The organism is Paracoccus sp. SSJ, assembly GCF_030234105.1.
Classification (GTDB): domain Bacteria; phylum Pseudomonadota; class Alphaproteobacteria; order Rhodobacterales; family Rhodobacteraceae; genus Paracoccus; species Paracoccus denitrificans.
In genome coordinates, this window is sequence record NZ_JASSPE010000002.1 from 55,826 (window position 1) to 108,368 (window position 52,543).

Here is a 52,543-nt window from a genome sequence, read left to right on the forward strand (position 1 = left end):
TAACAACGCGCCAGTCCGAAGCAAGATGCTCCGGCGCCCGGATAGCTCAGTTGGTAGAGCAGCGGATTGAAAATCCGCGTGTCGGTGGTTCGAATCCGCCTCCGGGCACCATCTGATCCCTGAAACTCCCGATCCTCTCCTGAGCGTTCTCGTGACGGCTCGCGCATTGGTGCCTCGGGGCACTGGCCGCCCAAGGTCTGCGCCTCGCGCACCGGAGCGTAACGGTCAGACCACCTGTTCCGGCACCGGGCTGTTGCCGCATCTGGGATGGCGCCTTGCGACATCCTTCTCCGGGCCGGTCCGCATTCTGCTCTCTTCGGGCACGAAAAGCATCGCGCTCGATACGCCGATGCGTCAGCCAGAGCCTTTATCGCATTGAAGTCCGTCGCGAATCGCGGGCAGATGCGCGTCATTGCCGCAGCCCCGCAAATTGCTTTGAGAATCGATCCGATTGGCGCGAAGATTCTGCCGACGGCGCGGCGCCTGAACGGGTTGGCAGCGCCGTCACCGTCACCGTCACCGCGCGCCTCGCACAAGGGGCGGACGTGGGAAACGCCTCAAAACCCTGCGGCCACCGATTTCCCGCCAAAGCCGAGGCCAGGCGTCAGATCGCGAAGATGTCGTCCGCCACCCCGGCGACGGTCAGGCCCTGGCCGTTGACGACGATCCGGTCGCCGTCGCCGAAATCGATAACCACCCCATTCGCGGTTTGGCGCATGTGGTCGCGGATGAAGGCGGCAGGATTGTCGTCCAGCAGGCCGTTCCCGATCAGCAGCCTGTCGAGGCCCTGCTGATAGCCATAGATGGTATCCGCGCCGTGACCGCTGCGAAAGATGAACGCATCGGCGCCATAGCCACCATTCAGCAGGTCATTGCCATAACCGCCATGCAGCGTATCGTTGCCCGCGCGGCCGGTCAGGGTGTCGTTGCCGCTCTCTCCTCTCAGCCAGTCATTGCCCGCCCCGCCGTCCAGCTTGTCGGCGCCGGGCCCGCCCAGCAAGGTGTCGTATCCCGCACCTCCCCACAGCGTGTCATTGCCCGCGCCGCCGCGAAGCTGGTCACGCCCGGCGGCGCCGACCAGCGTGTCGTTGCCGTCGCCGCCTTGCAGCGTATCGTTGCCGTAACCGCCGTTGAGGGAATCGAAGCCGGCACCGCCGATAAGCCGGTCGTGGCCCGCATTGCCGTTCAGCGTATCGCGACCCGCCCTGCCTTCCATCCAGTCGTTGCCGTTCCCGCCCGAGGCCACGTCATGCCTGGCCGTCAGACGATAATCGTCGTTGCGCGGCGTGTTCTGCGCGGGTCCGGGCGTGACGAAAAGCTCGCCGTTGAAGGTTTCCAGCCAGTCCGCGCGGGTCTGCATCGCCAGGTTGGGCGCAGGCTCTGCGACCCGGGCGAAGGTGCCGGTATCGACGCGCACCTGCCCATCCGTATCGGCAAAGTTCTGCGTCGCCATCAGCACCTTGTAATCGCGGCCGTTCACCTTGAGATAGCCCACCTCCAGCCCGATGCCGATATAGGCGGCGTCGCTCATGATGTTCCTGTAATGGCCGGGGCTGTCCATCAGGTTCTGGTGCAATTGGCGGATCTCGTCGCGCAGGTCGCTTTCGCCCTGGATGCTGACATAGGCGATGTTCTCCGCCGTCATCCAGCCACCGGCCAGATCGAAGCCCGCCGCCTCCATCCGCTCGCGCGAGGACGAACCGCCCCGGCCGGTATGGGAAAATACATCCGTCTCCAGCATCCAGCGGCTATGATCCTCCGAGGAATCGTTCAGCCGTTTTTCGATGGCCAGCGCGGAATGTCCTTCGGCCCGGCGGGCCTGGTTGACCAAACTGACGAAATAGCGTTCGTTCGCCGATGCAAAGGACATAGATACCCGCCTTGAGAGAGTTGATCCGATGAAATGCAACTTTCGATAGGGTATCAGATCATGGGCGCGACCAGAACCGCCTGCCGGGCATGACGGCGGATATCGGCCAGACCGGCGCAGCAAGGACCGGCCCGGAATGGAAACAGCGCCGCTAACGTATCGTATTAAAACAATTTTTTGATAGAATGGCGACCCCGCCAGTAGGGCCATAATCGCATGGCTTCAATCGGTTACGCCGTAAACCGGCGAGGATATGCCGCATATAAAATCAATCACTTGCGAGGCGCACTGGAAACCGATCCTCGGTCGGAACCGGGGGTGGCAGCCGTCATCTTGACCCAATAGACAACTGTCACGAATCGCCTTCGCGCTGTAGTTGATTGTTCAGTTAATCAGTTTCGTTTAGCCATTTTCATAGCGCCGGGCCTTCGGGCCCGGCTTTTCCTTAAGATCAGGAATTCAGAGCCCGGCAAGCGACGGTTGGTCGACAAGCTGGATCTGTAGAAACGCGTCGTCCACAACCCTCGTTTTCACCCACACCGTCACAGGTTTCTCATGTCGTGTCTTACGCACATCGACCATCCAGCGGTCCAGGCCGAAGTGGCGGACGCCCTTTACCTCGCTTCCCGGAATAACGATGCCGATCTCATCGGCGATTAGCTGTTCCGGCGTTGCGCCGTAGGCCATAAGTCTGCAGTTTAATGGTCTAAATTGCATCGTCATTCCCCATTCTCATGCGCCGGCAGGCGGGCGCCGATACCCACCCGCAGCGCGGTTGCGATCCGTTTCAGTTCCGCATGGCGCAAGCCCCCGTTCGCTTGGCCCAGAGCCTTGCCCCACGCAGCGGCCAGCATCGCGCCCTTCGGGTGCGCCGCCGCAGCCAAGCCTAGCGCCGCTTCAAGCTCCGCATCGCCCCGCAGATCCTCGGCCAGCGTGTCGATCACGGCCCCGTCGAGACGCGCCATGGCCAGCGCCAGCGCCTCGTCTTCGGCGATCTGCTCCGACCAGGCACCCCCGAAACTGACGTTGCTGAGCTGCTGTTTCCTGTCCATTTCGTCCTCTTGCCAGATGAGAACATAAATAGAACATTAATTGCCTGATGAACATCCGCAGGATCTAGGGCAATGGGACCGTTCCGCACGCTATACATCGACATGAACAGCTTCTTCGCGAGCGTCGAGCAGCAGCTGAACCCAGCGATTCGCGGCCGGCCGGTGGCAATCACCGCCATGGAGAACGAGAAGGGCTGCTGCGTGGCGGCCAGCTACGAGGCCAAGGCGAACGGCGTGAAGACCGGCACCAGCGTGCCCGACGCGCGGCGGCTCTGCCCGGGCATTGTGTTCCTGCCCTCGCGCCACCGGCTCTATGTCCGGTTCAATCTGCGGGTCGCGGCGGTGCTGGACCGCTATGCCGAACTGGAGCGCATCCGCTCGGTGGACGAATTCCAGATCGTGCTGTCAGGCGAGGCGACAGAACTGGACGGCGCCCGCGCGCTTGTTGCGCGGCTCAAGGCAGCCGTGGCGGCGGAAGTGGGCGAGTGCCTGCGGTTCTCGGCCGGGATCGGGCCGAATCACCTGCTGGCCAAGATTGCCGGGAAGCTGGAGAAGCCCAACGGATGCCAATGGCTCTCGCGCGAGAACATGCCCGACCGCATCGCGCACCTCGCGCTGGACGATCTTCCGGGCATCTCGCGCTCGATGCGCGCCCGGCTGGAACGCGCCGGGGTGCATGACATGGTGTCGCTCTGCCGCCTCGATCCGCGCCACGCCCGCGCAATCTGGCGATCGGTCGAGGGCGAACGCTTCGTCCGGGCGCTCCAGGGCGAGCCGATCCCGTTGGTCAAGACGCAGCGCGGCGGATTCGGCAACAGCAAGGTGCTGGCGCCCGAGTTCCGGGCGCCGGCCGAGGCCTATCTGGTTTCGCGCTGGCTGCTGGAGAAAGCATCGGCGCGGCTCCGGCGCGATGGGCGCGTCGCAGGCAGTTTCAGCCTGCACTTGTCGCCGCTCGGCCGCTATCCGTGGGCGCGCACCATGCGCTGCGCCCCAACGCAAGACACGCTGGAATTCATGCGCATGAACCGGGCGCTCTGGCGCCGGGCATGGCCGGAAATCCGCGGCACGCAGCTGCTGAGCATCGGCGTGCATTTGGGCGACGTGGATCATCTAACCTCGCGCACCGGCGATCTGCTGCTGCCGGTAGCACCGGCCGAGCGAACCCTGGGCGAGCGCGCATCGGCGGCGGCGGACTTCATCAACCAGCGTTTCGGCCCCGGGACGATCCAGTTCGGGATCAACCGGCCGCATCCGGGGTTCTTTGAACGGGGTTAAGCCACGACCCGGAGCGCACCGTCCGGCAACGGCCGCTGCATATGGCGCACCTCATCCCAGGGCAGGTTGAGCCATGCGTCCCATTCCTCGCGCGTGCGCAGGATCACCGGCATGGCCTTGGGATGGACTGCCCCGACCTCGGCATTCGGCTCGGTGGTGAGGAAACCGAACAGGTCATCCTCAGTCTCGCCGTCGCGGACCTTGCGGATGCTGACCCACCCATCAACGCAGATCCCGGCGAACATCATGGGGCGGCCGTCGGCGCTTTCGAACCATACCGGGCGTCCGTCCGGGCCCGGCTCGGCGAAGCGCTTGACCGGCACCAGGCAGCGATGTTCGGGGCCGAGCCAGCGGCGCCAATGGGGGCTACCCACATTGCGGATATTGGTCACCCCGGAATCGCGTCCGGACTTACTCAGGTATCGCGGCGGCGACGGCATGCCCCAACGTGCCTTGACCAACTGAAGACCGGCCCCACCCTTGCGCACGATGGGCAGCGTCCGATCCGGGAACGCCTCATCGAACCACGGCTCGTTGCCGGTCAGGTTCTCGACGTCATAGTCATACATCCGGCGGAATTCGTCATAGCTCTCGGGCGGGACATACTGGTTGCACAAGGGGGCGGCCTCCGAATCGTCAGTCCTACGATGGTAGCGTGCATGATCAGGTGCCAGAAACGCAAAAAGGCCCCGCCCCGGGCGAACCGGGACGGGGGCGTAAGCGCTATGTGGCGCGGCGGTCAATCCAAAGGCCAGCAGCCTGCATGGTGATCACCGCGGCGGCGGCAATCTCCGCCACCACCATCAGGATCAGAACTGGCACGATCATGCCGCGCCGGCGCGGCGCAGGGCATCGGCCAGCTTATCGACGGCCGCGCTGCTTGCTTCCTTGACCTTCTTGGCCGCGACCTGTTCCAGCTTGGCCTTGGCGAGATCAGTCAGCACCTCGGGCGTCGGCTGCAGATTGATGATTGCGTCGGGGACGCTTCTGCGAGCATAGGCGAGGATCAGGTCGAGGGCTGCCTTCCCGGTCAGCCTGCGCTCAAGCGCAAGCTGGGCGCCGGTGAAAAGGGCCCAATGGAGCGCCTCGCGATGCTTCGCCTCGATCTCGATGCCCCATCGCTTGCTGGCCTGCCTCACGCCCCAGCCGATTATGGCAGTGATCGCGAGGCCGATCAGTTCCAGGAGATGCGGCGCGGCTGCGGTCGTGAGGACATCCAGCACGCCGGCGTGGGCAACCCTGACGAACAGCAGGGCGGTCAGCAGCATCCCGAAGAAGATCTTCGCCCGGGGCGGCATGAGCCAGCCGATGGTCCAGACCGCGAAGGCGATGGCGGCGAGGCAAAACAGGTAGAATAGGGTCATGGATCAGTTCTCCTTGAGAAGGGCGGGCCAGGTCTTGGGCCCGATGATGCCGTCCTGCTTGAGGCCGGCGGATTTCTGGAAAGCGATGGTGGCGGTGCGGGTATTGGCGCCGAAGATCCCGTCCACCCCGCGCGGATCGAAGCCGAGCGCGGTCAGGCGCTGCTGGGCGTGGCGCACGGCATCGCCCCGGCTGCCAAGGCCGATCTTCGGACAGGCCGGCGCCAGCGTATCGGGGATGGCCTGCCAGCGCTTGAAGGCCGCCGCGAGCTTGGTGTGATAGCCGTGGGTGGCATAGCCCGGCCCGTTGTAGCCGCGGGCGAAGGCCGACCAGTCATGCCGGCGCAGTTCATCGTCCAGCCCCTCGGAGATGATGAAGCTGATCATCGCCTCCAGCTGCGCGGCCTCGCTGTGGCAGAAGGCTTCGACCATGTCGCCGGGCGTCGCAAAGCCTGCGGCCCTGTGATTGCTGCCGAGGATCTGCCCCAGCCCCCAGCTGGCCGAGCGCAGCGCGGCATTGGCGTCGATCTTGATGGCCAGCGCCAGGCGCGGATAGCTGTCCTTGGGATAGGGTTTCGTGCCCCATTTCTGATAGGCCAGACCCGAGGCCTCGGCCGCGGTGCGCTTCTGGCCCGGCCCCAGTTCGAGGTAGAAGCGATGCGGCTCGAACAGCATCTTCGGCCGGCCTTGGCTGTCGAAGCCGCCGCCCGAGGTCTCGACCTCGATCACGGCGCGAATTTCGTCTTCGCCCACGCCGATCAGGCGCCCGACCCGCGGCACGTCGATATCGGTGAGCCGCGTGGCGCGGCCCTTGAACCCAGATGGATACATGGTCTCTCCAAAGAAAAAGCCCGCGCGAGGCGGGCGTCGTGTATTCGGCGATTTCTTGACGGGTGGGGATGGGCCGCTAAGATCCCGGCGCTGGCACACTGTTACCCGCGCCAGCCAGCCCCCGGCACGGATCGGACGCCACCCCGGGGGTCGTTTTCAGCCAATCCGCTGGGTTGACCGACCATTTTCAGCCGCTAAAGTTTAACGACCGAACTGCGGGCAGCAGGGTCGGTCGGCCCCGGCCATGTTCAGCGTGTATTTTGCGCCGGGGCCGCCTCCCTTGATCGTTCAAGAAGTGCCGTTAAAGTTTCTCGGCCTGCCATGCCTCCGGCAGGTTAGCCCCGGCTGCTGGGAGGACAGCCGGGGCCATACGTCAAATAGTCCGGCTTTCGAAGATCGGAAGCATTCATCACTCGACTCTATTCGGTTGATCGGCTTTGAATGAGCGGACTCCGGACAGTGCTGTTTGTCCGGGGCTATTTGTCGCCCTTGAGCCAGCCGGGCGGATATAATGGCTGGCACGCTGGTGCTTTTCTTATTGTTCCAGCAGGCGACCCCCGGACACGCATAACCTACCCGCCCCGGGGGTCGTTACTTCCTCCAATATCGCCAGAGGTCGATGGCCTGCTTTGGATCATTGACCGCGATCAGCAACCAGCGCATCGCGCCCTCGGCTGTGAGGGTGACGACCGCTGCAGCAATGGGCAGCGGAACGCCGAACGTCTCGGCGGCGTAGTCGGATGCGACCCATGCCGCACCAGCCGCCACGATCATTGAGGTGATCACCTTGACCGGCCCGAGGCTCGCGCTGGTCTTGATCTTGACGATAAGGGCCACGCCGACCGCTATCCAGAAATCGGCGCTGCGGAAGGGTCCGGGGTCAGTCATGTCGCCTCCTGCGCATAAAAAATCCCGCGCGAGGCGGGGCAGGTCAGTCACGGTGATGGGGTCGGCCGTCAGACCGTGACACCCAGATCGGTGCAATAGCGCCGGATATCATCGACCATTGCGGCATTCTCGTCCGAGGTCAGGACCGCGCTGAATTTGGCCCAGAGCAACACGTCACACTCGCCGCCATTGGTGACGTAGGCCGAGCCAAGGCGATAGCGCCGGCGGGCCGGAAATCTGGGCTTGGTGACACTGTTCAGGAAGGTCGCGCCGGTGGTGACATTGGTGATCCGGTTCTGCGCCGCAGCCTGGCACAGGTAGAGGCGGTAATTCTCGACACCGCCCGCGCTGACACCGGCAATGGAGGGCTCGTCATCATCGACGGTGGTGCCCCGCCCTGCCCCGTAATTGACCTGCCCTGCGGCGGAAATGTAAAGCCGCGTGCCGGCCGTCACGGTCGAGGTGTCCTGCTTGACCGGCGGCCCGGTATAGGTGCCAAAAAAGGCCGGCCGGTGGGCATCGTCGGCCAGGGTGTCGAAGGTGCGGCAGACGATGAAATGCGTCTCATCATCGACCTCCCAACTCGGCGTCTCGACAAAGTTTTCAAAGCCCTTGAAGCGCCACGAGATGCCATCGGGCGCGCGGACGGGCGTGCCGTTGATCTCGCCGTCAGCCCGATCAATGGCCCAATTGCGGCCCGGATCGTCGGCATCGCCGAGGAACAGGTAGTCGAGCCCGCGCATCACGGGCGGCAGGTATTTGCGGGCGCGGGAGCGTGCGGGCTGGGCCGTGCGGATAACAAGCGACATGGTATATCCTCAGAAGTTGCCGGTGGAGGCGCAGGCCATGGCGGCGGCCACTGCGCGGAAAAGCTCACGGCGGCTGGCGCCGGTGGAGTGGATGGTGTCGCCGATGGTGCGGACGATATGGCCCGTCACGGGATCAGGCACGGCCGGGGATGGCGTCAGGTCATAGCCCGCCTCGGGGGTGTGCATGGCCCAGGTCGGCGCCAGCAGCACCGGGCCGGCCGCCTCGGCCGCCGCCCGCAGCATGCCTCGGATCGCCGGGATATAGCCCTCGGTCCAGACGATGTTGCGCGCCGCGTCCCATGCCGTGCCGGGCAGCGAGCGCACCACGGGCGCGGAGGGATAGGCCGCGTGCCAGCGGCGATACACGAGGCTGTCCATGTCATAGATTCGGGCCTCGATCTCGGCGGCCGGAATGTCGCGGATATCGTTGGTGCCATAGGCCTGCCAAAGCACGGTCGGCGTCGCGAGTTCGTGGCGGGTGACATAGAAATCGAAGTCCAGGACATAGCCGTTGCGGATATCCTCGGGGTCATCCCCGCCCGTGGCGGCCCTCAACATCGTGTTGCGCAACATTTTGTCCGCCGTGGACATGGCGTTGTAGAGCGCCTCGTCGCCCGGCGCGAGCGGGCTGACCCGCGTGGTCACGTCATAGGTCAGGTCCTGGAGGCAGTGACCGGGCTTGCCCTCCCCCAGCTGCGCCGGGGCATCGCCCCCGGGCTCGGACCAGAGCGTGCCGATGAAATCGGGCTCATACCCCCATTCTTCCAGATAGGCGGCTGACAGCGCCGTGCCCGAGCGCCAGGTGCTGCTGGAGCCAACGGACAGCACCACAGGGGCACCGCCCACAGACGGCGCTTTCGGCGCGGCATGGACGGTCAGAGGCAGTTCCACGAACGGGCCGCCCGTGTCGCCCCGGTCCCGCAGCTGGAGCGCGGCCGATGCTCCGAGGGCTTCGGCATCGGCCTCGACCCGGGCATCGCCATAGCTGATGCCGCCAGCCACTCCGGCCAGCACCAGGCGCATCGCGCGCGCGTCCTCGCGGTTGGCGATCAGGCTCATGGCGTAGATCGGCAGCCGCTCGCCCTCGATGCCGTAGAGATGCGTCCCGAAATAGGGCGTCAGGGCGGGCGGCGGTGCGGGTTCGTCATCGTTGGGATACCACAGCACGAAGTTGTCGCTGCCCACCACCACGGGATAGTCGAGGCTGTCGTCGCGTAGGAAATCCAGCCCGGCCAGAGAGGCGCGATCCGGTGCCCAGCCGGCCAGAAAATCGCCGCGGGAATCTTTGATATGCGCGTCGAATGGGCTGCCTTCGACGGCGCCGAAGGTGAGCTTCGATTCCTGTTCCTCCCGATCAACGAACTGTTCCACATCGGCCGCCGCCGCCGTCCCGAGGTCGGCAACGTTCGCTTTGCCGGAAAGCTGTTCGTCAACAGATGCCTGATCGGCTTTACCCTCGACCTGTGCTTCCAGCGCGGCAAGATCCCCGGCCGACGCGCCGGCGCCCGGAACCGTCCCGCCGACGAACAGCAGCAGGCGGGATTTGTCGATGATGCTCACGGTGTCACCTCTCGGACGATGTTGATGGTCCCGGATTGCGTCCGGCTGATGCGCGCGCCGTTGGTGATCTTCACGTCGACGGCGTGCGGCCCGAGCGGCAGCAGGGCGGTTTGTCCGGCCGGCATGGAGATCTCCAGCAGCCCCTTGGCTGCGTCAGAGACCGAGACGCTGAGCGTCCGGGTGACGCCGTCCGGGCCGCGCATGGCGGCCGCGACCGTCTTGCCGGCCAGGTCCACCGGCCGGCCGAACTCATCGATCCACTGCCCGCCGATGTTGATGGTGTCGCCGCGCTTCCAGATCGCCTCCGATCTGGCGTCGCGCGGGATCTCGACCGCCGCCAGATCGGCCAGGGTGAACGGCCCGGCCGCGCCGGTCGGAACGACATCGGGCAGCATGGTGGTGACCAGCCGGTTCTCTACGTCCGACCAGTGCTCGACCGCCACCGTGTAGGGCGTCCCGCCGGCGCGGCCGACCAGTTCGACATCGATCGCACCGGCGCCGCTGATCGGCGCGATGACGGCGCCGCCGGAAACGGTCGTCGCGCCGACGATGCCACCGTTTTTCGGCCGGAAGATCACCCGGCCATGCGCCGGGATCGTCCCGTCCGGCAACCGGACGGGGCCAGCGATCTGTGTCGCCATGACTGCCCTCTTTTAGATGATGGTGATCGTGACCGGGCCGCTGCGCGGTCCCGGGATGCCCGAGCCGTTCAGCGGCTCGATCCAATAGCTGTGGTCGCCGACGCCCGGGGCCGGATCGGCCCATTCGTCGGCCAGGTTCGGGGCGCCGTATTCGGTCCCGACATGCACGGCGTCGTTAAAGGACGTGCTGTCGGTCGCCCGGAAGATGCGCGCCGCGGCATAGACCGGATCGTTGGGCGGGATGAAGGCCAGGCCGACCGACGATCCTGCCGCCGCGCCGGTAAAATGCTGCATGGCCGCCGGCGGCACGCTGTTGGCCACGGCGCGCAGGACCAGCGGTGCCTCAGGCACCCATCCGCTGACCCGATTGCCGCCCGTGCGGTTGCGGATCTGCGCCTCGTAATCCTGCCCGTCGACCAAGGCGGAGAGCACCTGCGTCGATTGCCCGGCGCCGACATCGACCGTCTGCCAATCGGCGATGCCGGCGCCCGGCGAGCGGAACCGCAGCTGCTGGCGCAGATCCTCGGGCTGGGCCGGCCAGACATATTCGATCATGGCCACGCCGCCCGTGCCCTCGATCACCGAGCCGGAGAGCGAGGCCGGCGCCGCGACGATCCGATCCTCGGAAATCGTCGCCCGCAGTGTGCGGGGCGGCTCCAGCGCCAGCGCGTCGGGATCGAAATCCCCCGGCTCGACCGAGGCGGCCTCGATGGAGAAGGTATGCGTCCCTGCGACGCGGGTCAGCATCGCCACCTCGACCACGCAATCGAGCCCGGTCTCCGCATGCTGGATGCGCAGGAACCGTTCACCGATGCAGTCGTAGCCGATCACCTTCAGCGTGCCGCTGACCTGCCATTCCGGCTGAGCCGCCCTGGCCCACCGCCAGATGATGCGCCATGCCTGGTTGTGGCTGTCGACGCCGTTGCACTCCTCCTCGGATCGGTCGCCGAGCGGGTTCAGCACCACCGCACCGCTGACCTCGCCGCTCCAGTCGCGGGCCGGCTCGACATAGCGCAGCGCATAGCTGCCCACCTCGTCCGGGCCGGTGGCCTTGTGCCGGATCGAGAGCGACAGGAAATCCTCATCGGTCAGTGTCAGCGTCGGCGCCGAATAAGCCCCGACCCTGAAGCCAAGCTTTCCGTCCGGCCGCTCGTAGAACCAGGCATCGCAGCACATCATCAGATGCGCCCGCACCTGTTCCCAGGTCATATCGCTGCGCAGCACCGTGTTGATGGTCCAGCGCCGCTGGGTGCCGCCGGCCCGGTTGGTCACCAGCTGGTCGGATATATCCGCCTCGGCCGCCACCTCATCCCAGTCCACCTCCTTGCCGAACCAGGTCGCGACATCGGCAATGACCAGCGCCGCGTTGTCGGTCCAGCCATGGGTATCGGTGCGCGGATCGTAGACCGTGTCGCAGCCGTCCCAGACCGGGGCATAGGCCCATTCGCGGCCACCGGGATAGATGTTCTGGAACTCCTCCATCGAGGGCCGGGCCGCCGACAGCGCCGCATAGGACAGGCCGGCGAAATCGTCGGACACCGATACCTCGGGGAAGGTCGCCCGCCAGACCGGATCGGCCTCCTGGCTGGAATGGCCGGTATAGGTGCGGATCGAGCCGTGATAGTCCGACGGTTTCGCCGGCGGGTTGCGCCACAGCACCGGATCGGTCAACACCCAGCCGTTGGCATCGGTCTCGACCGGCCATTTGTCCAGATAGTGCTGTACCGGCCCCAGCGTCGAGTGCGCGGCGATGATCACGCCGTAATGCCGCTTGCGCCGGTTGTCCGCGCCGAGCGGCGTCGTCATCGAGGCGCTGGAATAGGCCGCCAGCGCATAGGGGCCGCCCTTGCGCACCCGGCCATAGACGCGGTCCTGCCAGGACACGTCCTGGGCGTAGTTCGCCATGATCTCGGGCGGCGACGGCATCTGCGGCTTGGGCGCCAGGCTCTGGGCCAGCGCCGACATGCCGATGGACACCACGACGCGCGACAGGAACGAGCCGCCGGCCAGCCATGCGCCGGCATTCATGCCCACCGCGAAGGCGCCGCTGATCCCGGCGCCGGCGGCGGCGCCCGTGGTCAGGCCGACCCAGACGCCCTGGATGAACGGGATCACCGGCCCGGCCTCGGCGGGCGTGCTGAGGCAGGTGGTGGAAAGCAGCGCCGCCAGCGCCAGGCTACGGAGCCTCATAGCCAACCTCCCATGCGGCGGCGATCTTGAGCGGCACAACCGCGTTGACGGCGCCGGACTGGTCTTTCAGCGCCCATGTGCGGCCGAGGCAGAGCGCCATATGCGGCCGCGCCACGCCGCGTTCGGTCAGCAGCAGGATCACCCCGACATCGCCCGGGCGGGGCTGGCCGGTGCGCGCGAGGCCGGCCCGGTCGAGACAGGGCCCGACAGCGCCGACCGGATCGGTGAAGAACCGGGTCACGCGCTGGCACTCGGCCGCGCTTTCATAGGTCAGGCGCACGTCGGCGGCCGGATCGACGCCGCGCATGCGCAGGATCCAGTCCGCGCAGAGCGTCACGCAATCGTTCTCGCCCCACTGGTAGGTGACCCTCTGCCAGCGGTTCAGTTCTGCATAGAGCGGTGACATCAGCCGAAAAGCTTTTCTTCCTGGAACGTGTCGGTCGGCATGAAGCGCAGGGAACTGTTCGGCGCCCCGATCAGCCGGGCATGGTCCGCCACGGTGTATTGCAGACCGGGCGCGGTGTTGCGCCCGGTGAACGGCCCCTCGAAGGTCAGCGTGATCCGGCGTTCCAGCCCGCCCGACAGGTCGAACTCGATATGCCCGCCGCGCCGGGTGAGCCAACGCACCGGCGGATGGACCGGCGCGTGAAACTCGGCCATCGAGCCGATGGGTTGGAGCCAGAAGACGATATCGCGACCCCTGACGTAATCCGTGCCGAGCGCCCGGACCTGCGCGACCAGGTCGCCATCATCCGGGTCGGGAATGAAGGTCAGCGACAGCGAGCCCGCCGGCGCCTCGCCCTGGATCGAGAGCCGCAGTTCCGAACTGTCGATCAGCTGACTGCCGATCCATTCGCGGTCGGCCACGTCCATGAACCGGCCATCGGCGCCCAGCAGGAAGCGGAAAACGCCGTCGGCGGTGTCGATGGAGACCATGTCCATCAGCCCCACGGCATCGGCGCGCGGGTTGAAGCCGGCGGGAAAGATGTTCATGACCTGTTGATCCATTCCATGAGATCGAGCTGGGGCCGGGCCACGCGGTCCAGGCCGTATTCCGGCAGCCCCATGGCATCGGAACTGCCGATGAACAGGCCGCGCGCCAGCAGGTCGATAGCCGCGCCAGGCGGGATCGCCCGGCGCAGCATCTTGACCTGCAACGTGGTCGCCGCGCCGCTGCCCGACCTGCCGACCACCGCGAAGGGCCAGTCATTGTGGCTGAGATAGGAGCCGACCGGGATCGGCCGCGGCGCCGCACGCTCATCGACCACGATACTGGTCGCTCCGGCAGCCGCCCCGGCCGGACAGGTGATCTGCGGGCGCGGCTCTACCCATATGCCGCCCTGGTAGGCCCGCCATTGGCGGCTCCAGTCGTCGGCACCGCCCAGGTCGAACACGGCGGGATCGACCATCCGCATGCGATAGGCGTTCACCCGGCCCTCGCCGCGCAAGATCAGCGCGCGCCAGGCGCCGATCATCGCGGGCGGAAAGACCAGGGACGGAGCGCCGACGAAGCGCGGCATGCGGTTATAGACCACCTGCTCCGATCCGTCCGTTCCCTCGGCCGGCGGCTGGCCGCGCCAGTCCGGGCGCCAATCCACGTTCAGCGCCCGGTTGAAGATCAGCGGCACGTCGATGATATCGCGGTTCACCTGGTGCCCCTCGCCTGCATGTCGCGCAGCTGGCCCGGCATGGCCTGACGCGCCATCTGCGCGGTGCGCATGTCGCCCGCCGTCGAAATCTGCGCCACCCGCGTATCGAAATACGGGCTGGGGATGATCTCGACCGAGGTGCGCTCGATCTCGGCGGCGCCTTCGGCAAGACGCATGGACACATCATGCGGAATGATCCGCGTGCCCGACGGCAGGTCGACGATCTCCCCGCCACGCTCGTTGATCCGGGTCAGGCCGCCGCGCCAATCGTTGGTGCCGTTGGCATTGGCACCGATCTTCGGCAGGAGGCCGCCGAACCACTTGCCCATGCCGGTGCCGCCCCAAAGGCTCATGAAGGCACTGTCCGCCCACATCTTCGCCAGTTGCTGAAGGACCGAGCGCAACGCATCCTTGAAGGACGATGCGCCGGATACCAGATCGCCGAAGGTCGATTTCAGGCTGTCGCGCCAGCTGTCGGTCGATTCCTTCAGCTGCTTCAGCCCCTCGTTGGTCCGGGTCAGCGCCGCGATTTCCTTGCCGCTCTGGCTGGTGGCCGCCACCTTGGCCTCGCGCAGGTTTTCCCAGACCGTGGCCTCAGTATCCGACATCCAGAGCGTGGCTTTCAGCTTTTCGCTTTCCTCGCGCAGGCGCTTCAGCACTTCCTGCAAGGGCGTGAGCTTGGCCGCCGCCTTCGACCCGGACTTGCCGGCCTTGTCGGCAGCCGCCGCGAGCCCGCCACCCGCACCGCCGGCACCATCGCCCAGGCTGTTCGCCGCATCCTCGGCAGACTTGGCGATCAGACCGTTGATCCGGGCGACCGATTGCAGCGGGGCACTGACCTGAGACCAGACCTTCTTTAGATCACCAGCAGCCCTTGCAGAGGCATCCTTTGCATTTGATGACGCGTTGCTGAGTCCAGCAATTACGTCCTGGAATGGCTCGGCCTCGCTGAGAGTCGTTCCGAACAACTTATTGAACCCGGCAGCAATCCGGGACAGGAACCAGGAAAAGTTCGCCAGCATGTCATGCAGACCGGCGAAGAATATCCGCTTCATGGATTCCACCCCTGCCTCGATGGCTGCTGGCACCATGTCGAACGCCATACCGATTCGCTCGAACACCTCGGCGGCAACGTTCCGCAGTTCGGCGAAGGCGCCCGCGACGCCCCCTGTCGCCTTGATCAGCGCTGCCATCCCGGTGACGGCCCGATAGATCAGCCCAACCGGCGAATTCGCGATCATCAATCGGAACGCATCGGAAATCCCGGTGACCTCATCGACGGCCCGCGCCGCGGATTTCGTGAGATTCCACAACCCCGATGCAACCGACGACACGATGGTCACCATCGACGACATGAAGTTGACAAGGATCCTGACGGCACCCGCGATCCCGTCGAACACCACCCGCAGGCCGCTACCCTTCGTCATCAGCGACACGAACGACTTGGCGATGGATTCGACCATGGGGGCGAAGGCGGCGCCGAGGGTGTTGCGCACCCCCCGCATGACGATCCCCACTTCGCTCAGGCTGGCCTTCATCGAGGCGAGCGCGCGAACGGTTTCATTGCTCATGACGCCGCCGAGCGCCTTCGCCCGCGCGGCATATTCCTGCATCGCCTTGCCGCCGTTCTTCAGCAGCGGCAGCAGCGCGGTGCTGTCGGAAGCGATGGCCTCCATGTAGAATGTGAAATCCTGCTGGTTGACGTTGGCCTTTTCCAGGCTGTCGACGTAAAGCTGGAGGGCCTGCGGACCCGACAGCTTGCGGAACTGATCCGCCGTGACGCCGACCTTGGGCGCGATCACCTCGAAGAAATCCTTCATCGGCCCGCCGCCGGTCGAGATGAAATCGCCGACACGGTCGTTCATGTCCTTCAGGATGTCGGCCAGCTTGTCCTGTTCGACGCCGACGGTGCGCGCCCCGGCCGCCCAGGCCTGAAACTCCTCGGGCATGGCGTTGGAAAGCCGCGACAGGTTCTGAATCTCGCCGGCCGCGTTGATCGCCGAAACCGACAGCCCGGCCAGGGCCGTCGCCGCCACCGCAGCGCCCTTGCCCATGGCGGCGGCGGCATTGGTGCCGATCGACGACAGCGCCCCTTGCAAGGACCGGACACCCGGGACGTTCCCCAGCGCGCCAAGCCTCTTGCTGACATCCGCGGAAAACCGCGCCAGGCCGGCTTTCGCTTGCCTCATCCCTTCCTGAAGGGCAGCTTTATCCAGTGACAGGCCGACCCGAAGGCGGCCAACCGTCGCAGAACTGGTCATTTGTCGTCTCCAGGCAGGAGGATATCCATGAGGGCGATTGCAGCCATCGTATTTTCAATGATGGCGTTTCAGGCGGCAGCACAGGACGCGCTGCCGCCTATTGAGGAAGTTGCCAAATCGATTTCTGGAAAGGAGGTTCTAGCCGAGGGACAAATAGGAAAGCTGTCGGGAGATTGGTCCTTCAGAACATCAGACGACATCTACTCGGTCGAACTGGCCGTAGATCGCGAAACCCTTGCTGCAATTAAAGACTGCAAGCTTGAATTATTTCCCCGGGGTAATGAGTGCAACGCAGTTGCCAAGGCGGAAATTTCAATAAACGGCCCAAGGATATCCTTGATCATCTACGAAATCATCCTCCAGCCCGAGCCCGCCACTGATCCATCGTGATGGCGGGCAACCGGGCCTTGGCACCGTCCAGATACATCCGCAGATCCTGCTTTGGCTTTGGGCCGCGCCGCAGCATCTCCGAAAGCTTCGGCAGCTTCTTGACGCGTTGCAGCGCGGCTGAAGCCCAAGCCGCCGTCAGGATCACATCCTCATGCCGCTCGATCCGGGCCCGGGCGGCATCCATCTCGAACAGCAGGAGGCGGGGCGTGATCATCCAGAACCGCTCGGGGCACTGCCCCAGCGATAGCCACGCCTCGTAGAGCCGGGCGAGGTTCAGCGCCTCGCCTTGCCCTTTCCCGCCTTGCCCGCACCCTTCTGTTCGGGGAACGCCGCCGTCAGCAACTTGCCGGGCAGAGCCATATCCGCAGCCAGGAGCATCTCCGCCACGTCGCCCGGCGCATCGGGATGATGACGCTCCAGCGCCACGTCGACGATGCGCAGCAGGACGCTGAAATCCGGCAACTCGCCCTCTTCCTGCCCCAGGTTCTGGATCGGGTCGAGATTGGCGCCGTATTGCTCCTGGAGCTTGGCGACGCCCCGCAGACCGAGGGCCAGGCAATATTCCGCGGCGCCAAGTTTCGCGATCACCTCGCCGGTGAAACCCGCCATGATCAGCCCCCGCTCACGATCTGGGCCGAGAGCCGGAACGTGGCCTCGGCGGTCATCTTGTCATCGATCGGCGCCGTCCGGGCATAGCCCTTGAGAAAGGCCGCGAACGACTCCGGTGCGGCCGCGCCGGCCAGGGTGATCTCCAGAATGACCTCCTCGCCAGACGCCTTGATCGATTGCAGCAGCACGTCGGTCGCCGATTCCGGGATGTAGTTCATCGGAATGGTGATCTCGCCGCTGTCGATCAGGCCCGCGATATACTGCCGGCGGCGGCCGGGAGATTTCATATGCGTAACCTCGACCTCATCGACCTGCTCATCGGGCAGGGCGAGGTCGCCGATCAGTTCGATTTCGGTAAAGGTCGGGGTCGCGCCCCGCCCGATGCGCACCGTCGCGCCATAACCAAGCATACCGTCCGGCATGGTGTTTCACTCCAGGTCTGGATTTCAGGGAAGGGTTGCGACCGGCCGCCAGGATCGCAGCCGGAAGCTCATGACAAGGGTGCCGACATTGCGTTCCGCCATGGTGTTGGTCACGACGCTGGTGTCTTCCAGCGCGCAGGCCCGGTCGAGCCTGCGCAGCGTCGCCATCACGATCGCCTCGATGACCTCGCTGTCATCGTCCAGATCGTCCTCGACATCGTCGCCGCCGAGCCGACGGACGGCGACCTGCAACAGCGTCCCTCGCGCAGTCGTGGTCTGGGTGTCGCGTTCGCAACGCTCCTGCGGCGTCAGAACGCCGATGACCGGGAGGCTGGCCGCATCGATAGAACCCGTCCAGACCTTCGGTGCGGTGAAGCCCGCAAAGCGGGCATTGGCGGTCAGCGCCGCGAGAACGCTCGCGCGGTATGCGGATCGATAATGCGGCATGTCAGGCACTCAGTTGGAGTTCGCAAATCAGGAAGGCATCGGCGGCAGGCGAGCCGGAATGATAGACCGTCATCACCTTGTAGCTGCGCCCGTCGGGAACCAGGACCAAGTCGCCGCGCCGGGCTTCGGGCGCCAGGTCGCGGCGAACGCGCCAGCTCGGCGCATCGATGCGGACGATCTGGCCATCCGCCCCCTCGACCTCGATCGGCGCCTCGCGAAAGAGCGACTGGATGTCGCGTTCCGCACCGTCCTGCGGGATGAACCGGACCTGGTCGCCGAACGCGCCGGAAAGCAGCCCGGTCATCCCGAGGAACAGGCGGGACATCAGGCCTCGGGCTCCGCCGGTGCAGCGCCGTTCAGGCGGACCTTGCCGGTGCCGGACGGGTTGGCCGCCGCCTCGATCGCCACGCCGATGAAGATCGCGCCGGCGGCGGGGCTGACGGTGCAAAGGCCGCTGGCCGGGGTGACGTAGACCGCCGCGCCGACAGTCCAGGCCTGCGCCGACACCTTGCGCAACTCATAGCAGCCGACCAGATGGACCTCGACCGGATCGCCCAGGGCCGCATCGTGACCGGCCACGCCGGCCAGCACTCCTGCAACCACGATATCGCCGGAATTGACCGCCGCCGGCGCCGGGATGGAAACCGAAGTTCCCTTTTGCAGATAGTTTTTCATGTTCCGCTCCGGAATTTCAGTGTGATGAACGACAAGAGCCGCCTCGCGGGCGGCTCTTTGTCAGGGTGATCTCATCGGCGCCGGTCAGCCGGGGTTCTTCCAGCCGCCGCGGAAGTCGGCGGCGCCGAAGCCGAAGTCGTGTTCCACCGTCATCGAGAAGCCCTGCGTGCCGAAGGGCTCTTCGGTGCGGACACGGGGCGCTTCCTGCCCTTCCAGGAAGCCGTAGACCCAGCACGGCGCGCGCTCGGACAGCAGATACCAGGCGCCGTCCTCGATTTCCGTGGTCACCACCGGCTTCAGCTTGCCGGAGAACGGGTTGACCGCTTCCGTCGCGGTGGGCGTGATCTGCGCCACGAACATTTCGGCCGCCGTTTCGTTTTCCGGTCCGACCAGCAGGATGGACGGCGACAGGTTCAGCTTGAGCCCGTCGATCGATTCCTGCACGCGCATGGCGGCCCGGCCGGCCGAGACCGTATCGGCCTCGATCTCACCGCCCGCAGGGGCGAGGTTGTTGCGGGACGCGTGGAACAGCGGGTTGCCGTCCGACAGCACCGCCGTCAGCGCCCCCGAATAGAAGGTGCGCTCCTCGAAATGCGCTACCGTCTCGCCGTAGCTCGACAGCAGATCGTTGATCGCCCCCAGATCGTCGTTGATCATCATCTGACGGCTGATGGTCAGACCGCGCGCATAGGGCACGATCACGGCGGTCTCGCCGCTTTCCCCGAAGGTGCCCCATTTGATCTCGCCTGTCTCGCCGACCGGCAGCAGCATCGGGAAATCACCCGCCCGGACCAGCGGCATGGGCCGGAAGTCGCGGAAGTTCTTTTTCTTCGAGATGCTGCGATAGGTCGGCTGGAACTCGCTGTAGCGTTCCAGCAGCACCTTGTTCAGCGCGTTCTGGAAGATCGCCGGGAAATCCGAGGTCGAATGCGATGCATCCATGAACACGGTGACCTTGTCGCCGGCCGAGCGGATCTTGCCCCGGTGCCCGATGGCGGCCGCGGCCATCTCGACCAGCGACATATCCATGTAGGGACGGGCCGCCGGCGTCGAGGGATCGCGGCCGGTAATCTGGGCATGCAGCGCCGACGCCATCGCCGTGCGACGCGTCGAGCGCTCGTCCCGGATGATGGAGCTGCGCGGCGCACCGGGCCGGGCCATGGTGGCGCCCCTGGCATGTTTCATCTTGTACTCCTTGGTGGCCTGCCTGATGGTCAGCCCGCGCTTGATCCAGCCCATGGCGATATCCGCGCCGATCTTACGCGAAGCCGCAAAGTTGAGGATCGCCGTGGCGTGGGCGTTGGGTTCGTCCTCTTCCTCGGCTTCGGTATCGACCTCTTCTTCGGCCTCGGGATCGTCGTCCTCTTCGGCTTCCGGATCATCCTCCTGTTCGAGTTCGGGATCGTCCTCTTCGTTCAGTTCGGGATCGTCCTCTTCCAGGCGCTCCTCTTCTTGATCGTCCATCTGTGCGCGCCCCTGCGCCTTTTTACCCTTCGGCATCGCTTTCCCTTTCTGCTTGGGTTGAGACGGCGCGGCCATCATCGCCGCGATCATCGATACGTTGGCCTGCCTCGCCAGCCCGTCACCGATCTGCCGCAGGCTTTCGGGAGCCTTCGGATAGAGTCGGTAGTCGAAGAGCGCCGCGGCGGCCGCGTCGGTGCCCTCATCGGTTTCCGTGGCAAAACCCGCTTCGACAGCGTCAGGGCCGTCGAAATAGGTTTCCGCCTTCATTATGTCGCGCGCCTCCTCGACCGAGATGCCGGCGCGTGCGGCGTAGATGCCGGCATAAGCATTCGCGAGAACCGAGAGCGATTTCGCCGCGTGCAGGTGATCGTCCTCTGTTCCACGCCCCTGCGTCCACCAGTTGGCCGGATCGTGGACCATCATGATCGAGCCCAGGGGCATGACGATCTTGTCGCCAGCCATGGCGATCAGCGAGGCGGCCGAGGCGGCGATACCCTCGATGATGACCGTGACCTCGCCGTCATAATTCTTCAGCGAGGTATAGATCGCCTGTCCCTCGGTCGCGATGCCGCCGCCGGAGTTGATACGGACGGTCAGCGGCCCCGACATGCCCGCGATCATCTCGCGAACCGTCTTGGCCGTGAAGCAATCCTCTTCCCAGAAGGAATTGCCGACCGTCCCGGTCAGGAAGATTTCATTCATCGTTGTGGTCCTTGTCGGTAAAGGTCGGATTTTTCCTCGACACGTCCGCACGCGGATCGCTGTCGAAGGGCAGGCCCAACTGGTCGGCCTCCTCCTTGTCCTGCAGCTGCTCCTGCAACAGCCGCTCGGGATCGACGCCAAGCTGGCGAACGACGCCCTGACGCGACTGGAACCCGGAGCGAACCGCCTCGCGCAGCGCCCCGAACTCCCGGGCCGGATCGACCAGGATGCGATGCGGCGGCACCCAACTAAGCCTGACAGTGCGGCGATCTTCCCAGATCAGCCTCTGGAACATCTCGTCATCCTCGGCCTCGGCCCAGGCCTCGACGAACCAGCGGCCGAAGGGATGAAGGAACATCGGCACCATCATCAGCCATTGCCAGCGGGAGATGTTCCGATCCATCTCCAGCCGGCCGATGCGGGCGGAACTGAAGTTCACCCCGCTGAGATCGCCGGTCAGCGCCTCATAGGTGATGCCGACGCCCATGGCCGCCGACCGCAGCACGCTCTTCTGGAAATCGCCGAAATCGCCGACTTCCGGCGGGTCGGAGAATTCCATCTCCTCGTCTTCGGCGATCTCCATGATCACGCCGGGCTGGAGCGTCCCGCCGAGTTCGTCTCTCGGCTTCCGATCCGCGCCCATGCGGTGAAAGGCGGCGAAGCATGCGGCGATCTTCTGGCGCATCAGATGCGCATCTTCCGAATCGTCGATGTTCAGCAGCTTTTCAGCGATGGGCGTGTACCAGCTGACGCCCCTGGTTGCCCCCGGCCGGTCGAAGGCCCGGAAAACATGGATGATGTCTTCCGCCGGCACCCGTTCCGAAATGTAGGGCGACGATCCGGGGCGCCACTCGCCGCCGGGATGCTGCGTGAAGAGCCAATAGGCAACCCGGTCTCCGGTGTCCTTGTCGTACTCGATGCCCTCGCGGATCTCGTTGCCCTCGATCGAACGGCCGAACCGGCTGTCGTCGATATAGTCCGGCTCCAACACCTCGATCTGGAGAGGCAGCGCCAGCCCGGCATTTGCCGGGCGGTGCCTGCGGATCAGAACCTCGCCGGCATCGACGATGGTGTTCATCGCCGCAGTTTGCAGCCCGTAGAAATTCAACAGGCCGTTGCGATCGATATCGGTGGTGTCGAGGTGATCCTCGATCAGATCGAGGCCGCGCGCGCGAATCCTCTTCTGGACCTCATCGGCCAGCCCTTTCGAAGGCTGGATCTTCGGGATGATACCGTCTCCGACCACGTTGCCGGTGATGACCTGCTGCACGCGCGCCGAGAACGGCGTGTTGCGGATCATGTCCCGCGCATAGAACGCAATCATGCGCCGGTTGCGGCCGGCAAGGTCGGCATCCGACCCGCTGGGACGAATCCCGTCGTTGCGATAGCCGAGCCTCGCGGCACGGTAATGCATGGCGATGGTGCGGGCCTTCTCGCGCTGCGCCGCCCGGCGCGGCGACAGCGCCATGATGACGCGATCGAGAATGTTCATGTCACCCCCGGGAGAAGGTCGGCAGATGCAACCCGCCGCGCCGCGACAGGCCGGCATCCAGTTCCGCCTCGATGACGGCGGCAAGCTTCAGCATCTCATCGAGGCTGCGGAAGGTGACCTTCTCGCCCGCCACCTCAAGCGAGGTGACCCCCTTGGCGATGTTCGCCTTGAGCGCGGCAAGGTCCGCTGCTGTATAGGCCATCAGAGCCACCTTCCTCGTTTCTGGATCCAGCCACCGCGACCAGGCGCCGCGGCTGCCGCATGCACCGCCCGGCGCGCCGACGGCGGTGCGACTGGCGCCGGCGGTGTCGCCGCATCATCGGTTTCGTTTTGCTCGGCGGCGGGCGCCTCATCCTCTGCATCCACCGCGACCAGGATCAGGTGCGGGTTCTTTTCGCCCCACGACGCCCAATCGACGGGATCGGACCAGTCGATCCGCTCGCCGCCCTTGATGATATGCATCGCCCGCGCCTGGACGAGATGGTCCAGGCTTTCGTTGCGCACCATGCCGGGCCGCTTGGCCCAACCGTCATCCTGCCGGCGCTCGGCGGTGAACTCGGTCAGGTGATCATCACCCATCCATTCCGGGATCAGGCACGCATTGATATGCCCCGCATCCGCCCGCAGCGATGCCATGACGGCATCCTTCAGCCGATCCGTGGCCATGAACAGGATACTGATATCCTTGGCCACCCGGCGGCGCTTGGCCTTCTGGCTGGCGCTTTCCGGCGCCTTCAGCCAGACCCGGTCGGGCTTTTTCAGCCCGCCCTCGCCCCGGGTCAGATACCACCGATGGCCCTGCCCGGCGCGGCGGCGACTGCGATAGAACCGATAGGCGTTGTCGGTCGTGGCGCCGCCGCCATGCATGTCGATACCGATGGAAAGCGCCGTCATCCGGGCGCCGCTTCCCGCAACCGGCCAACTGCGATCCGCCAGAGGTTCGAGAACCACCCAGTCCTCGGCGATTTCGAACGGCTTCACCGTCCTTTCGTCGTCGCCCGGGGCCTGGAACAGGTCGAACCTGTCGATCGGCATATGCTGGCCGTTCTCGCCCCAGGCCGTCGCCCCGACGACGAACCGGGTTCCCTGAACGTCGACGGACACCGTGATATAGCGGGCCCAGGCCGGGGCGACGCCTTTCGGCAGGTCCATGCCGCGGGCCTTTTCGCGCAATCCCTGCACGGTCACCTCCAGTTCGGATATTGCCGAGCGCGGGAAATACGGCTGCGCAAGGCCGGTGTTCATCACCGTCTTGAGCTTTTCCTCATCGCCCGTGGCCTCGAATGTCTGGACCGCCTGCCGGTATTGCGTCACCAACTCTCTCCAGGACGCAAAGGCCGCTGCGGCGCCGTCGAGCCAATAGCTCAGCATGTCCGTCTTTCGAACCAGCCCGCTTTCTATCGGCACCAGGGCCGGCAATCCGTCCGGGCCCGGCACGCTGCTTTCGTGCAGCCACCGGCCGGCGCTGTTCAGTTCGCGCTTCAACTCGTGGCCGAATCCCTGGCGGCAATGCGGGCAGATCATCTGCGCCGCCTCGCCGGCCTCCATGGGGTCCGCGCTTTCGGGATAGCGCAAGCGCCGGAACGACGGCTCGAACTCCTCGCCGCAGATCGGGCACGGCCAATACCACCGCCCGCGCGTTCCATGCGGATAGAGCGACAGCACGCCGTATTCCACCGGCGGGCAATCGTGCGGCGTGACCGGCTTCCACGCTTCGTCCTTCAGCGGCGCGCCCGGGCTGCTTTCGACAACCACCATGCCGCGCGAAAGATAGGTCCGCGCCCGGGCCCGCATCAGCGAATAGGCATCGCCCTCGCCGTCGATGCTTTCCGGGAAGTGGTCGTAGTCGGTCCCCAGGACGAGACGGATGGTCGCCGAACTGAGCTTGGTGATCGTCGGCCAGTCCAGGGTCAGCTGCGTGCCGCCCGTGAACAGCTTGTGATAGATATTGTCGGACCCCCTGCCCTGCGCCTGCCGGGCGCGAAGTTCCGGGCTGTTGCGCACCATCGGCGCTATCTTGTTGCGCTCGAACTCGGCCGCCGCCTCGCGCGTCATCTGGAACAGCGCCACCCGCCCCGGATCGGCGCAGATCGTATAGGCGATGGCGGATTGCAGCATCTGCGTCTTGCCCGACTGGGACGGGCCGCAGAATGCCATGCCGCGATAGGCGCGCGACGCGATCATGTCGGTCGGCTCGACCATGTACGGCGTCACGTCGCGGCGGAACGGCTGCCACTGCCCGGAGACGTTGACCCGCATATACTTTTCCGCCGCTTCGGTGACCGAGATCTTCTCGGCCGGCCGCCAGGCGGGAATCGCGAATTTCAGGGCAACGCGCGGGTCGGCATAGGGCGGCAACGGTTCGAAGCTGTCGAGCGTCCGCATCCCTTGCGCACCTTCTTCAGATCAGAAGCCGCGCCCCCGGTTCAACGTCCGGCAGGTCGCGGCCCTGCAATTCTTCCTCATCGATCCTGTCCGCGATGGCGCTCAGGATGTCGGCGCCGATACGGCCCACCGCCGCCACTTCCGGCGGCGCCAGGTCCAGCTCCCGCTCCAGACGGTCGGGCATGGATTCGATGCCGTCGCGGACGATCTTGCCGACGCTTTCCAGCAGCTCGATCACATCGGTCAGCGGCACCAGCTGGCCGCGCCGGCGCTGCGCCTCAGACCAGCGCATGTCCGCTTCGGCCAGTTCGCGACGCTCTTTCGCGCTGAGTTGCGCGGCCGGGTTGTTGACATCGACGCCCAGGAACTCCGCCCGCAGCAGGTTGATCTGGTTCTCGTTGTGCCGCGATCTGGTTTCGGCCTCGGCCTCGCGCGCATGGCGCCAGGCCCAGCAATGCGACAGGCGCAACACGTAGGCCCGGCCGTTGCCGCCGACCTGCGCCACCGGCATCCCGTCGCGGATCCATTTCGAAACCGTGTTGACGGTGGTCGAGAGCGCCTGGGCGATCTCTTCCTGGTTCATGTCCGCGTCGAGCACGCCGTCCGGCAGCGGGAAGCGGCGGAGCTTTTCGGCAAGATCGTCGCCGACCTCGACGTCGAGGAGCTTTGGCGCATCATCCTGCGCCGGCGTGTCAGACCCCAACAACAACCCCATCTCCCTGATTTCACTGGCCTAAAAAAATTTGCGAACATCGGGGCGCGAATGACCCCCGACAGATCGTTTTCGAGGAAGGACCCGACCGGATTTCAGTCGGCCGAGGCCCGCCGCTCGACCATCTTCGCGAAGGTCCGACGCAGGTGCCCCGGAAGCCGGTCCCGAAAGACCTCCTCGGCCCCGTCGAAGAACCCGAGCCGCTTGTCATAGGTCGGCATGTACCGGGTGAAATGCAACACCTTGGCAATCGACCCGTCGGGGTTGCGCTTCCAGATGCCCGGAGAAAGTTTCGATCCCTCGCGCGGAACGAAGAACCCGGCCCTGCGCTTGTTGCGCTTCCGCGCCACCTTCGTTGTGTTCGAGGTGGTGTCGCGCTGCGCCTGCACCGCCGAAAGCGCCTGGTTGCGCTCTCCGGTCGACCAGTTGCCATGCGCATCGAGCTTGGCGCCGCCGGCAGGAACCGCCGCAGCGATGATGCCCGTATATGCCAACCGCGCATCCAGCAGACCTTCCAGACCAGTCTGGCCGCGCTGACCGCCGAACTCCTGAACCTTCAGGTAATGCCGCTTTCCGACCGTGGGCCGTTCGATCACTTCGGCCTCAAGATTGCTGGGCCGCGCGCCCCTGATCGTGAAGGCGTTCTTCGTGAACCGGGTCGGTCGGTCAAAGACTTCGCCCATCCGGTCCTGCACATGCTTCAGCACATCGGCCGCGGTGTCGTTCAGCGCCCAGGTCGCGGCAACGTTGATATCGCGATCCGCCAACCGGGACATATTGGCCTGCAACTCCCGATCATCGACGCTGATCTTGAGCATCACGGCACCCCGGAAATGAGAAGCGCCCGCGAGGATTTCTCCTCGGGGCGCACCTGTGGTCACTGCAATAGGTCAACTATTTTTGGTGCACCGTCAATCCCCTTTTCGCCAAGGCGACAGTTCAGGCAGTCCATCCACCAGATGAACATACGTGAGCGCCAATGAATTGCCCAGAACGGACAGGAGATGGAGGAGCGCGCCATACCAATTCAGATACGTCCGGCGCGCCGCGGCAATGCTGGCAGGCGTCCCCGTGTAGATCACCGGACAAGCAGGAAACCGGCGCTCTCGGCGAACTCGGTGTCTGTCCCGCCAGACCCAGATATCGCCCTTGACCTCATGGGCGGTGAAGCCGGTATCCGTAGCATCCCATCCGCACGGAACAACCGCGAACCGCTCGCGCTGCCCCCAATCCGGCACCCGCCGCGCCCGGGCGCATTCAGCAACCAGCAGCGCCATGCGCCTGCCGCCCACCCCGATGGGCAACGCCTCGACCGCCGCAGCGATGATCTGCGCATCGGGATGCGGATCGCTGGTGCCGCCGCCATCGACCCGACAGCCCAGCTCACGATGGCGCTGCAGGATCCAGATGGTGTCGACCCCGGGCCGGTCGAACTCATGCGCCCCGGTTTCATCGAAATCGATCCGGGCATGTTCGACCGCAAAGGCCCATTCCAGCGCCTGCTGGATCGTCATCTCGCGCACGGCGGCGCGCCTCGGCCACATCGCGTTCATGCCGCCGGCCCCTCTTTCCGCTTTTCGTCCTGCATGGCCCTGATCTCGGCCATGTCGCGATGCCAATGGGCGTGGAACGCCTTCTGATCCTCGGTCGCGATACGCGCCGCGATATTCTCCTCGGCGATCCGCAACCGGCGCTGGTTGTCCGCCGCCTCCTCGCGCAACTGCTTTTCCTTCCAGCCGCCTTCGACGAAAGGCGGCGGGCCGTGCCGCTTGACCTCCTGATACATCTCGAAGGCCCAGCCCTCGGCCACGGCCCGGAACCCGAGGCGCGAGGTCATCATGCTGCGCACATAGGGATAGGTTTCCGGCGGGGCCGGTTTCAGGATCATCGCCGTTCGCCTGATCTGCGCCTCGGTCGGCCATTCGCCCTTGACCGACAGCGCCACGATATGATCGCGCAGCCCGGCCAGTTGCTCATCATCCAGATAAGCCAGCCAGGACCGCAGCCGCGCCAGCATCTTCGCATGGGCTTCCGCGCTCATGCGCCGGCCCTCGCCGTCCTTGCCGCGCTTCAGCCCCGCCAGAGGTTCCAGCAGCAGCGTATCAACCCGCTCTTCGGCTTCAGCCTTTGTCCCCGTCATCGCCATCGTCATCTTCTCCAGCCTGCTGACTTATCCACAAGCCACACCGGCTGAAGTCCGGGCTCGGCCTATATCCTTTCATTTCTTTTCTTCTCGTTTCTTTTCCTTTCAGCGGTCACAGAATCCGGGCAAAAAAAGGGGCCGAACGCGCAGGAACACGGAAAATTCCGTGATCTTCCGTGTTCATTCCGTGTTTTTCTGTGATTGTTCCGGAATATTCTGTGACGGTCACAGAATGTGACAGAACCGCACGAACCATCATCCGCCCTCCTCGATCTGGTATTCGTCGAGCGCGCTGCGGATGAACGCCTCGCGGCGCTGGCTGTCCGGATAGCGGTTCTCCAGCCAGTCGTTGAAGCGATCGACAAAGGTCGGATCGCGCAGCAGCTGCACGGCGCGAATCCGGGTTTCGATCATCTCGCGCAGATCCTTGACCCGCTTTGCCCGCCGCCGTTCATCGCGCTCGGCCCTGTTCTTGCGGCTCGACTTCATCGCCTGCAGGGCGACCTCGGTCACCACGGGATGCGCGAGGCGGATTTCGCCGTTATCGCACATCACGCGATGCCAGTTGTGCAGCGGTGAGACCTCGCGGCGGCAAAGCGCCTGCCAGTGATCGACCGAGATGCTGAGGGTTTTCGCCAGCAGCCTGTCATCCGTCGGCAACGTGCCGATGGGCGTTTCATCGTGGCTCTCGCAGAACAGCAGGAAGCCGAACCAGCCGACCTCCGGTTCGGCGAGGTTGCGGAACACGCTCTTGCGCCAGCGCTTCAGGTTCCACGGCACGAAGAAATGCGCATCCAGGCGATCCTCGGCCGAGATGGGGTATTCCGGCAGATCGGAGGTCGATACCAGCCCGAGGCTGCGATTGGCCGCGCTCATTCCGCACCCCCTGTCGCGATCTCTCCCCCGCAGGCCGCATAGCCGGCGAGGTCAACCCAGTTGTCGGCATGGGCCGGATTGGTGGCGCCGCGAACGAGCTTGAGGCCGGCCATGTAGAGCGCCACGTCGAGCACGGTGCGCGGCCGGTCACCGCGCGCGGCGTCCAGGGCATCCCAGACCTGCGCGATGGCAGCAAAGCCGTCCTCGGCGCGACCATGGGTGGCGGCGCGGTCGCGGGTGACGTAATCGCCCGCCGTGGATAGGATTTCGGTGCGGATCACGACTTGTCCCTCTCGATCCGTTGATGTTCAGGCCGACCGACGATCCGTTCGGCGAGCTGCCGCAGGGCGGCATGCGCAGCCTGGGGCGTCACCGCCAGCAGGGCGGCGAGGAAGATCATGACCCCGTCACGGATGCCGGCGCGGTATGCGTTCTGATGGCGGATGCGGTGCTTGCTCACAGCAGCACCCCCTGATGCAGCGTCTGGCCGTCCTCGCGGTTCATGAACCGGAATGCCGGTTCGGCGCCCTGCCGGTTGCGGTCCCAGATGAACCAGGCATTGCGCTGGGGCGGGCTGCCCTCGCCGGTGAAATCCAGCTTCCAGCGCATGAGGTAGCAATAGGAGAACGGCTGTGCGTCCAGCAACGCCCCGAGGCCGTTGGCCCGCGCCGCCGGCCAGTCCCAGGACAGCAGCAGGGCAAGGTAATCCCAGCCCGGCATGTCCAGCGTGTGGCGCAGCCAGCGACCGTGGCCGTCCCGCGCGTTGATTTCGCAGAATGGCGGATTGGTGATGATCGCCCGCGCCGGGCTGCGGTCGAAGGAATAGAAATCGCCGATGGTCGCATCCTCGCAACCGCGGTCGATCAGGTCGGATGCATGGCAGGTGATGCCGGCGGCGCGGATCTCGCGCACCAGCGCCCCATCGCCGCAGGCCGGTTCCCAGACGCTACCGCATTCCCGAATCCGGGCGCCGTCGCGGGCCAGCAGGCCGCGCACGGCTTCCGGCTGGCCTGTCGGATAGAAATCCTCGGCACGGCGCACCTCGACACGCGGCCGGACATGGATCGGGGCCTCAGGCATCAGCGGCAGCGGCTCTTTGACCGTCGCACCCTGGCCGCTGATGGCCCGGAAAAGCGGCTTGGCGGAGGGCGCGGTCATTGCCGAAACCCAACATGCTTGGCGAAATGCAGCCTGTGGAACGTAGTCGTCAGACGATCAACGATTGGCCGAGGATCGAAATCGCCCTCGTTCAGGCCATAGGCGCAAGCGTCAGCCAGCAAGGCAATCGCATCCTCGGGACGCGCTTCATGAGCCAGGGCCTCTTCCCACAACGCAAAGGCGGTCTCCGCGACGCGCTTCTGTTCATTGCTCATGCCGCTACCCCATAATTTTCATACACACCTTTATTGACCGCCAGAATATCAGTGTGTATATAAATCCCATGGAACTGGATTGGGACGAACAGAAGCGCGAACGCACCCTGCAGGAGCGGGGCCTGGACTTCGCGTCCGTCGCGCACGCGGACTGGGATGCCGCGTTGACGGTCGAGGACAGCCGCACGGATTACGGCGAGACCCGCTTCGTCAGCCTCGTCCCTGTCGAGAACCGGCTTTGCGTGGTGGCCTGGTGCTGGCGCGGCCAGAAGCTGCGCGTCATCAGCCTGCGGAAGGCCAATGCAAGGGAAAGGAAACGCTATGAAGAAACGTGAGCCGCTGATCGGCAAGAACGGCGAAGTCCGCGAGCTGGACGATACCTTCTTCGCGACTGCGAAGCGCGGCCGCCCGGCCATGCCGGCCGCCGAACGGAAGGTGCGCATGAACCTGATGATCGAACCCGAGATCGCCACCGCGCTCGACAAGCTCGACAACAAGAGCGCCTTCGTGAACGAAGCGCTACGCAAGGCGTTGGGGTGAACGACGGCAATCATGCCGCCCTCTCGCGCTCAGCCAGATAATCGTCGCGGCACTGCCGAATCGTGGCGATCACCGCCTCGACATCGACCGCGCGTCCCGAAACCATGCGGCTGCCGCGCGGCGCCGTCTCGGGCCGAGGATCGGGGCCGGCGATTTCGACACCGGGAACCGGCGCCAGCTTGACGCGGCGGGCACCCTCGCTCCCGGCCGGCCGATCCCGCTGCACCGTGCCCGCCCCGCGCAGATGGCCGTATTCGCGCAGGTGATGGTTGATGCCATCCTCGCTCATACCCAGGCAGCGGGCGGCCTCGGCAACCGTCGGGACGAAACTGCCATCGGGCAGCGCAAGGCCGCGCGGATCACGCAGCGCCGCCATCCGTCGCTGAAGCCGGGACAGATCGCCATAGGCCCGCAGGTGCTTGTAGATCGTCTTGGCCGTCACGCCGAGTTCGCGCGCTGCTGCCGCCACACTGACATAGCCCGAGATTGCTTCTGCTGGCCGTCCCGTCATTGCTTTCGCGCCCCCTTGATCCGTTGGAAAAACCTTTCCGACTGCGACTTGAACCGATCGGCCGCAGCGGAGGACTCGCCGGCCAGCCGCAGGGCCCGCCGATGGCGGGCCGCGTAATACCGCTGGGCGATGCGCCACCAGACCCGCATCACTGCACCTCCGGGTCGATGACCTGAAACACGGCCTCGGCGCCGACCAGCGCGATCACCTTCAGCACATAGCGAAAATGCGGGGCGTTCTCGCGGCGCAGCCAGTTGCGCACCGTGCGAGAGGTCACCGGGCGGCTGTCCGAGGTCAGAACCTCGGCCGCAAGCTCGGCCAGTTCGTTCTCGCTCCGCGCCTCGGGGAAGGCCCGCCAGAGCAGCCCGGCGAACCAGGCGCGCTCGGCCTCCTCGCCGCCGCATTTTCGGAAAGACATTTCAGATGGTCCTGTGCTGTTGTGTCCCCGTGCAGAAGGACGATCACCAGAACGGAAAGAGGGCGCGGGATGATGAACAGTCATGCCGCGTCCTCGGGAGGTTTTGCAGGCTCGGATGTGGGCCAGTTCTGATCGAACCACCGCAATGCCGCCAGAAATCGGCGAGTAGTGATGTCCGCACCGCGGCGCAGCGCGCCGAGCTTCTTCGTATCCCCAAACACGCGGTACGAGACCGTAGAATCGTCTACGATGCCGGCTGCCGCCTTGTACGCATCGGCTCGGGCTATGAGATCATCGATATCCATGCCCAATGGATGCGGTTTATATACCGTATTGTCAACGGTATTCTAACCGGATGCGGTTGGCGCGCTGGACGGTAAATTGACCGTATGTCGCAACTTGCTGAAATACTTGCCCGCATTGATCAGGCCCGCGAAATGTCGGGCGGCAAGCCCCTGTCTGATCAGGCTATTTCCAGTCTAGCTACCGGCAAGCCGCGAGGTGACTTGATCCGAAATTGGCGGCGGGCGGTCAGAGAAGGGCGGGAAACCTCCGCTCGGCTAGATTCGCTCGGAGCTGTAGCCGAGGTCTTGGGAGTATCTAAGGAGTGGCTAGCCACCGGCGCCGGTTCCAAGGAAGAGCTAACGGAGATTGAGCAACAAATTCTCAACGAGCTGCGGCGGGTCCCCGAGTCTCGACGAGAGGAAGCCGCTCAGGCTGCTCTTGCGACGGTTCGCCTTGCCCAGCACTCGCAGACCGGAGAGCCTTAAGCAACAAAAGCTTTTGCAAATACGACAACTTACGTACTTCAGCCATGAATTCCCGCTCATCCATCCTCCCCTCCGACTCTCAAGAACATTACGAGAACTTTAGGCGAGCATCCGCCGATCATGCAACCAACCCAACAGGACATGCCGATGGGAATTTTGAAATGGCTGTTCGGAAAGCCCACCCCGCGCCCACACGAGACAAGGGATGTGATCCTGACAACCCTGCCGGATCCTCCACCTAACGGCAGAGACTATCCGTATGAAGCCGTGGGAGAATCCCACTATCAGCGCGAGTTGTCTCAAATCTGCGGAGGGAAGACCGAGGATGGCTATAATCTTCAGCGTCGGGCGGAGCTTCGCCCCGAGCCGAACAACCCCCACGACAAGAATGCCGTAGCGGTTCACATCAGCGGGAAGAAGGTCGGATACCTCTCGCGAAAGGATGCAATCCGCTGGAACAAGCATCTGGCAGAGCTCGGCCGCCCAGGCGCAACTACCGGCGCTGACGCAATGATCACCGGAGGATGGCTTCGTCGCGACGGTCGGGACATAGACGAGGGCGATTTCGGGGTGAGGCTTCGGCTGTAGCCAAGAATCCGCCGCCTCGGGACAACGCGGGCAGAGCAACGGGTCGATCTCGCCGCGGCGCACAAGCAACACGGCACTATCTGACGCCAACACACCAAGGATTATCAGCCTTATCAATTCCACCTCCTCGCCCGCCTCAGGCGGGCTTTTTCCTTGGGCCGCAGTTTGGCGCCAACAGGCACGCACCGCCGCCCATCCTGCCAGCAGGACGCCAAGGGCGAATCGGTTAGAAAAACAGCAATGCGGTATGTTTACCGTTCAGTTGTTGACAGCGGTATATTAACCGTTATGGTCGAACCATCGGCACGCCGCCGACTGGGAGAACGACGCGATGCTTTCGACAGGTCAGGATGATGCGCGCTGGGATCGCGAGAACCGCGAAGCGCGCGCCGATTTCGCAAAGGTCGACACCTATCTGTGTCGCACCCCGGCCCGGTTGCGCCGCGCTGCGGCTGAGGCGGGTGAGATTGCCCTGCGCGCCGTGCACCGGCGGCAGGATGGGGTTCCGGTTCATGACTTCGCGCCTGGCGGCGATCCCTTTGTGATCTACGGGGTTCCCGAGGCTGATGGCCCGGGTTCCGGGCGTCGGCCGATTGCCTGGGGTGCGGTGTTCATCTGGATTTGGGTTGTCGCGGTTGTTCTGTTCGGGCTGGGGCTCGGGTGGATGATCGGGCAGCTTGACGGAAAGACGATGCTGGACCTGCTGTCGCCTACTGCGGTGCAGGCTCGCGAGGCGGGCTGGGTCTCTCTGTCGGAGGGGCTGTGATGCAGCAGCATTTCGCCATCCGGCGTCGGGGCAGTCATCAGGCCCGGCTGCTGAGCGCCGCGATGCTGGCGCGTTTTTTCGACAACCGGGATCCGCGCGAATGGACCGTGCCCGTGCCGGTCTGCGCAACGGAATGGGTGGCCTGACGGCTTGTCGCCACCCTCACTTGCTGGCCGCTCTGGGCTTGAGTTCCTCCCTCCCTCCCGTGCCCGGGGCGGCCAGCGCCTTTGCTTTCATACCGCGCCCGGCGGTTCCGGGCTTGCAGAGGAGCTTTTGAATGGACACGCCTTTCGCTCACCCGCTCGGCTTCGAAGCTACTGACATGGTCAGCGGCTTTTCGGGCACGATCACGGGGCGCGCAGACTACATCAGCGGCTGCCGCCAATATTGTCTCCAGGCGCCCAGCAAGGACGGCGAGTTCAAGCAGGCGCAGTGGTTCGATGAGGAACGGCTTCAGGTTCGCCCGGACCAGCCCGGCATGCCGCAGGTGATGGCCACGAAGACTGGCGGCCCCTCCGACAGCGCGTCGGCCGCGCCGGTGAGGTGATTGCCATGGCCGCGCATGAACTCAACTTCCTCGAATTCATCCAGAGCTTCCGCCGCGGCGAGCTGCTGGAGACCGGCGACCAAAAGCTTTCTGAGCTGGTCGCCGCCATTCGCGAAACCGGCGGCAATGGCAGCCTGACCTTCAAGGCCAGCTTCAAGACGAACAAGGCGGGCCAGATCGAGGTGGTGCCGGAAATCACCATCAAGAAGCCGAGCCGCAGCATGGGCACCGGGATCTATTTCGCGTCCGATTCCGACCGCCTGACCCGCCGCGACCCCAACCAGATGGATTTCGAGGACGAGCTGGAGCGCCGCCGCTCCAGCGAAGCCTGATCCGCATCAATCGCCAAAGGAGACACCATGGCACCGAACCCGAACCAGCCGCAGGGCACCAACATCCTGCTTGAAATCGATCCGCGCAACGCCCTCGACACCGCGATGGAGGCCGCGCGCATCGCATCTCCGGTGATCGACGGGCCGGACGGCCGCACCTGGGCGGCGCTGCCGGAGCGCATCAAGCTGCATGATATCAGCGACCCGAACCGCTTGCCGTCGCGCGTGCGGCAGGCAGTGACCGTCGATGATCGCGCCTCGCTTTCCGCCTATATCAACCGCTACAAATCCGACCGTTCGATCATCATCGCGGATTTCGATGCGCTGACGATCTCGGCCCGGCTGGACTGGCACGATCACAACCAGGGCGATGCCTTCCCGGCGCCGGGGCACAATGCCCATGCCGTGACTCTAGCCCTGCGGCCGTCCGAGGAGTTTTCCCGCTGGGACGAGATGGAGGGCAAGATCCATCCGCAGGCTGATTTCGCGCGGTTCCTGGAAGAGAACAGCGTCGATGTCGGCACGCCAGAAGCCGCGACCATGATCGAGATCAGCCGGGATTTCGAGGCGACGGTGGGGCAGGTCTACAAATCCGCCGTGCGCCTGGACAATGGCGACCGCAAGCTTGTGTTCGAAAGCGATACCAAGGTTCAGGAGGGGGTGATCATCCCCGAGAAGTTCACCCTCTCGATCCCGATCTACAACGGCGAGGAACCCGAGGAGCTGACCTGCCTGTTCCGCTGGCGCGCGGCTGGTGGCGGTGCTGTCGGGTTGGGCTTCCAGTGGCATCGCGTCGAATACCAGCGCCGCGCGCACTTCGCGCAGATCGCCACCGCGGCCAGCGAGGAGACCGGGCTTCCGGTCTATATGGGCCGCTTTTCCTGACCTGACCATTCCGGTGCGCGGCGCTGCGGCGCCGCCATCCCGAATGGTTAGCTGTCAGGAGGCACCGATGAACACGGCGCATCGCCTTGAGTTTTTTACCGACGTGGATGGAGACCCTTGGGCGTGCTTTGCCTGGGGTGACGTGCCGCCCGCCACGATCACGCGCGAGCGGATCGTCGAGGCTGCCGAATATTATGCCGGCTATACCGAGGACGATCTGGACCTCGATGATTTCGAGGTGACGCGCTTCTGGATTCGCACCAACGAATCCTCGGCCGAGTTCGACGAAATGTGGTGCCGCTGCCAGGCCGAGGATGATCGCGCAGTTCTGGTCACGGGGGTGCAATTCCAATGACCGGGACAGAACTTCTGCCCTGCCCGTTCTGCGGCGGGCCCGCGAGCCACACCGGCGCCGCCGTCCGGTGCAACAACTTCGCCTGCAACACCACTATGACGCCGCGGTGGACGAAGGACGTCGTCGGCTCCGCCAAGAGTGACCCAGATGTGCGGTTTGCCCTGGCGAAGGCGGATTGCATGAGGCGGTGGAACCAGCGCAGCGAGGCGGCGCCGAGGACCACAGAGGCAGCGAGGGTGCTACTGGCGGCATGCCCGAACCCGATCTTTGACCACCTGAAGCCCAAGGCCATGGCCGATCACGCCATCGCGGCATGCGCCGATTTCTGGGGAAGTCATGGGAGGAAGCTTGATGCCTAAGAAGCCAATCGACCTGCAATCGATCCGTGATACCGTCGCCGATTTGCGGGCACGCCTGGACGCCCTACCCGCGATTAGCAGCGACGCCGGCGATCTGGCTGACCAGCACCGACAACACCGCGCGGCGGCCGAGCTGTTGGCCGACCACCTGCGCACCGCCTATGGCGCGCGGATCGCCGACAAGGCCTGGACCAACACCATCCGCATGCACGGCATCAACTCCAGCGGCACGGCCGGGCTGCAACAGGCCTTCCGCAATTGGATCGCTGCGGCCGAGCGCAAGCTGGCCACCATCGAAGGAAGCTCACGATGAAAAACAAGCTTGGAGATCTGAACAACCACCTGTTTGCCCAGCTGGAGCGCCTTGCCGACGAGTCCCTGACGCCCGAGCAGATCGAACAGGAGGCAAAGCGCGCGGATGCGATCGTTTCCGTCGCCGATCGCATCGTCGGCAACGCTGATCTTCAGCTGAAGGCGGCGAAGCTGTTCGCCGAACACGGCCAGGGCGTCCTGCCCATGCTGCCCAAGATCGGGAGCAGCGACGTATGAAAGGTCGCGCCATCGACTATGAGCCCGAGGAACTGGCGTGGATCGAGGCGCATAAGGAACTGCCCCGGACAGAAGCCCATGCGCTGTTCTGTGCTCGTTTCATGCGCCAGGACGTGTCGCTGGCAAACTTCATGGCTCTGTGCAAGCGCAAGGGATGGTTCACCGGACGCACGGGGCAATTCGTCCCCGGGCAGGTGCCGCATAACAAGGGCAAGCCAATGCCTGAGCATGTGCGGGCCAAGGCCATGGCCACGATGTTCAAGCCGGGCCAGCGCCAGGGCGTTGCCGTGCGGCTCTACAAGCCGATCGGCACCGAGCGAATGAGCAAGGATGGCTATCTGGAGCGGAAGATCCACGATGGCCTGCCGCTGCAATCCCGCTGGCGGGCTGTCCATTTGATCCGGTGGGAGGAGATGCACGGCCCGATCCCGGTCGGGCATGCCCTGAAATGCCTCGACGGCGACAAGACCAACACCGACCCGAGCAACTGGGAAGCGGTGCCGCGCGCCTTGTTGCCGCGCCTCAATGGACGCTTTGGGCGCAGCTACGACAGCGCGCCGGCCGAATTGAAGCCCGTCATCATGACGACGGCGAAGCTGGAACATCGGGTTCGGGAGGCGAGGAAGGGTAAGAGGAGGATGGCGTGATGGGTAAGCACGAGCCAGCTTTTGCGCCTCGCCTTCTGCCTGCGCCCGAGGCCGCGCATTATCTCGGGATCAGCGAGACCACGTTGCGAGGCCTCGGCCTGCCCAGGCGTATGCTGGGGGGCAAGCGCCTTTACGACAGGCTGGCGCTTGATGAATATGCCTCTGGCCTGCCCATCGAAGGGGAGGAAGGCGAAGGCGTGAACACATGCGACGAAATCCTGCGAGCAATGCGGTGAAGCTGAAGCACGTCAAGACCATCACCAAAGGCAACGGCCGGCAGTTCACCTATCTGGCCGTGCCAGGTCACAAGCTGGTCCGCCTGCCCGACGGCCCGAAGAACAGCCCTGAGTTCCTGATGGCCTATGCCGCCGCGCTGGCTGCCTCAGCCCCCGAGCGAAAGGGCCGGCCGGTGGCGAACGGCAGCATTGCCGCCGCGATCATCATCTATCAGCGCAGCGCTGATTTCACCGGCATGGCCACGACGACGCAGCAGCAGCGGCGACGGCACCTGAGCCATATCGCCGACACCTGGGGAAACGCGAGGCTCGTGGATCTGCGCGCCTCTCATATCGAGGCGGATATCTCCAAGCTCGCGCCGCACCCGGCCAACAACCGCCGGAAGGCTTGGAGATGCCTCTGCACCTGGGCGAAAAGGAATCGGCTGATCGCGCAAGACCCGTCAGCCGAGGTCGACAAGATCGCGACAGCGAAAAGCGACGGCTTCAAACCCTGGTTGCCGGACGAGATCGAGAAGTTCCGCAAGCGCTGGCCCATGTCCTCACCGCAGAGGCTTGCCATGGAACTGATTTACTGGACCGCCGCGCGCGCATCGGATGCTGTCAGGATCGGCCCGGGCATGGTCAGCAAGGACGGGTGGCTGACGTTCAGGCAGCGAAAGACCGGGGGAGAGGTTTCGGTGCCATTCAATCGCACCCTGCCCGGCTTTGCCATAGGCATGCAGGCCGATCTGGACGCGTTGAAAGAGGCCATCGCCCAAGCCCCGCGCCACATGACATGGCTGGTGACGGCGCAGGGCAGAGCCAGGTCTGAAAAGGCGTTCAGCAGCTGGTTCGCCGGCGCTGCGGCTGATGCCGGCATCAAGGGAAAATCGGCCCATGGGTTGCGCAAATCCCGCGCGATGGCACTGGCCGAGGCGGGAGCGACGGCGCATCAGATCGCGGCCTGGACGGGTCACGAGAGCCTGTCCGAGGTGCAGCGTTACAGCAAGGCTGCCGACCGAAAACGAATCCTCTCCGGGGCGGATCAGGAACAGAAATTGGAAACCGATCAGACCCAGAATGGAAACCGGGCGTCTAGCGCCTGATATTTAAAGCATTTTTTGATAGAATGGCGACCCCGCCAGGACTTGAACCCGGAACCTAGCGCTTAGAAGGCGCTTGCTCTATCCAGTTGAGCTACGGGGCCGCATGGCGGCAGTCATGGCGCAGGACGACGGCTGAATCAACCGCTCAATCAGCGCCTTCCAGGTCTATCGTCATGAAGACGCTGTTCGGATCGGGCCGGTAATCGCCAAAGGGCGCGGATTCGACGAAACCCGCCCGCGCATAAAGCCCGCGCGCGGCGACGAAGGTCGGCTGCACGCCCGTCTCGAGGCTCAGCCGTGCCATGCCCTCGGATCGCGCATGGGCGATCAGCGCGTCGAGCATGCGGCGCGAATGGCCACGGCCGCGCGCCTCGGCCAGCACATGCATGGACTTGATCTCGCCATGATCCGCAGCGATGCGCTTGACCGCGCCCATGCCGACCGGGACGCCGCCCTCGCGCAGCACGAAAAACGCGATTTCCGGGCTGACCAGCGCGGAGCGCGGCAGCATGTGGATCGATTCCGGTGGCGTGTCGGCATGCATGTCGGCGGTGTGGCGTTCGAACAGCAATGCCAGGTCCTCGCCCAGGGGGCTTTCCCGCCCGATCGCCAGACCCTCTCCATCCATCGCCGTGCCCCCTTGTCCGCTGCGGGGCGGACCCTAGCAGCACCACGCCGGCTTGCGAAGCCCCGTGCGTCCGGACGGCATGAAAAATAAGGAAGAATGCGCCCCGTAGCCCGGCCCAGCCCGGACGCTTTCCGCTTGGGGAGGGGCAAGGGGGAACAGCGATCCGCCGCCCGGCCAGCGGCGGGAAAACATTCGCCATGCCGCGCCATCCGCCGCGTCCCTGCGGCTTGCCGGTCCAGGATGCGCCCGCTACCTCTGCAACGGAAACGGAGGCGCCCATGTCCATCGTCATCGAGCACATGACCAAAAGCTTCGACGGCACCGCGGTGCTGCGCGGCATCGACCTGACCATCGAATCGGGCGAATTGGTGGCGCTGCTCGGTCCCTCGGGCTCGGGCAAGACCACGCTTCTGAAGATCATCGCCGGGCTGGAATGGCCGAATTCGGGCGGGCTGGTGGTGCATGGTGCCGACTGGCTGCATCTGGCGGCGCAGGACCGCCGCATCGGCTTCGTATTCCAGCATTACGCGCTGTTTCCGCATATGAGCGTGCGCGACAACATCGCCTTCGGACTGACCGTGCGCCCGCGCGCAGAGCGGCCGGGCAAGGCGGTGATCGCGGCCAAGGTCGACCAGCTGCTGGAGTTCCTGCAGATCGCCCATCTGGGCGAGCGCTATCCGGCGCAGCTTTCGGGCGGGCAGCGCCAGCGCGTCGCCCTTGGCCGGGCGCTGGCCATCGAGCCCACCGTGCTGCTGCTGGACGAACCCTTCGGCGCGCTGGATGCTGCTGTTCGCCGCGACCTGCGCGCCTGGCTGCGCGAGGTGCATGACCAGACCGGCTCGACCACCATCTTCGTCACCCATGACCAGGAAGAGGCATTCGAGCTGGCCGACCGCGTCGTGGTCATGGGCGACGGCCGGATCGAGCAGATCGGCAATGCCGACCAGATCCACGACCATCCCGCCAGCCCCTTCGTCGCCCGCTTCATGGGCGCGACCATCGAATTGCCGGTCACGCTGCAAGCCGGCCGGGCCGAGGCGCCGGGGCTGGACGGCAGCCGCCTGCCCCGCCGCGCCCTGCCCGACGGGCCGGCCACGCTGTTCCTGCGCCCCGCGGATGTGACGCCCCTGCCCGATCCCGCCGGGCGCTGGCAGATCACGCATCGCACCAGCAACGGCGCCCTGCTGCGACTGGACCTGGAGGATGACAAGGGAACGGACGGCACGGGCCGGTTCGGCATCGACCTGCCCCGCCGCGCACCCGAGGCGCAGGGCCTCGTCCCCGGAGCCCGCGTCGACCTGCGCCCCGAGGCGGGCACGATCTTTCCCGGCCCCCGCGCCCTGTCTCCGCAACCCGCCGCCGCCGAATTCCCCCGCAAGGAGAAAAGCCTATGATGATCCGCAAGCTTCACGTCGCCGCACTGGCCCTGCTCCTGGGCAGCAGCCCGGCGCTTGCCCAGGACAAGATCCTGAATGTCAGCTATGACATCGCCCGCGAGCTGTTTGAGGCGCTGAACCCCGAATTCCAGGCCTATTGGAAGGACAAGACCGGCCGCGACGTGACCATCGACCAAAGCCATGGCGGCTCGTCGAAACAGGCGCGCGCCATCCTAGAGGGGCTGCCGGCCGATGTGGTCACCTTCAACCAGGAAACCGACGTGGACGTGCTGGCGCAGAACGGGCTGGTGGCCGAGGACTGGCGCGATGCCCTGCCGAACGGCGCCTCGCCCTATTACTCGCTGCCGGCCTTCCTGGTGCGCGAGGGCAATCCCAAGGGCATCAAGGACTGGTCGGACCTGGCGCGCGACGACGTGCAGGCGGTGTTCCCGAACCCCAAGACCAGCGGCAACGGGCGCTATACCTATCTGGCCGCCTATGCCTATGCCCTGACGCAAGAGGGCGGCACGCCCGAGAAGGCGCAGGAATTCGTCGGCAAGATCTTTGCCAACGTGCCGGTCTTCGACACCGGCGGCCGCGCCGCCACCCAGACCTTCGCCGAGCGCAATATCGGCGACGTGCTGATCACCTTCGAGGCCGAGACCAAGGGCATCGCCAAGCAATACGAGGCGCAGGGCTTCGAGGCTGTGACCCCGGCGACCAGCCTGTTCGCCGCCTTCCCGGTCGCGCTGGTGACCGAGAATGCCGAAAAGAACGGCTCGGCCGAAGTTTCGACCGAATATCTCAACTGGCTCTATTCGCCCGAGGCGCAAGAGACGCTGGCCGAGAACCATTACCGCACCACGGACGAGGCGGTTACGGCGAAATACGCCGCCGAGTTCCCCGAGGTGAAGCTCTTGACCGTGGACGAGGTCTTCGGCGGCTGGGCGAAGGTGACGGCCGAGCACCTGGCCGAGGGCGGCATCCTCGACAAGGTCTTCGTCAACCAATGAGCGCCGCCGCCGCGCCGATCCGCGCGAAACGCGTGTTGCCGGGGTTCTCGCTGAGCCTCGGCACGACGCTGCTTTACGTCGCGCTGGTGATCATGATCCCGGTGATCGCACTGGTCCTGAAAGGGGCCGAGATCGGGCCGGCGCGGTTCTGGGCCATCGTCACCGCGCCGCGCACGCTGGCGGCGCTGCGGGTGACGCTGACCGCCGCCGCGGCGGCCACCGTCTTCAACGCCTTCTACGGGCTTCTGATGGCCTGGGTGCTGACCCGCTACGACTTTCCCGGCAAGCGCATCCTGGACGCGCTGATGGACATCCCCTTTGCCTTGCCGACGGCCGTCGCCGGCATCTCGCTGACCGCGCTTTATTCGGCGAACGGCTGGTTCGGCGCGCCGCTGACCGGGGCGGGCATCGAGCTGGTCTATACGCTGGGCGGCGTGATCCTGGCCATGACCTTCACCTCGATCCCCTTCGTGGTGCGCGCCATCCAGCCGGTGCTGGAGGATCTGGACCCGGCGCTGGAGCAGGCGGCGATGACGCTGGGCGCCCGACCCTTCGCCATCTTCCGCCGCGTCGTGCTGCCGGCGATCCTGCCGGCCTGGCTGGCGGGTTCGACCGTGGCCTTCGCCCGATCCCTGGGCGAGTTCGGCGCGGTGGTGTTCATCGCCGGCAACCTGCCCTTCAAGACCGAGATCGCGGCGCTCCTCGCCTTCATCCGGCTTGAGGAATACGACTACCAGGGCGCCGCCGCCATCGCGCTGGTGCTGCTGCTCATCGCGCTGATCCTGCTGGCGCTGTCGAACCTGATCCAGTTCCGCGCCGCCCGCCATCTGGAGGCGCGATGATGAGCACCCTTGCGCTGACCCACGCCCCCGGCCAAAGCCGCACCGTGCCGCGCCTGCTGATCGGGCTGGCCTTCGCGCTGACGGCGATCTTCGTCGTGGCACCGCTGGCCTTCATCTTCTGGCGCGCCTTCGCAGACGGCTGGGCGGTCTATCTGAAGAACATCGCCGACCCGCTGGTCGTGCATGCGATCTGGCTGACCACGGTGGTCGCGGCGATCGTGGTGCCGGTCAACATCGCCTTCGGCATCGCCGCCGCCTGGGCCATCGCCCGCTTCCGCTTTCCGGGGCGCAAGCTTCTGATGGTGCTGATCGAGATCCCCTTTTCGATCTCGCCGATCATCGCCGGCATCTGCTACCTGCTGCTTTACGGCCGGCAGGGCCTGCTGGGACCGTGGCTCGCCGCGCATGACCTGAAGGTCATGTTCGCCCTGCCCGGCATCGTGCTGGTCACCATGTTCGTCACCGCCCCCTTCGTGGTCCGCGAGGTGCTGCCGCTGATGCAGGCTCAGGGCTCGGAGCAGGAACAGGCGGCGGTCACGCTGGGCGCGCGCGGCTGGCAGGTGTTTTCCCGCGTGACCCTGCCCAACATCCGCTGGGCACTGCTTTACGGTGCGGTGCTCTGCACCGCCCGCGCGGTGGGCGAATTCGGCGGGGTCTCGGTGGTTTCCGGCTCGATCCGGGGCCAGACCAACACCCTGCCGTTGCAGATCGAGCTGATGTTCAACGATCTCAACACCACCGGCGCCTTTGCCGCAGCCTCGACCCTGACCGTCATCGCGCTGGTCGTGCTGGTGATCAAGGCGGCACTGGAAAGCCGCAGGTAAAGCCACATAACTGGCGGGAATGTCAGTGGACTTGACCCGTCGCCCCACCTAGGCTGCACGCCATGGACGCCGCGATCAAGGACCAGAAACAGCCCTGCCCCGAATTGCCGAAGCCGCGCAGCTTCTGGCAGCGCATCGCCGACCGGCTGGCGGCGATCGTCGGCGCACGCCGATCCGCCACCCCGCCCGAGAAATCGGTCGCCTTCACCATCGCCGTGATCGCGCTGGGGGCCAAGCTCGCCAAGGCCGACGGCACGGTGGCACGCTCGGAGGTCGCGGCCTTTCGCCGCGTCTTCATCATCCCGCGATCCGAGGAAAAGAACGCCGCCCGCGTCTTCGACCTGGCGCGGCAGGACGTGGCCGGCTTCGACGCCTGGGCCCGGCGCATCGCGGCCATGTTCCCGCAGGGCGACCCGGTGCTGGCCGATGTGGTCGAGGGGCTGTTCATCATCGCCGTCGCCGATACCGACCTGCACGAGGCCGAGATCGTCTTCATCGACGAGGTGGCGCGCATCTTCGGCCTGCCGCCCGAGCAGGTGGCAGCGATCCGTGCCCGCCACGACCGCCGACAGGGCTGCCCCTCGTGCGAGGTGCTGGGCGTGACGCCCGAGACCCCCTTGCCCGAGGCGCGGCGGCGTTGGCGCGACCTGGTGCGCGAGAACCACCCCGACCGCGCCATCGCCCGCGGGCTGCCGCCCGAGGCGATCCGCCTGGCCGAAGCCCGCACCCGCGCGCTGAACGAAGCCTGGGAGAATTTCCGCAACATGCACCGGATGCGCCCGGCCTGAGGGAACCCGCCCGGTCCGGCATCCGTTTCCCCTGCGAACAGCCGAAGGACCGGCCCATGCGCAACCTCCTTGTCCCCGCGATCCTCTGCGCGCTCATGGCCCCAGCCGCCGTGGCGCAGGATTACGAGCCGCCGCTGGCAGACGAACCGCCCTCCGAGGACATGCCCGCGCCGGAATCCGACATGCTGGAACGGGGCCTTGAAAACTTCATGCGCAACCTGCTGGACCGGGCCGAGCCGCATCTGGACCGGCTGGGCCGCGATCTGGGCGATACGCTGGGCGCGGTCGCGCCGGTCTTCGAGGATATCGGCAAGCTGATGGACGATGTGCGCAACTATCAGGCGCCCGAGCGGCTGGAGAATGGCGACATCCTGATCCGCCGCCGTGCCGATGCGCCGCCGCCCCCGCCGGTCGGCGATGCGCTGCGCGACATGCTGCGCCCCGCGCCCGGGGACGATCCGCGCCTGGACCCGCTGCCCGACACCCCCGACGCGCCGCTGCCGCTGCCCGAGCGCGATCCGGAAAACGAGATCGAGCTTTAGGACGCGAAGCTTTCCACCCAGTCGATCAACTGCGGCAGGCTGTGGCGGTGCAGGTCATAACCTTGCAGGATGGTTTCGCGCGCCGCCGCTTGCAGCCGCGCGGCATCGGGGTCGCCGGCAAGCCCGCGGATCAGCGCCACCTCCAGCGCCAACTGGTCGAAGAACGGAACCAGCCGCCCATTCTTGCCGTCGCGGACCAGTTCGCGCACCGGCTCGGTATCCGAGCCGACGACATAACAGCCCGCCGCCATCGCCTCGGTCAGCGACCAACTCAGCACAAAGGGATAGGTCAGGTAGCAATGCACCCGGCTGACCTGCAACAGCGCCAGATATTGCGGATAGGGCACGCGGCCCATGAAATGGACACGCGACAGGTCCAGTTGGCCGTCGAGTTCGGCCAGCAGCTTTTCCTTCCAGCCGGCCGCATCCTTGGGCAGGCCGCCATAGCTGACGCCTTCGCCGCCGACCAGCACCACCTGCGCATTCGGCCGCGCGCGCAGCACCTCGGGCAGCGCGCGCATGAAGCGGTGAAAGCCGCGATAGGGTTCGAGCGAGCGCGACACATAGGTCAGCACCTCGTCCCCCGCCCGCAACTTGCGCCCGTCCGGCAGCGGGAATTCCGCCAGCGGATTGGGGCAGACCTTTACCGTGTCGATGCCGTCATGGATCACCGTCAGCTTGCGGCGCAATTCGGGCGGAAAGGAATCCGCCTGATACCGCGTCGGCGCCAACCCGGCATCGGCCTGCACCAGCCCCTGGATCAGATGCGCCGAGCGCGCGACGGTGTTGACCCGCGCCTCGTCGCTGTCGGGGCTGATCTCGGGATCGAAGCCGACGTCGTGGCCGCGCGTGCGATACATCAGTTCGGCATAGACCAGCAGCTTTGCGTCCGGCCAGATCTCGCGCAGGAACAGCGTCTCGCCCCAGCCGCTATGGCCGAAGATCAGGTCGGGGGTATAGTCGTGACGATCGCGCAGCGCCCGGCAGCCGCGCGCGGCCAGCCAGCCGCGCTCGGCCATCTCGCTATAGGCCCGGCCCAGCATCGGCGACAGGTTCAGTTCGGGCGGCGTCTTGTAGCGCACCACGCGGACCGGCGAAGGGCGCGGGTTCTTTTCGTCCGTCAAGCCCACGACGTGATGGCCGCGCGCGGCCAGCGCCGGCGCCAGATGCAGGAACTGTGCCGGGAAATTCTGGTGAACAAACAGTATTTTCATTAACTTACCGAAAAATCTTCACTTATTACCGTAAGAAACGCCGCCTCGATCAGACGGCGAGTGTAGTCGCTTTGCGGATTGTCGAAGACCGCCTGGGTCGATCCCTGCTCGACCACCTCGCCCGCGCGCATGACCATGATCTGGTGCGACATGGCACGCACAACGCGCAGGTCGTGGCTGATGAACAGGAAGGTAAGCCCGTGCTTGCGTTGCAGCCGCCGCAAAAGCTCGACGATCTGCACCTGCACGGTCATGTCCAATGCGCTGGTCGGCTCGTCCAGCACCACCAGCCTGGGGTTCAGGATCATGGCGCGGGCGATGGCGATGCGCTGGCGCTGGCCGCCGCTGAATTCATGCGGATAGCGGTGCATGGTGGCGGGGTCCAGCCCGACCTCTCGCATGATTTCGTCCACCATCCCGCGCCGGTCGCGGCCCGGCTCGATGCCATGCACGCCCAGGCCCTCGGAGATGATCTGCTCGACCGTCATGCGCGGCGACAGGCTGCCAAAGGGATCCTGGAACACGATCTGCATGTCGCGGCGCAAGCCGCGCAGCGCCCGACCCGGCAGTTTCGAGATGTCGCGGCCCATGTAGAGGATCGGCCCCTCGCTTTCGATCAGCCGCATGATCGCCAGCGCCAGCGTGGTCTTGCCCGAGCCGGATTCACCGACAATGCCCAGGGTCTCGCCGGCGCGGACCGAGATCGTGGCGCCGTTCACCGCCTTCACATGGCCGACGGTGCGGCGCAGGAAGCCGCGCTGGATCGGGAACCAGACCCGCAGATCCTGCGTCGCCACGACCTGCGGCGCATCGGCGGGAATGGGGTCGGCGCGGCCCTGAGGCTCGGCGGCCAGCAGCATGCGGGTATATTCGTGCTGCGGATGGGCAAAGATCTGCTCGACCGGGCCCTGCTCGACGATCTCGCCGCCCTTCATCACGCAGACCCGGTCGGCGATGCGCCGCACCAGGCCCAGATCGTGGCTGATGAACAGCATCGACAGCCCCTCGGCGGCCTTGAGCTCTGCCAAGAGTTCCATGATCTGCGCCTGGATGGTCACGTCCAGCGCCGTCGTCGGCTCATCCGCCACCAGCAGTTCCGGCCCGTTCGCCAGCGCCATGGCGATCATCACCCGCTGGCGCTGGCCGCCGGACAGCTGGTGCGGGTAATCGGCAAGCCGCGTTTCCGGGTCGCGGATGCCGACGCGGGTCAGCAGCTCGATGATGCGCGCCCGCGCCGCCGCGCCGCGCAGCCCCTGATGCAGCGCCAGGCTTTCGGCAAGCTGCCGCTCCAGCGTGTGCAGCGGGTTCAGCGAGGTCATCGGCTCTTGAAAGATGAAGCTGATGTCGTTGCCGCGCACCCGACGCAGTTCCGGCTCGGCCGCGCCCAGCAATTCGCGCCCGGCATAGCGGACCGAGCCCGAGACCTCTGCCGCCTCGCCCAGCAGCCGCACCGTCGAAAGCGCCGTGACCGATTTGCCCGAGCCGGATTCGCCGACCAGCGCCACCGTCTCGCCCTTGCCGACGGTAAAGCTGACGCCCTTGACGGCGGGCGCAAGCTGCCCGTCCTGCCGGAACCCCACCCGCAGGTCGCTGACTTCCAGAACCGGCGTCATCGAAAGGTCTTTCTTGGGTCGAAGGCGTCGCGCACGCCCTCGAAGATGAACACCAGCAGCGACAGCATGATGGCAAAGCTGAAGAAGGCGGTGAAGCCCAGCCAGGGTGCCTGCAGGTTCTGCTTGGCCTGCAAGGCCAGTTCGCCCAGCGAGGGGGCCGAACTGGGCAGGCCGTAGCCCAGATAATCCAGCGCCGCCAGCGACGAGATGGTGCCGGTGACGACGAACGGCAGCATGGTCAGCGTCGCCACCATGGCGTTGGGCAGGATATGGCGGAACATGATGACGCGGTCACTGACCCCAAGCGCGCGCGCCGCCCGGACATATTCGAAGTTGCGCGCCCGCAGGAACTCGGCCCGCACCACGCCGACCAGCGCCGGCCAGCCGAACAGGATCGAGACGAAAACCAGCAGCCAGAAGCTTCGCCCCAGGATCGCGAACAAGATGATAATCACGTAAAGCGATGGGGTTGAGCCCCATATCTCAAGCAATCTCTGGAACACCAGGTCGGTGCGGCCGCCGAAATAGCCCTGCACCGCCCCCGCCGCGATGCCCAGAAGCGAGGCGACCACGGTCACGATCAGCGTGAACATGATCGACAGGCGGAAGCCATAGATCACCCGCGCCAGCACGTCCCGCGCCGTGTCGTCGGTGCCCAGCCAATGCGCCGCATCGGGTGCGCTGGGGGCGGTGCCGACATTGTTGATGGTGCGATAGTGATAGGGGATCGGCGGCCACAGCATCCAGCCCCGCTCGACCGCCTCGCCCGCGACCTGGCCGGTTTCGCGCGCCTCGCGCTCGGTGGCCTCGGGGTCGTCCCAGCATTCCTCACGCCCGCCGGTGCGGATCAGGCATTGCACGCCGGGATCGGTATAGATCGCCTCGGTGCCGAAATCGCCGCCGAAGGCCGTCTCGGGATAGAAGCGATAGACCGGGAAATGCAGTTCGCCCTTGTAGCTGACCAGGACCGGCTTGTCGTTGGCGATCAGTTCCGCGAACAGCGAGGCCACGAACAGCACGGTAAAGACGACCAGCGACCAGAAGGCACGCTTGTTGCGGCGGAAATTCCGCAGCCGGCGGCGGTTCAGCTCGGTCATCGCCATCAGCCGGCCCTCCGCTCGAAATCGATGCGCGGATCGACCAGCACATACATCAGGTCCGACAGGATCCCGACCACCAGGCCCATGAGGCCAAAGACGTAAAGCGTGCCGAAGATCACCGGATAGTCGCGCTGCACGGCGGCCTCGAAGCCCAGCCGGCCCAGCCCGTCCAGCGAGAAGATCGTCTCGATCAGGATCGACGAGCCGAAGAACACGCCCAGGAACATGGACGGAAACCCGGCGATCACGATCAGCATCGCATTGCGGAAGACATGGCCGTAAAGCACCCGCCCCTCGGTCAGGCCCTTGGCGCGGGCGGTCATGACATATTGCTTGTTGATCTCGTCCAGGAAGCTGTTCTTGGTCAGCAGCGTCAGCGTGGCAAAGCTGGAAATGGTGGTGGCGGTCACCGGCAGGGCGATGTGCCACAGATAGTCCTTGACCTTACCCCAAAGGCTCAGGTCGGACCAGTTGTCCGAGGTGAGCCCGCGCAGCGGAAAGATCTGCCAATAGCTGCCGCCCGCGAACAGCACCATCAGCAGGACCGCGAACAGGAAGGCCGGGATGGCATAGCCCACGATGATCGCGCCCGAGGTCCAGGTGTCGAAGGAGGTGCCGTTCCTGACCGCCTTGCGGATGCCCAGCGGGATCGAGATCAGATAGGCGATCAGCGTGGACCACAGCCCCAGCGTGATCGAGACCGGCATCTTTTCCAGCACCAGGTCGATGACCGAGATCGAGCGGAAGAAGCTGATGCCGAAATCGAAGCGGACATAATTGCCCAGCATGATCAGGAAACGTTCGGCCGCGCCGATCTTTTCCTTGGCGCAGTCGGGGGATTTCAGGTCCGGCTCGCCCTGATGCGCGGGGGTGCAGACGATCTTGGCAAAGCCCATCTGCACTTCCAACTGGTCCAGCAATTCGGGCGGGATGCCGCGGGCGCCGGCATATTCGGTATTCTGGGGTGCGTCGCCGGCGCCGCCGGTGATGTTGCGCAGCGCGTCGCCCTCGCCCTGGACGCGGGCGATCACCTGCTCGATCGGGCCGCCGGGGACGAATTGCGTCAGCGTGAAGTTGACCAGCATGATGCCGATCAGCGTGGGTATGATCAGCAACAAGCGCCGCAGGATATAGGCTGCCATCCGTCCCCTTGCTCCGCCTTGATCCGCGCCGGCCCCGGGGGACCTAGCGCAGCGCGCCGGATTGTTTCAGCTTTTCCGCCTTATCCGCGTCATACCACCAGAAATCAAGCTCACCCAGCGCATAGGGCGGCAAGGTCTCGGGATGGGCGAAAATGTCGTAATATGCGACGGTATGCTCGGCCTTGTACCATTGCGGCACCCAGAAGCGCAGCGCGCGCAGGCTGCGGTCCAGCGCATGGATGATGGTGTCCATCTCTTCCTGCGTGGTCGCCTGGATGCCCTTTTCGATCAGCGCGTCGATGGCGGGATTGGCCAGGCCGGCCGGGTTGAAGACGTCGCCCACGTTCTCGGAGCCGAAGACCTGCTCGGTCCCGCCGCCGACATAGAATCCCAGCAGGAAATTGTCGGTGATCATGTCGAAATCGTGGCTGCGGGTGCGGGCGGTCATCTGGGCGTCGTCCACCCGCGCGTTCACCGCATCGATGCCAAGCGCGCGCAGGTTCTGCACGAAGGGGTTGATGATGCGGTCGAAGCTCTGGTTGTCGTTCAGGATTTCCAGCTTCAGCCGCTCGCCCTTCGCATTCACGCGCATCCCGTCGGAACCGGCCTTCCAGCCCGCCTCGTCCAGAAGCGCCGAGGCCTTGCGCAGGTTCCTGCGGTCGAGCTGCGACTTGCCCGAAACGGGCTGGACCACGGCATCCTCGGTCAGGACGCCCTCGGGCAGATCCTTGGCCAGCGGCTTCAGCAGTTCCAGCTCGGCCTCGGACGGCTTGCCCGTGGCGGCCAGGTCGCTGTTGTCCCAGAAGGAGTTGACCCGGGTGTTGAGCCCGTAGAACAGCGTCTCGTTCGACCATTCGAAGTTGAACACCAGCCCGATCGCCTCGCGGACGCGGATGTCCTGCCATTTCTCGCGCCGCAGGTTGAAAATCCAGGACTGGCCGGTCGCGAGATCGCCGTTGGGCAGCATTTCCCGCTTGACCGCACCGGATCTCAGAGCCGGGAAATCGTAGCGCGTCGCCCAGTGGATCGAGGAAACCTCGTTGCGGAAGGTATAGACCCCGGCCTTGAAGGCCTCGAAAGCGGCGTCGTAATCGGTGAAATACTCGAAGCGGATCTTGTCGAAATTGTGGCGCCCGATATTGATCGGCAAGTCCTTGCCCCAGTAGTCCGGGTTGCGGCGCACCGTCATCGAGCGGCCCATCTCGGCCGCATCGAAGACATAGGGCCCCGAGCCGAGGAAGGGGATATTGCTCGACCGCTCGATGTCGCGGTCGTTCTTGCGGAAATCCTCGCGCGAGAAGACGATCTGGCTGCCGGCCTGCTGGATCACGTCGCGGCGCGGATAATCCGGCTGGAATATGAACTTGATGGTGTGATCGTCGATCACCTCGGCCTTGGCGACCATCTTGGCGATGCCGGTGCGATAGGAAGACAGCCCCCTGTCGCGCAAGAGCTCGAAGGAAAACAGCACGTCATGCGCGGTCAGCGGCGATCCGTCCGAGAACTTCGCCTCGGGCCGCAGGTGGAAGATCACCCAGTCGCGGCTTTCGGGATATTCGATGGTCTCGCAAAGCAGGCAATAGGACGAACCACGCTCATCCGCCGGATCCTCCATCAGCCGTTCGAGCATGATGACCGAAAGCCGGCCGGCGCGGCCGCGATGGGTAAAGGGATTGTAGCTGTCGAAACCGCCCAGCCAGCTTTCCGAAATCTCGCCGCCCTTGGGCGCCTCCGGGTTCACATAGCGCAGATGCGGGAAATCGGCGGGCAGTTCGGGCTCGCCGAAGACCGAGATGCCGTGCGACACGATGGTCTTGGGCTCCTGCTTCTGCTGCTCCTGCGCCAGGGTCCAGCCGGGCAGCAACGCCACAAGGGCAACCATCGGGGCATGTCGCAGGAAACGCATCGTCATCGGGTCTTGTCGATCCTTGTTTGGGTCTTGCTCGGGCAGCAGCCTGCCTCGGGCGCCAAAGCTAGCAGCCCTCGGCCCCGGTTCAACATGCAATTGCGTGATCCGCCATGCCCGGCACGGCCGCCGCAAGCAAAAAGGGCGCCCCAAGGGACGCCCCACCCTTGCGCGGCATGGGCCGGCCGATTACTGCTGGCCTTCCAGATAGGCGATCAGGTTGGCGCGATCCTCGATCTTGGGCAGGCCGGCGAAGGCCATCTTGGTGCCCTTGACCACCGCTTTCGGGTTGGTCAGGAATTCCTGCAGCGCCTCGGGGGTCCAGTCGCCGCCATGCGCCTTCATCGGGTCGGAATAGTTGAAGCCATCGACGCCTGCGACCGTGCGGCCGACGACGCCGTTCAGATGCGGGCCGACGCCATCGTTGCCGTCCAGCTTGTGGCAGGCCTTGCACTTGCCGAACACCTTCTCGCCAGCGGCGGGATCGGCCGAGGCCAGGACGGTGGCAAAATCGGGGCCTTCGTCCACGGCCTCGCCCTCGGCGCCGCCGGCGCTCTCGACCGGGATGGTATATGCCTGGGCATGCTCTTCGCCCTCGGCGCCGTGGCCCGAGGTGCCGACGTGAAAGATACCCGATGCCGCCCAGCTCATCAGCAGAAGGAACAGAAGCGAGCCGATCAGCGCACCGGCTGCCTTGGTGACGGTCATGGTATCGAACATATCTGCGGATCCCCTGGGCTGTCCGTGGATTTGGCCGTATCTACCCGCTTTTGTTCCGCCGGTTCAAGGTGTAGTTGTCGCTCGCAAAGCACAAAACGGACGTAGAGGCCGCCCCGGCACAGGGCACGGCCCCAAGACGCCACCCCAAGCCAAGGTGTGATCCATGA

67 protein-coding genes and 2 tRNA genes (1 of these 69 only partly in view) are annotated in these 52,543 nt (G+C 65.4%); 24 read left to right on the top strand and 45 right to left on the bottom strand.

The features are described 5' to 3' along the window. Positions 1–35: 35 nt before the first annotated feature. Positions 36–111: transfer RNA gene (locus QPR87_RS02425), tRNA-Phe, on the top strand. Between the two features lie 493 nt (positions 112–604). Here the strand turns inward: QPR87_RS02425 and QPR87_RS02430 are convergent. From QPR87_RS02430 to QPR87_RS02440, 3 genes are all read right to left on the bottom strand, one after another. Continuing rightward, the gene (locus QPR87_RS02430) at positions 605–1,870 is read right to left on the bottom strand and encodes a CAP domain-containing protein (RefSeq protein WP_285048128.1); all 1,266 of its coding nucleotides are present in this window, start codon (positions 1,868–1,870) and stop codon (positions 605–607) included. 459 nt (positions 1,871–2,329) lie between these two features. After that, complete coding sequence (locus QPR87_RS02435) at positions 2,330–2,593, bottom strand: hypothetical protein (protein WP_285048130.1); 264 nt, start codon at positions 2,591–2,593, stop codon at positions 2,330–2,332. After that, on the bottom strand, positions 2,590–2,922 hold the full coding sequence (locus tag QPR87_RS02440; protein ID WP_285048131.1) for a hypothetical protein: 333 nt from the start codon (positions 2,920–2,922) through the stop codon (positions 2,590–2,592). The genes QPR87_RS02435 and QPR87_RS02440 overlap by 4 nt, the downstream gene beginning before the upstream one ends. A gap of 72 nt (positions 2,923–2,994) precedes the next feature. On the opposite strand from QPR87_RS02440, the gene QPR87_RS02445 reads away from it, so the two are divergent. Continuing rightward, a complete protein-coding gene (locus tag QPR87_RS02445; protein WP_285048132.1) occupies positions 2,995–4,197 on the top strand; it encodes a DNA polymerase Y family protein in 1,203 nt (400 codons plus the stop codon). Here QPR87_RS02445 and QPR87_RS02450 read toward each other — a convergent pair. The 12 genes from QPR87_RS02450 to QPR87_RS02505 form a co-directional block, all read right to left on the bottom strand. Then, a complete protein-coding gene (locus QPR87_RS02450) occupies positions 4,194–4,814 on the bottom strand; it encodes an SOS response-associated peptidase (protein WP_285048134.1) in 621 nt (206 codons plus the stop codon). The two genes, QPR87_RS02445 and QPR87_RS02450, sit on opposite strands and share 4 nt — an antisense overlap. Positions 4,815–5,021: 207 nt before the next feature. After that, positions 5,022–5,561 carry a hypothetical protein gene (locus tag QPR87_RS02455; protein ID WP_285048136.1) on the bottom strand — a complete coding sequence of 180 codons (540 nt, stop codon included), beginning with the start codon at positions 5,559–5,561 and terminating at the stop codon, positions 5,022–5,024. Positions 5,562–5,564: 3 nt separating this feature from the next. Next, positions 5,565–6,389, bottom strand: a complete 825-nt coding sequence (locus QPR87_RS02460; RefSeq protein ID WP_285048138.1) for an N-acetylmuramidase domain-containing protein — start codon at positions 6,387–6,389, stop codon at positions 5,565–5,567. A gap of 591 nt (positions 6,390–6,980) precedes the next feature. Further along, on the bottom strand, positions 6,981–7,277 hold the full coding sequence (locus QPR87_RS02465; protein WP_230999839.1) for a hypothetical protein: 297 nt from the start codon (positions 7,275–7,277) through the stop codon (positions 6,981–6,983). 68 nt (positions 7,278–7,345) lie between these two features. Then, positions 7,346–8,086 (bottom strand): hypothetical protein, encoded by a 741-nt coding sequence (locus QPR87_RS02470; protein ID WP_285048143.1) that lies wholly within the window; start codon positions 8,084–8,086, stop codon positions 7,346–7,348. Positions 8,087–8,095: 9 nt separating this feature from the next. Next, complete coding sequence (locus QPR87_RS02475) at positions 8,096–9,646, bottom strand: hypothetical protein (RefSeq protein WP_285048145.1); 1,551 nt, start codon at positions 9,644–9,646, stop codon at positions 8,096–8,098. Further along, positions 9,643–10,287 carry a hypothetical protein gene (locus QPR87_RS02480; protein ID WP_285048146.1) on the bottom strand — a complete coding sequence of 215 codons (645 nt, stop codon included), beginning with the start codon at positions 10,285–10,287 and terminating at the stop codon, positions 9,643–9,645. Before QPR87_RS02480 ends, QPR87_RS02475 begins: the two co-directional genes overlap by 4 nt. A gap of 12 nt (positions 10,288–10,299) precedes the next feature. Further along, positions 10,300–12,477, bottom strand: coding sequence for a phage tail protein (locus tag QPR87_RS02485; protein WP_285048147.1), 2,178 nt, complete (start codon positions 12,475–12,477; stop codon positions 10,300–10,302). After that, complete coding sequence (locus QPR87_RS02490; RefSeq protein WP_285048149.1) at positions 12,464–12,883, bottom strand: DUF6950 family protein; 420 nt, start codon at positions 12,881–12,883, stop codon at positions 12,464–12,466. The genes QPR87_RS02485 and QPR87_RS02490 overlap by 14 nt, the downstream gene beginning before the upstream one ends. Beyond that, entirely contained in the window at positions 12,883–13,470 is a 588-nt protein-coding gene (locus QPR87_RS02495; RefSeq protein WP_285048150.1) for a hypothetical protein, read from the bottom strand. Before QPR87_RS02495 ends, QPR87_RS02490 begins: the two co-directional genes overlap by 1 nt. Further along, positions 13,467–14,126 (bottom strand): hypothetical protein, encoded by a 660-nt coding sequence (locus QPR87_RS02500; protein WP_285048151.1) that lies wholly within the window; start codon positions 14,124–14,126, stop codon positions 13,467–13,469. The genes QPR87_RS02495 and QPR87_RS02500 overlap by 4 nt, the downstream gene beginning before the upstream one ends. Next, a complete protein-coding gene (locus tag QPR87_RS02505) occupies positions 14,123–15,946 on the bottom strand; it encodes a phage tail tape measure protein (RefSeq protein ID WP_285048152.1) in 1,824 nt (607 codons plus the stop codon). Before QPR87_RS02505 ends, QPR87_RS02500 begins: the two co-directional genes overlap by 4 nt. A 468-nt stretch (positions 15,947–16,414) precedes the next feature. Here QPR87_RS02505 and QPR87_RS02510 point away from each other — a divergent pair, with 468 nt between their 5' ends. Beyond that, positions 16,415–16,777, top strand: a complete 363-nt coding sequence (locus QPR87_RS02510) for a hypothetical protein (RefSeq protein ID WP_285048154.1) — start codon at positions 16,415–16,417, stop codon at positions 16,775–16,777. Here the strand turns inward: QPR87_RS02510 and QPR87_RS02515 are convergent. The 19 genes from QPR87_RS02515 to QPR87_RS02605 form a co-directional block, all read right to left on the bottom strand. Then, positions 16,740–16,991, bottom strand: coding sequence for a hypothetical protein (locus QPR87_RS02515; RefSeq protein ID WP_214273146.1), 252 nt, complete (start codon positions 16,989–16,991; stop codon positions 16,740–16,742). The genes QPR87_RS02510 and QPR87_RS02515 overlap by 38 nt on opposite strands. A gap of 59 nt (positions 16,992–17,050) precedes the next feature. After that, entirely contained in the window at positions 17,051–17,386 is a 336-nt protein-coding gene (locus QPR87_RS02520) for a hypothetical protein (RefSeq protein WP_230999183.1), read from the bottom strand. A gap of 2 nt (positions 17,387–17,388) precedes the next feature. Beyond that, positions 17,389–17,808 (bottom strand): phage tail tube protein, encoded by a 420-nt coding sequence (locus QPR87_RS02525; protein ID WP_230999184.1) that lies wholly within the window; start codon positions 17,806–17,808, stop codon positions 17,389–17,391. Positions 17,809–17,832: 24 nt separating this feature from the next. Further along, positions 17,833–18,255 (bottom strand): hypothetical protein, encoded by a 423-nt coding sequence (locus QPR87_RS02530; protein WP_214273149.1) that lies wholly within the window; start codon positions 18,253–18,255, stop codon positions 17,833–17,835. Position 18,256: 1 nt separating this feature from the next. After that, positions 18,257–18,580: a head-tail joining protein gene (locus QPR87_RS02535; RefSeq protein ID WP_285048160.1), complete on the bottom strand. Its 324-nt coding sequence runs from the start codon at positions 18,578–18,580 to the stop codon at positions 18,257–18,259. After that, positions 18,580–18,930, bottom strand: coding sequence for a DUF2190 family protein (locus QPR87_RS02540; RefSeq protein ID WP_104492041.1), 351 nt, complete (start codon positions 18,928–18,930; stop codon positions 18,580–18,582). The genes QPR87_RS02535 and QPR87_RS02540 overlap by 1 nt, the downstream gene beginning before the upstream one ends. Before the next feature lie 84 nt (positions 18,931–19,014). Then, positions 19,015–21,096: a head maturation protease, ClpP-related gene (locus QPR87_RS02545; RefSeq protein ID WP_285048162.1), complete on the bottom strand. Its 2,082-nt coding sequence runs from the start codon at positions 21,094–21,096 to the stop codon at positions 19,015–19,017. Continuing rightward, complete coding sequence (locus QPR87_RS02550) at positions 21,089–22,588, bottom strand: phage portal protein (RefSeq protein ID WP_285048163.1); 1,500 nt, start codon at positions 22,586–22,588, stop codon at positions 21,089–21,091. The genes QPR87_RS02545 and QPR87_RS02550 overlap by 8 nt, the downstream gene beginning before the upstream one ends. A 1-nt stretch (position 22,589) precedes the next feature. Continuing rightward, positions 22,590–22,790, bottom strand: coding sequence for a phage head-tail joining protein (locus QPR87_RS02555; RefSeq protein WP_072462889.1), 201 nt, complete (start codon positions 22,788–22,790; stop codon positions 22,590–22,592). Beyond that, positions 22,790–24,973, bottom strand: coding sequence for a phage terminase large subunit family protein (locus tag QPR87_RS02560; protein ID WP_285048166.1), 2,184 nt, complete (start codon positions 24,971–24,973; stop codon positions 22,790–22,792). The genes QPR87_RS02555 and QPR87_RS02560 overlap by 1 nt, the downstream gene beginning before the upstream one ends. A 16-nt stretch (positions 24,974–24,989) precedes the next feature. Continuing rightward, the gene (locus QPR87_RS02565) at positions 24,990–25,682 is read right to left on the bottom strand and encodes a DUF1441 family protein (RefSeq protein ID WP_285048167.1); all 693 of its coding nucleotides are present in this window, start codon (positions 25,680–25,682) and stop codon (positions 24,990–24,992) included. A 98-nt stretch (positions 25,683–25,780) separates the two neighbouring features. Next, positions 25,781–26,566, bottom strand: a complete 786-nt coding sequence (locus tag QPR87_RS02570; RefSeq protein WP_285048168.1) for a hypothetical protein — start codon at positions 26,564–26,566, stop codon at positions 25,781–25,783. A 30-nt stretch (positions 26,567–26,596) separates the two neighbouring features. Then, positions 26,597–27,238 (bottom strand): hypothetical protein, encoded by a 642-nt coding sequence (locus tag QPR87_RS02575; protein WP_285048170.1) that lies wholly within the window; start codon positions 27,236–27,238, stop codon positions 26,597–26,599. Further along, entirely contained in the window at positions 27,235–27,825 is a 591-nt protein-coding gene (locus QPR87_RS02580) for a hypothetical protein (protein ID WP_285048173.1), read from the bottom strand. Before QPR87_RS02580 ends, QPR87_RS02575 begins: the two co-directional genes overlap by 4 nt. A 258-nt stretch (positions 27,826–28,083) precedes the next feature. After that, complete coding sequence (locus QPR87_RS02585; protein ID WP_285048175.1) at positions 28,084–28,704, bottom strand: hypothetical protein; 621 nt, start codon at positions 28,702–28,704, stop codon at positions 28,084–28,086. Continuing rightward, complete coding sequence (locus tag QPR87_RS02590) at positions 28,701–28,985, bottom strand: DUF6378 domain-containing protein (RefSeq protein WP_285048177.1); 285 nt, start codon at positions 28,983–28,985, stop codon at positions 28,701–28,703. The genes QPR87_RS02585 and QPR87_RS02590 overlap by 4 nt, the downstream gene beginning before the upstream one ends. After that, positions 28,982–29,164, bottom strand: coding sequence for a hypothetical protein (locus tag QPR87_RS02595; protein ID WP_230999194.1), 183 nt, complete (start codon positions 29,162–29,164; stop codon positions 28,982–28,984). Before QPR87_RS02595 ends, QPR87_RS02590 begins: the two co-directional genes overlap by 4 nt. After that, positions 29,161–29,862: a hypothetical protein gene (locus QPR87_RS02600; RefSeq protein ID WP_285048179.1), complete on the bottom strand. Its 702-nt coding sequence runs from the start codon at positions 29,860–29,862 to the stop codon at positions 29,161–29,163. Before QPR87_RS02600 ends, QPR87_RS02595 begins: the two co-directional genes overlap by 4 nt. Further along, entirely contained in the window at positions 29,859–30,077 is a 219-nt protein-coding gene (locus QPR87_RS02605; protein WP_285048180.1) for a hypothetical protein, read from the bottom strand. The genes QPR87_RS02600 and QPR87_RS02605 overlap by 4 nt, the downstream gene beginning before the upstream one ends. 53 nt (positions 30,078–30,130) lie before the next feature. On the opposite strand from QPR87_RS02605, the gene QPR87_RS02610 reads away from it, so the two are divergent. After that, positions 30,131–30,412, top strand: coding sequence for a BrnT family toxin (locus tag QPR87_RS02610; protein ID WP_285048182.1), 282 nt, complete (start codon positions 30,131–30,133; stop codon positions 30,410–30,412). Further along, on the top strand, positions 30,399–30,617 hold the full coding sequence (locus QPR87_RS02615; protein WP_285048184.1) for a hypothetical protein: 219 nt from the start codon (positions 30,399–30,401) through the stop codon (positions 30,615–30,617). Before QPR87_RS02610 ends, QPR87_RS02615 begins: the two co-directional genes overlap by 14 nt. A 10-nt stretch (positions 30,618–30,627) precedes the next feature. On the opposite strand, the gene QPR87_RS02620 is transcribed toward QPR87_RS02615, so the two are convergent. The 3 genes from QPR87_RS02620 to QPR87_RS02630 form a co-directional block, all read right to left on the bottom strand. Continuing rightward, positions 30,628–31,128 (bottom strand): NUMOD1 domain-containing DNA-binding protein, encoded by a 501-nt coding sequence (locus QPR87_RS02620; RefSeq protein ID WP_285048186.1) that lies wholly within the window; start codon positions 31,126–31,128, stop codon positions 30,628–30,630. A gap of 148 nt (positions 31,129–31,276) precedes the next feature. Further along, positions 31,277–31,546, bottom strand: coding sequence for a hypothetical protein (locus QPR87_RS02625; RefSeq protein ID WP_116220798.1), 270 nt, complete (start codon positions 31,544–31,546; stop codon positions 31,277–31,279). Positions 31,547–31,626: 80 nt separating this feature from the next. Continuing rightward, positions 31,627–31,851 (bottom strand): hypothetical protein, encoded by a 225-nt coding sequence (locus tag QPR87_RS02630; protein WP_072462876.1) that lies wholly within the window; start codon positions 31,849–31,851, stop codon positions 31,627–31,629. A 612-nt stretch (positions 31,852–32,463) separates the two neighbouring features. On the opposite strand from QPR87_RS02630, the gene QPR87_RS02635 reads away from it, so the two are divergent. From QPR87_RS02635 to QPR87_RS02690, 12 genes are all read left to right on the top strand, one after another. Then, on the top strand, positions 32,464–32,904 hold the full coding sequence (locus QPR87_RS02635; protein ID WP_285048188.1) for an HIRAN domain-containing protein: 441 nt from the start codon (positions 32,464–32,466) through the stop codon (positions 32,902–32,904). Between the two features lie 331 nt (positions 32,905–33,235). Continuing rightward, positions 33,236–33,670 carry a hypothetical protein gene (locus QPR87_RS02640; RefSeq protein ID WP_285048189.1) on the top strand — a complete coding sequence of 145 codons (435 nt, stop codon included), beginning with the start codon at positions 33,236–33,238 and terminating at the stop codon, positions 33,668–33,670. Further along, positions 33,670–33,816, top strand: coding sequence for a hypothetical protein (locus QPR87_RS02645; protein ID WP_230999201.1), 147 nt, complete (start codon positions 33,670–33,672; stop codon positions 33,814–33,816). Before QPR87_RS02640 ends, QPR87_RS02645 begins: the two co-directional genes overlap by 1 nt. Before the next feature lie 131 nt (positions 33,817–33,947). Beyond that, entirely contained in the window at positions 33,948–34,217 is a 270-nt protein-coding gene (locus QPR87_RS02650; RefSeq protein ID WP_285048191.1) for a hypothetical protein, read from the top strand. 5 nt (positions 34,218–34,222) lie between these two features. Continuing rightward, a complete protein-coding gene (locus QPR87_RS02655) occupies positions 34,223–34,549 on the top strand; it encodes a YfdP family phage-associated protein (RefSeq protein ID WP_230999202.1) in 327 nt (108 codons plus the stop codon). Between the two features lie 27 nt (positions 34,550–34,576). After that, a complete protein-coding gene (locus QPR87_RS02660; protein WP_285048192.1) occupies positions 34,577–35,434 on the top strand; it encodes a DUF2303 family protein in 858 nt (285 codons plus the stop codon). Between the two features lie 67 nt (positions 35,435–35,501). Next, positions 35,502–35,789, top strand: coding sequence for a hypothetical protein (locus QPR87_RS02665; protein WP_230998652.1), 288 nt, complete (start codon positions 35,502–35,504; stop codon positions 35,787–35,789). 348 nt (positions 35,790–36,137) lie between these two features. Beyond that, complete coding sequence (locus tag QPR87_RS02670; RefSeq protein ID WP_285048195.1) at positions 36,138–36,461, top strand: hypothetical protein; 324 nt, start codon at positions 36,138–36,140, stop codon at positions 36,459–36,461. Continuing rightward, positions 36,458–36,697, top strand: a complete 240-nt coding sequence (locus tag QPR87_RS02675) for a hypothetical protein (protein ID WP_285048197.1) — start codon at positions 36,458–36,460, stop codon at positions 36,695–36,697. Before QPR87_RS02670 ends, QPR87_RS02675 begins: the two co-directional genes overlap by 4 nt. Further along, a complete protein-coding gene (locus QPR87_RS02680; protein WP_285048199.1) occupies positions 36,694–37,344 on the top strand; it encodes an HNH endonuclease signature motif containing protein in 651 nt (216 codons plus the stop codon). Before QPR87_RS02675 ends, QPR87_RS02680 begins: the two co-directional genes overlap by 4 nt. Beyond that, positions 37,341–37,580, top strand: a complete 240-nt coding sequence (locus QPR87_RS02685) for a helix-turn-helix domain-containing protein (RefSeq protein ID WP_502921589.1) — start codon at positions 37,341–37,343, stop codon at positions 37,578–37,580. The genes QPR87_RS02680 and QPR87_RS02685 overlap by 4 nt, the downstream gene beginning before the upstream one ends. Next, the gene (locus tag QPR87_RS02690) at positions 37,550–38,668 is read left to right on the top strand and encodes a tyrosine-type recombinase/integrase (RefSeq protein ID WP_285048202.1); all 1,119 of its coding nucleotides are present in this window, start codon (positions 37,550–37,552) and stop codon (positions 38,666–38,668) included. Before QPR87_RS02685 ends, QPR87_RS02690 begins: the two co-directional genes overlap by 31 nt. A gap of 24 nt (positions 38,669–38,692) precedes the next feature. On the opposite strand, the gene QPR87_RS02695 is transcribed toward QPR87_RS02690, so the two are convergent. Next, positions 38,693–38,769: transfer RNA gene (locus QPR87_RS02695), tRNA-Arg, on the bottom strand. Positions 38,770–38,813: 44 nt separating this feature from the next. Next, positions 38,814–39,296 (bottom strand): GNAT family N-acetyltransferase, encoded by a 483-nt coding sequence (locus QPR87_RS02700; RefSeq protein ID WP_011748090.1) that lies wholly within the window; start codon positions 39,294–39,296, stop codon positions 38,814–38,816. A 278-nt stretch (positions 39,297–39,574) separates the two neighbouring features. On the opposite strand from QPR87_RS02700, the gene QPR87_RS02705 reads away from it, so the two are divergent. The 6 genes from QPR87_RS02705 to QPR87_RS02730 all read left to right on the top strand — a co-directional run bounded on the left by QPR87_RS02705 (position 39,575) and on the right by QPR87_RS02730 (position 44,681). Next, a complete protein-coding gene (locus QPR87_RS02705) occupies positions 39,575–40,690 on the top strand; it encodes a sulfate/molybdate ABC transporter ATP-binding protein (RefSeq protein WP_285048204.1) in 1,116 nt (371 codons plus the stop codon). Then, a complete protein-coding gene (locus tag QPR87_RS02710; RefSeq protein WP_104491967.1) occupies positions 40,687–41,685 on the top strand; it encodes a sulfate ABC transporter substrate-binding protein in 999 nt (332 codons plus the stop codon). Before QPR87_RS02705 ends, QPR87_RS02710 begins: the two co-directional genes overlap by 4 nt. Then, entirely contained in the window at positions 41,682–42,527 is an 846-nt protein-coding gene (gene cysT, locus QPR87_RS02715) for a sulfate ABC transporter permease subunit CysT (protein ID WP_104491965.1), read from the top strand. Before QPR87_RS02710 ends, cysT begins: the two co-directional genes overlap by 4 nt. Beyond that, entirely contained in the window at positions 42,527–43,351 is an 825-nt protein-coding gene (gene cysW / locus QPR87_RS02720; protein ID WP_285048429.1) for a sulfate ABC transporter permease subunit CysW, read from the top strand. The genes cysT and cysW overlap by 1 nt, the downstream gene beginning before the upstream one ends. 62 nt (positions 43,352–43,413) lie before the next feature. Continuing rightward, positions 43,414–44,139 carry a molecular chaperone DjiA gene (locus QPR87_RS02725; RefSeq protein ID WP_011748095.1) on the top strand — a complete coding sequence of 242 codons (726 nt, stop codon included), beginning with the start codon at positions 43,414–43,416 and terminating at the stop codon, positions 44,137–44,139. Between the two features lie 56 nt (positions 44,140–44,195). Further along, positions 44,196–44,681, top strand: a complete 486-nt coding sequence (locus QPR87_RS02730) for a hypothetical protein (RefSeq protein ID WP_285048207.1) — start codon at positions 44,196–44,198, stop codon at positions 44,679–44,681. On the opposite strand, the gene QPR87_RS02735 is transcribed toward QPR87_RS02730, so the two are convergent. The 6 genes from QPR87_RS02735 to QPR87_RS02760 all read right to left on the bottom strand — a co-directional run bounded on the left by QPR87_RS02735 (position 44,678) and on the right by QPR87_RS02760 (position 52,376). Further along, positions 44,678–45,895: a glycosyltransferase gene (locus tag QPR87_RS02735; RefSeq protein WP_285048208.1), complete on the bottom strand. Its 1,218-nt coding sequence runs from the start codon at positions 45,893–45,895 to the stop codon at positions 44,678–44,680. The two genes, QPR87_RS02730 and QPR87_RS02735, sit on opposite strands and share 4 nt — an antisense overlap. After that, positions 45,895–47,508 carry an ABC transporter ATP-binding protein gene (locus QPR87_RS02740; RefSeq protein WP_285048209.1) on the bottom strand — a complete coding sequence of 538 codons (1,614 nt, stop codon included), beginning with the start codon at positions 47,506–47,508 and terminating at the stop codon, positions 45,895–45,897. The genes QPR87_RS02735 and QPR87_RS02740 overlap by 1 nt, the downstream gene beginning before the upstream one ends. After that, a complete protein-coding gene (locus QPR87_RS02745) occupies positions 47,505–48,611 on the bottom strand; it encodes an ABC transporter permease (protein WP_011748099.1) in 1,107 nt (368 codons plus the stop codon). The genes QPR87_RS02740 and QPR87_RS02745 overlap by 4 nt, the downstream gene beginning before the upstream one ends. After that, positions 48,611–49,750 carry a microcin C ABC transporter permease YejB gene (locus QPR87_RS02750; protein WP_011748100.1) on the bottom strand — a complete coding sequence of 380 codons (1,140 nt, stop codon included), beginning with the start codon at positions 49,748–49,750 and terminating at the stop codon, positions 48,611–48,613. Before QPR87_RS02750 ends, QPR87_RS02745 begins: the two co-directional genes overlap by 1 nt. Positions 49,751–49,793: 43 nt before the next feature. Further along, positions 49,794–51,662 carry an extracellular solute-binding protein gene (locus QPR87_RS02755; RefSeq protein WP_285048211.1) on the bottom strand — a complete coding sequence of 623 codons (1,869 nt, stop codon included), beginning with the start codon at positions 51,660–51,662 and terminating at the stop codon, positions 49,794–49,796. A gap of 183 nt (positions 51,663–51,845) precedes the next feature. Beyond that, positions 51,846–52,376 (bottom strand): c-type cytochrome, encoded by a 531-nt coding sequence (locus tag QPR87_RS02760; RefSeq protein WP_011748102.1) that lies wholly within the window; start codon positions 52,374–52,376, stop codon positions 51,846–51,848. 163 nt (positions 52,377–52,539) lie between these two features. On the opposite strand from QPR87_RS02760, the gene QPR87_RS02765 reads away from it, so the two are divergent. After that, positions 52,540–52,543 carry the 5' portion of a prephenate dehydratase gene (locus QPR87_RS02765; RefSeq protein ID WP_285048212.1) on the top strand. 884 nt of this gene lie beyond the right edge of the window, so the window shows 4 of its 888 coding nt (coding positions 1–4); it begins with the start codon at positions 52,540–52,542; its stop codon lies beyond the right edge, outside the window.

Excerpts from the sequence above, each read along its gene's own strand:
- QPR87_RS02665 (WP_230998652.1), top strand. The coding sequence starts at position 35,502 with ATGAACACGGCGCATCGCCTTGAGTTTTTTACCGACGTGGATGGAGAC.
- QPR87_RS02560 (WP_285048166.1), bottom strand. The coding sequence starts at position 24,973 with ATGCGGACGCTCGACAGCTTCGAACCGTTGCCGCCCTATGCCGACCCG.
- QPR87_RS02605 (WP_285048180.1), bottom strand. The coding sequence starts at position 30,077 with ATGAGCAATGAACAGAAGCGCGTCGCGGAGACCGCCTTTGCGTTGTGG.
- QPR87_RS02455 (WP_285048136.1), bottom strand. The coding sequence starts at position 5,561 with ATGACCCTATTCTACCTGTTTTGCCTCGCCGCCATCGCCTTCGCGGTC.
- QPR87_RS02635 (WP_285048188.1), top strand. The coding sequence starts at position 32,464 with ATGGGAATTTTGAAATGGCTGTTCGGAAAGCCCACCCCGCGCCCACAC.
- QPR87_RS02515 (WP_214273146.1), bottom strand. The coding sequence starts at position 16,991 with ATGATCACGCCCCGCCTCCTGCTGTTCGAGATGGATGCCGCCCGGGCC.
- QPR87_RS02655 (WP_230999202.1), top strand. The coding sequence starts at position 34,223 with ATGGCCGCGCATGAACTCAACTTCCTCGAATTCATCCAGAGCTTCCGC.
- QPR87_RS02710 (WP_104491967.1), top strand. The coding sequence starts at position 40,687 with ATGATGATCCGCAAGCTTCACGTCGCCGCACTGGCCCTGCTCCTGGGC.
- QPR87_RS02435 (WP_285048130.1), bottom strand. The coding sequence starts at position 2,593 with ATGACGATGCAATTTAGACCATTAAACTGCAGACTTATGGCCTACGGC.
- QPR87_RS02755 (WP_285048211.1), bottom strand. The coding sequence starts at position 51,662 with ATGACGATGCGTTTCCTGCGACATGCCCCGATGGTTGCCCTTGTGGCG.
- QPR87_RS02705 (WP_285048204.1), top strand. The coding sequence starts at position 39,575 with ATGTCCATCGTCATCGAGCACATGACCAAAAGCTTCGACGGCACCGCG.
- QPR87_RS02495 (WP_285048150.1), bottom strand. The coding sequence starts at position 13,470 with ATGAACATCTTTCCCGCCGGCTTCAACCCGCGCGCCGATGCCGTGGGG.
- QPR87_RS02725 (WP_011748095.1), top strand. The coding sequence starts at position 43,414 with ATGGACGCCGCGATCAAGGACCAGAAACAGCCCTGCCCCGAATTGCCG.
- QPR87_RS02440 (WP_285048131.1), bottom strand. The coding sequence starts at position 2,922 with ATGGACAGGAAACAGCAGCTCAGCAACGTCAGTTTCGGGGGTGCCTGG.
- QPR87_RS02740 (WP_285048209.1), bottom strand. The coding sequence starts at position 47,508 with ATGACGCCGGTTCTGGAAGTCAGCGACCTGCGGGTGGGGTTCCGGCAG.
- QPR87_RS02625 (WP_116220798.1), bottom strand. The coding sequence starts at position 31,546 with ATGTCTTTCCGAAAATGCGGCGGCGAGGAGGCCGAGCGCGCCTGGTTC.
- QPR87_RS02585 (WP_285048175.1), bottom strand. The coding sequence starts at position 28,704 with ATGAGCGCGGCCAATCGCAGCCTCGGGCTGGTATCGACCTCCGATCTG.
- QPR87_RS02760 (WP_011748102.1), bottom strand. The coding sequence starts at position 52,376 with ATGTTCGATACCATGACCGTCACCAAGGCAGCCGGTGCGCTGATCGGC.
- QPR87_RS02525 (WP_230999184.1), bottom strand. The coding sequence starts at position 17,808 with ATGCCGGACGGTATGCTTGGTTATGGCGCGACGGTGCGCATCGGGCGG.
- QPR87_RS02485 (WP_285048147.1), bottom strand. The coding sequence starts at position 12,477 with ATGAGGCTCCGTAGCCTGGCGCTGGCGGCGCTGCTTTCCACCACCTGC.
- QPR87_RS02750 (WP_011748100.1), bottom strand. The coding sequence starts at position 49,750 with ATGGCAGCCTATATCCTGCGGCGCTTGTTGCTGATCATACCCACGCTG.
- QPR87_RS02615 (WP_285048184.1), top strand. The coding sequence starts at position 30,399 with ATGAAGAAACGTGAGCCGCTGATCGGCAAGAACGGCGAAGTCCGCGAG.
- cysT (WP_104491965.1), top strand. The coding sequence starts at position 41,682 with ATGAGCGCCGCCGCCGCGCCGATCCGCGCGAAACGCGTGTTGCCGGGG.
- QPR87_RS02530 (WP_214273149.1), bottom strand. The coding sequence starts at position 18,255 with ATGCCGCATTATCGATCCGCATACCGCGCGAGCGTTCTCGCGGCGCTG.
- QPR87_RS02735 (WP_285048208.1), bottom strand. The coding sequence starts at position 45,895 with ATGAAAATACTGTTTGTTCACCAGAATTTCCCGGCACAGTTCCTGCAT.
- QPR87_RS02535 (WP_285048160.1), bottom strand. The coding sequence starts at position 18,580 with ATGTCCCGCCTGTTCCTCGGGATGACCGGGCTGCTTTCCGGCGCGTTC.
- QPR87_RS02600 (WP_285048179.1), bottom strand. The coding sequence starts at position 29,862 with ATGACCGCGCCCTCCGCCAAGCCGCTTTTCCGGGCCATCAGCGGCCAG.
- QPR87_RS02460 (WP_285048138.1), bottom strand. The coding sequence starts at position 6,389 with ATGTATCCATCTGGGTTCAAGGGCCGCGCCACGCGGCTCACCGATATC.
- QPR87_RS02445 (WP_285048132.1), top strand. The coding sequence starts at position 2,995 with ATGGGACCGTTCCGCACGCTATACATCGACATGAACAGCTTCTTCGCG.
- QPR87_RS02520 (WP_230999183.1), bottom strand. The coding sequence starts at position 17,386 with ATGGCGGGTTTCACCGGCGAGGTGATCGCGAAACTTGGCGCCGCGGAA.
- cysW (WP_285048429.1), top strand. The coding sequence starts at position 42,527 with ATGAGCACCCTTGCGCTGACCCACGCCCCCGGCCAAAGCCGCACCGTG.
- QPR87_RS02650 (WP_285048191.1), top strand. The coding sequence starts at position 33,948 with ATGGACACGCCTTTCGCTCACCCGCTCGGCTTCGAAGCTACTGACATG.
- QPR87_RS02630 (WP_072462876.1), bottom strand. The coding sequence starts at position 31,851 with ATGGATATCGATGATCTCATAGCCCGAGCCGATGCGTACAAGGCGGCA.
- QPR87_RS02550 (WP_285048163.1), bottom strand. The coding sequence starts at position 22,588 with ATGAACATTCTCGATCGCGTCATCATGGCGCTGTCGCCGCGCCGGGCG.
- QPR87_RS02575 (WP_285048170.1), bottom strand. The coding sequence starts at position 27,238 with ATGAACGCGATGTGGCCGAGGCGCGCCGCCGTGCGCGAGATGACGATC.
- QPR87_RS02640 (WP_285048189.1), top strand. The coding sequence starts at position 33,236 with ATGCTTTCGACAGGTCAGGATGATGCGCGCTGGGATCGCGAGAACCGC.
- QPR87_RS02540 (WP_104492041.1), bottom strand. The coding sequence starts at position 18,930 with ATGAAAAACTATCTGCAAAAGGGAACTTCGGTTTCCATCCCGGCGCCG.
- QPR87_RS02580 (WP_285048173.1), bottom strand. The coding sequence starts at position 27,825 with ATGACGGGGACAAAGGCTGAAGCCGAAGAGCGGGTTGATACGCTGCTG.
- QPR87_RS02555 (WP_072462889.1), bottom strand. The coding sequence starts at position 22,790 with ATGGCCTATACAGCAGCGGACCTTGCCGCGCTCAAGGCGAACATCGCC.
- QPR87_RS02745 (WP_011748099.1), bottom strand. The coding sequence starts at position 48,611 with ATGGCGATGACCGAGCTGAACCGCCGCCGGCTGCGGAATTTCCGCCGC.
- QPR87_RS02505 (WP_285048152.1), bottom strand. The coding sequence starts at position 15,946 with ATGAAGGATTTCTTCGAGGTGATCGCGCCCAAGGTCGGCGTCACGGCG.
- QPR87_RS02700 (WP_011748090.1), bottom strand. The coding sequence starts at position 39,296 with ATGGATGGAGAGGGTCTGGCGATCGGGCGGGAAAGCCCCCTGGGCGAG.
- QPR87_RS02690 (WP_285048202.1), top strand. The coding sequence starts at position 37,550 with ATGCGACGAAATCCTGCGAGCAATGCGGTGAAGCTGAAGCACGTCAAG.
- QPR87_RS02730 (WP_285048207.1), top strand. The coding sequence starts at position 44,196 with ATGCGCAACCTCCTTGTCCCCGCGATCCTCTGCGCGCTCATGGCCCCA.
- QPR87_RS02620 (WP_285048186.1), bottom strand. The coding sequence starts at position 31,128 with ATGACGGGACGGCCAGCAGAAGCAATCTCGGGCTATGTCAGTGTGGCG.
- QPR87_RS02545 (WP_285048162.1), bottom strand. The coding sequence starts at position 21,096 with ATGAATGAAATCTTCCTGACCGGGACGGTCGGCAATTCCTTCTGGGAA.
- QPR87_RS02480 (WP_285048146.1), bottom strand. The coding sequence starts at position 10,287 with ATGGCGACACAGATCGCTGGCCCCGTCCGGTTGCCGGACGGGACGATC.
- QPR87_RS02645 (WP_230999201.1), top strand. The coding sequence starts at position 33,670 with ATGCAGCAGCATTTCGCCATCCGGCGTCGGGGCAGTCATCAGGCCCGG.
- QPR87_RS02430 (WP_285048128.1), bottom strand. The coding sequence starts at position 1,870 with ATGTCCTTTGCATCGGCGAACGAACGCTATTTCGTCAGTTTGGTCAAC.
- QPR87_RS02680 (WP_285048199.1), top strand. The coding sequence starts at position 36,694 with ATGAAAGGTCGCGCCATCGACTATGAGCCCGAGGAACTGGCGTGGATC.
- QPR87_RS02660 (WP_285048192.1), top strand. The coding sequence starts at position 34,577 with ATGGCACCGAACCCGAACCAGCCGCAGGGCACCAACATCCTGCTTGAA.
- QPR87_RS02510 (WP_285048154.1), top strand. The coding sequence starts at position 16,415 with ATGAGGGCGATTGCAGCCATCGTATTTTCAATGATGGCGTTTCAGGCG.
- QPR87_RS02465 (WP_230999839.1), bottom strand. The coding sequence starts at position 7,277 with ATGACTGACCCCGGACCCTTCCGCAGCGCCGATTTCTGGATAGCGGTC.
- QPR87_RS02675 (WP_285048197.1), top strand. The coding sequence starts at position 36,458 with ATGAAAAACAAGCTTGGAGATCTGAACAACCACCTGTTTGCCCAGCTG.
- QPR87_RS02490 (WP_285048149.1), bottom strand. The coding sequence starts at position 12,883 with ATGTCACCGCTCTATGCAGAACTGAACCGCTGGCAGAGGGTCACCTAC.
- QPR87_RS02470 (WP_285048143.1), bottom strand. The coding sequence starts at position 8,086 with ATGTCGCTTGTTATCCGCACGGCCCAGCCCGCACGCTCCCGCGCCCGC.